Origin of the sequence: Streptomyces sp. NPDC127108 (assembly GCF_042677545.1) — a bacterium.
GTDB lineage: Bacteria > Actinomycetota > Actinomycetes > Streptomycetales > Streptomycetaceae > Streptomyces.
Map to the genome: position 1 here is coordinate 7,794 of NZ_JBHXTE010000057.1, position 52,006 is coordinate 59,799.

53 protein-coding genes are annotated in these 52,006 nt (G+C 72.7%); 29 read left to right on the plus strand and 24 right to left on the minus strand.

The annotated features are described in order from the left end of the window. Positions 1–226: 226 nt before the first annotated feature. From ACFVHO_RS35175 to ACFVHO_RS35185, 3 genes are all read right to left on the minus strand, one after another. Positions 227–1,084, minus strand: a complete 858-nt coding sequence (locus ACFVHO_RS35175) for a helix-turn-helix domain-containing protein (RefSeq protein WP_385723914.1) — start codon at positions 1,082–1,084, stop codon at positions 227–229. A gap of 366 nt (positions 1,085–1,450) precedes the next feature. Further along, the gene (locus tag ACFVHO_RS35180) at positions 1,451–1,687 is read right to left on the minus strand and encodes a hypothetical protein (protein ID WP_385723917.1); all 237 of its coding nucleotides are present in this window, start codon (positions 1,685–1,687) and stop codon (positions 1,451–1,453) included. Between the two features lie 12 nt (positions 1,688–1,699). Continuing rightward, positions 1,700–2,977: an inorganic phosphate transporter gene (locus ACFVHO_RS35185; protein ID WP_385723920.1), complete on the minus strand. Its 1,278-nt coding sequence runs from the start codon at positions 2,975–2,977 to the stop codon at positions 1,700–1,702. Between the two features lie 449 nt (positions 2,978–3,426). On the opposite strand from ACFVHO_RS35185, the gene ACFVHO_RS35190 reads away from it, so the two are divergent. The 3 genes from ACFVHO_RS35190 (at position 3,427) to ACFVHO_RS35200 (ending at position 7,264) form a co-directional block, all read left to right on the plus strand. Continuing rightward, positions 3,427–4,119, plus strand: coding sequence for a class II aldolase/adducin family protein (locus ACFVHO_RS35190; protein ID WP_385723923.1), 693 nt, complete (start codon positions 3,427–3,429; stop codon positions 4,117–4,119). Between the two features lie 186 nt (positions 4,120–4,305). Next, entirely contained in the window at positions 4,306–5,442 is a 1,137-nt protein-coding gene (locus ACFVHO_RS35195; protein ID WP_385723926.1) for an alpha/beta hydrolase family protein, read from the plus strand. A gap of 121 nt (positions 5,443–5,563) precedes the next feature. Then, entirely contained in the window at positions 5,564–7,264 is a 1,701-nt protein-coding gene (locus ACFVHO_RS35200) for a hypothetical protein (RefSeq protein WP_385723929.1), read from the plus strand. A 30-nt stretch (positions 7,265–7,294) separates the two neighbouring features. Here ACFVHO_RS35200 and ACFVHO_RS35205 read toward each other — a convergent pair whose 3' ends face one another. Then, positions 7,295–7,708 (minus strand): VOC family protein, encoded by a 414-nt coding sequence (locus ACFVHO_RS35205; RefSeq protein WP_385723932.1) that lies wholly within the window; start codon positions 7,706–7,708, stop codon positions 7,295–7,297. 94 nt (positions 7,709–7,802) lie between these two features. Then, positions 7,803–8,690, minus strand: coding sequence for a neutral zinc metallopeptidase (locus ACFVHO_RS35210; protein WP_385723934.1), 888 nt, complete (start codon positions 8,688–8,690; stop codon positions 7,803–7,805). A 350-nt stretch (positions 8,691–9,040) separates the two neighbouring features. Between ACFVHO_RS35210 and ACFVHO_RS35215 the strand changes: the two genes are divergently transcribed. From ACFVHO_RS35215 to ACFVHO_RS35225, 3 genes are all read left to right on the plus strand, one after another. Then, a complete protein-coding gene (locus ACFVHO_RS35215) occupies positions 9,041–10,639 on the plus strand; it encodes an ABC-F family ATP-binding cassette domain-containing protein (RefSeq protein WP_385723937.1) in 1,599 nt (532 codons plus the stop codon). 379 nt (positions 10,640–11,018) lie between these two features. Further along, positions 11,019–11,240 (plus strand): helix-turn-helix domain-containing protein, encoded by a 222-nt coding sequence (locus ACFVHO_RS35220; RefSeq protein WP_016645426.1) that lies wholly within the window; start codon positions 11,019–11,021, stop codon positions 11,238–11,240. A 187-nt stretch (positions 11,241–11,427) separates the two neighbouring features. Next, a complete protein-coding gene (locus ACFVHO_RS35225) occupies positions 11,428–12,264 on the plus strand; it encodes an enoyl-CoA hydratase/isomerase family protein (RefSeq protein WP_385723940.1) in 837 nt (278 codons plus the stop codon). 76 nt (positions 12,265–12,340) lie between these two features. Here the strand turns inward: ACFVHO_RS35225 and ACFVHO_RS35230 are convergent, their stop codons facing one another. Further along, the gene (locus ACFVHO_RS35230; protein ID WP_385723943.1) at positions 12,341–13,099 is read right to left on the minus strand and encodes a nucleopolyhedrovirus P10 family protein; all 759 of its coding nucleotides are present in this window, start codon (positions 13,097–13,099) and stop codon (positions 12,341–12,343) included. A gap of 91 nt (positions 13,100–13,190) precedes the next feature. Between ACFVHO_RS35230 and ACFVHO_RS35235 the strand changes: the two genes are divergently transcribed. The 5 genes from ACFVHO_RS35235 (at position 13,191) to amaP (ending at position 15,746) form a co-directional block, all read left to right on the plus strand. Continuing rightward, positions 13,191–13,676: an Asp23/Gls24 family envelope stress response protein gene (locus ACFVHO_RS35235; RefSeq protein ID WP_385723945.1), complete on the plus strand. Its 486-nt coding sequence runs from the start codon at positions 13,191–13,193 to the stop codon at positions 13,674–13,676. A 216-nt stretch (positions 13,677–13,892) separates the two neighbouring features. Next, positions 13,893–14,078, plus strand: coding sequence for a hypothetical protein (locus ACFVHO_RS35240; RefSeq protein WP_289952572.1), 186 nt, complete (start codon positions 13,893–13,895; stop codon positions 14,076–14,078). Positions 14,079–14,081: 3 nt separating this feature from the next. Beyond that, complete coding sequence (locus ACFVHO_RS35245; protein WP_385723948.1) at positions 14,082–14,477, plus strand: hypothetical protein; 396 nt, start codon at positions 14,082–14,084, stop codon at positions 14,475–14,477. Then, positions 14,474–15,160 (plus strand): DUF6286 domain-containing protein, encoded by a 687-nt coding sequence (locus ACFVHO_RS35250; RefSeq protein ID WP_385723951.1) that lies wholly within the window; start codon positions 14,474–14,476, stop codon positions 15,158–15,160. The genes ACFVHO_RS35245 and ACFVHO_RS35250 overlap by 4 nt, the downstream gene beginning before the upstream one ends. Before the next feature lie 7 nt (positions 15,161–15,167). Beyond that, entirely contained in the window at positions 15,168–15,746 is a 579-nt protein-coding gene (gene amaP, locus ACFVHO_RS35255; RefSeq protein WP_385723954.1) for an alkaline shock response membrane anchor protein AmaP, read from the plus strand. Positions 15,747–15,901: 155 nt separating this feature from the next. Here the strand turns inward: amaP and ACFVHO_RS35260 are convergent, their stop codons facing one another. From ACFVHO_RS35260 to ACFVHO_RS35285, 6 genes are all read right to left on the minus strand, one after another. Further along, positions 15,902–16,657 (minus strand): SDR family oxidoreductase, encoded by a 756-nt coding sequence (locus ACFVHO_RS35260; protein ID WP_385723957.1) that lies wholly within the window; start codon positions 16,655–16,657, stop codon positions 15,902–15,904. Positions 16,658–16,661: 4 nt separating this feature from the next. Then, positions 16,662–18,491, minus strand: a complete 1,830-nt coding sequence (locus ACFVHO_RS35265) for a glycoside hydrolase family 15 protein (RefSeq protein WP_385723960.1) — start codon at positions 18,489–18,491, stop codon at positions 16,662–16,664. A gap of 104 nt (positions 18,492–18,595) precedes the next feature. Next, positions 18,596–19,429, minus strand: a complete 834-nt coding sequence (locus ACFVHO_RS35270) for an SURF1 family protein (RefSeq protein ID WP_385723963.1) — start codon at positions 19,427–19,429, stop codon at positions 18,596–18,598. 49 nt (positions 19,430–19,478) lie between these two features. After that, a complete protein-coding gene (locus ACFVHO_RS35275) occupies positions 19,479–19,712 on the minus strand; it encodes a hypothetical protein (RefSeq protein WP_087883543.1) in 234 nt (77 codons plus the stop codon). 93 nt (positions 19,713–19,805) lie between these two features. Beyond that, the gene (locus tag ACFVHO_RS35280; protein ID WP_385723966.1) at positions 19,806–20,951 is read right to left on the minus strand and encodes a DEDDh family exonuclease; all 1,146 of its coding nucleotides are present in this window, start codon (positions 20,949–20,951) and stop codon (positions 19,806–19,808) included. 96 nt (positions 20,952–21,047) lie between these two features. Further along, positions 21,048–21,689: a TetR/AcrR family transcriptional regulator gene (locus ACFVHO_RS35285; RefSeq protein WP_385723969.1), complete on the minus strand. Its 642-nt coding sequence runs from the start codon at positions 21,687–21,689 to the stop codon at positions 21,048–21,050. A 71-nt stretch (positions 21,690–21,760) separates the two neighbouring features. On the opposite strand from ACFVHO_RS35285, the gene ACFVHO_RS35290 reads away from it, so the two are divergent. From ACFVHO_RS35290 to ACFVHO_RS35320, 7 genes are all read left to right on the plus strand, one after another. After that, the gene (locus tag ACFVHO_RS35290) at positions 21,761–22,558 is read left to right on the plus strand and encodes an acetoacetate decarboxylase family protein (protein ID WP_385723972.1); all 798 of its coding nucleotides are present in this window, start codon (positions 21,761–21,763) and stop codon (positions 22,556–22,558) included. A gap of 1 nt (position 22,559) precedes the next feature. Next, positions 22,560–23,444, plus strand: coding sequence for an SDR family NAD(P)-dependent oxidoreductase (locus ACFVHO_RS35295; protein ID WP_385723975.1), 885 nt, complete (start codon positions 22,560–22,562; stop codon positions 23,442–23,444). A gap of 10 nt (positions 23,445–23,454) precedes the next feature. Next, positions 23,455–24,771 carry an amidohydrolase family protein gene (locus ACFVHO_RS35300; RefSeq protein WP_385723977.1) on the plus strand — a complete coding sequence of 439 codons (1,317 nt, stop codon included), beginning with the start codon at positions 23,455–23,457 and terminating at the stop codon, positions 24,769–24,771. Beyond that, a complete protein-coding gene (locus ACFVHO_RS35305) occupies positions 24,768–26,021 on the plus strand; it encodes an amidohydrolase family protein (RefSeq protein ID WP_385723980.1) in 1,254 nt (417 codons plus the stop codon). The genes ACFVHO_RS35300 and ACFVHO_RS35305 overlap by 4 nt, the downstream gene beginning before the upstream one ends. 55 nt (positions 26,022–26,076) lie before the next feature. After that, positions 26,077–26,799: a VIT family protein gene (locus tag ACFVHO_RS35310; protein ID WP_385723983.1), complete on the plus strand. Its 723-nt coding sequence runs from the start codon at positions 26,077–26,079 to the stop codon at positions 26,797–26,799. 145 nt (positions 26,800–26,944) lie between these two features. Beyond that, the gene (locus tag ACFVHO_RS35315) at positions 26,945–27,835 is read left to right on the plus strand and encodes a sterol desaturase family protein (RefSeq protein ID WP_385723986.1); all 891 of its coding nucleotides are present in this window, start codon (positions 26,945–26,947) and stop codon (positions 27,833–27,835) included. A 65-nt stretch (positions 27,836–27,900) separates the two neighbouring features. Continuing rightward, positions 27,901–28,599 carry a lysoplasmalogenase gene (locus tag ACFVHO_RS35320; RefSeq protein ID WP_385723988.1) on the plus strand — a complete coding sequence of 233 codons (699 nt, stop codon included), beginning with the start codon at positions 27,901–27,903 and terminating at the stop codon, positions 28,597–28,599. On the opposite strand, the gene ACFVHO_RS35325 is transcribed toward ACFVHO_RS35320, so the two are convergent. From ACFVHO_RS35325 to ACFVHO_RS35345, 5 genes are all read right to left on the minus strand, one after another. After that, entirely contained in the window at positions 28,568–29,614 is a 1,047-nt protein-coding gene (locus ACFVHO_RS35325) for a CopD family protein (RefSeq protein WP_385724050.1), read from the minus strand. The genes ACFVHO_RS35320 and ACFVHO_RS35325 overlap by 32 nt on opposite strands. 333 nt (positions 29,615–29,947) lie before the next feature. Continuing rightward, positions 29,948–31,393, minus strand: coding sequence for a CoA transferase (locus ACFVHO_RS35330; RefSeq protein WP_385723991.1), 1,446 nt, complete (start codon positions 31,391–31,393; stop codon positions 29,948–29,950). A gap of 7 nt (positions 31,394–31,400) precedes the next feature. After that, entirely contained in the window at positions 31,401–32,039 is a 639-nt protein-coding gene (locus ACFVHO_RS35335; protein ID WP_385723994.1) for a hypothetical protein, read from the minus strand. 110 nt (positions 32,040–32,149) lie between these two features. After that, positions 32,150–33,727, minus strand: coding sequence for a S8 family serine peptidase (locus ACFVHO_RS35340; protein WP_385723996.1), 1,578 nt, complete (start codon positions 33,725–33,727; stop codon positions 32,150–32,152). 13 nt (positions 33,728–33,740) lie between these two features. After that, the gene (locus ACFVHO_RS35345; protein ID WP_385723999.1) at positions 33,741–35,324 is read right to left on the minus strand and encodes a S8 family serine peptidase; all 1,584 of its coding nucleotides are present in this window, start codon (positions 35,322–35,324) and stop codon (positions 33,741–33,743) included. A 414-nt stretch (positions 35,325–35,738) separates the two neighbouring features. Here ACFVHO_RS35345 and ACFVHO_RS35350 point away from each other — a divergent pair, with 414 nt between their 5' ends. From ACFVHO_RS35350 to moaA, 3 genes are all read left to right on the plus strand, one after another. Beyond that, a complete protein-coding gene (locus ACFVHO_RS35350; RefSeq protein WP_385724002.1) occupies positions 35,739–36,107 on the plus strand; it encodes a DUF485 domain-containing protein in 369 nt (122 codons plus the stop codon). Then, positions 36,104–37,747 carry a cation acetate symporter gene (locus ACFVHO_RS35355; protein ID WP_385724004.1) on the plus strand — a complete coding sequence of 548 codons (1,644 nt, stop codon included), beginning with the start codon at positions 36,104–36,106 and terminating at the stop codon, positions 37,745–37,747. Before ACFVHO_RS35350 ends, ACFVHO_RS35355 begins: the two co-directional genes overlap by 4 nt. Positions 37,748–37,952: 205 nt before the next feature. After that, positions 37,953–38,969, plus strand: a complete 1,017-nt coding sequence (gene moaA / locus ACFVHO_RS35360) for a GTP 3',8-cyclase MoaA (RefSeq protein ID WP_385724007.1) — start codon at positions 37,953–37,955, stop codon at positions 38,967–38,969. A gap of 8 nt (positions 38,970–38,977) precedes the next feature. On the opposite strand, the gene ACFVHO_RS35365 is transcribed toward moaA, so the two are convergent. Both ACFVHO_RS35365 and ACFVHO_RS35370 read right to left on the minus strand, forming a co-directional pair. Continuing rightward, positions 38,978–39,202, minus strand: coding sequence for a hypothetical protein (locus ACFVHO_RS35365; RefSeq protein ID WP_385724011.1), 225 nt, complete (start codon positions 39,200–39,202; stop codon positions 38,978–38,980). 178 nt (positions 39,203–39,380) lie between these two features. Then, positions 39,381–39,770, minus strand: a complete 390-nt coding sequence (locus ACFVHO_RS35370; protein ID WP_385724014.1) for a DUF3099 domain-containing protein — start codon at positions 39,768–39,770, stop codon at positions 39,381–39,383. Between the two features lie 214 nt (positions 39,771–39,984). Between ACFVHO_RS35370 and ACFVHO_RS35375 the strand changes: the two genes are divergently transcribed. After that, a complete protein-coding gene (locus tag ACFVHO_RS35375; protein ID WP_385724017.1) occupies positions 39,985–40,260 on the plus strand; it encodes a GlsB/YeaQ/YmgE family stress response membrane protein in 276 nt (91 codons plus the stop codon). A 108-nt stretch (positions 40,261–40,368) separates the two neighbouring features. On the opposite strand, the gene tyrS is transcribed toward ACFVHO_RS35375, so the two are convergent. The 3 genes from tyrS to ACFVHO_RS35390 form a co-directional block, all read right to left on the minus strand. After that, positions 40,369–41,634 (minus strand): tyrosine--tRNA ligase, encoded by a 1,266-nt coding sequence (gene tyrS / locus ACFVHO_RS35380; protein ID WP_385724019.1) that lies wholly within the window; start codon positions 41,632–41,634, stop codon positions 40,369–40,371. A gap of 99 nt (positions 41,635–41,733) precedes the next feature. After that, on the minus strand, positions 41,734–43,125 hold the full coding sequence (locus ACFVHO_RS35385; RefSeq protein WP_385724022.1) for a metallopeptidase TldD-related protein: 1,392 nt from the start codon (positions 43,123–43,125) through the stop codon (positions 41,734–41,736). Beyond that, positions 43,122–44,645: a TldD/PmbA family protein gene (locus ACFVHO_RS35390; protein ID WP_385724025.1), complete on the minus strand. Its 1,524-nt coding sequence runs from the start codon at positions 44,643–44,645 to the stop codon at positions 43,122–43,124. The genes ACFVHO_RS35385 and ACFVHO_RS35390 overlap by 4 nt, the downstream gene beginning before the upstream one ends. 232 nt (positions 44,646–44,877) lie before the next feature. Between ACFVHO_RS35390 and fabG the strand changes: the two genes are divergently transcribed. From fabG to ACFVHO_RS35405, 3 genes are all read left to right on the plus strand, one after another. Further along, positions 44,878–45,597 (plus strand): 3-oxoacyl-[acyl-carrier-protein] reductase, encoded by a 720-nt coding sequence (gene fabG / locus ACFVHO_RS35395; RefSeq protein ID WP_385724028.1) that lies wholly within the window; start codon positions 44,878–44,880, stop codon positions 45,595–45,597. 5 nt (positions 45,598–45,602) lie between these two features. Further along, positions 45,603–46,379: an enoyl-ACP reductase FabI gene (gene fabI / locus ACFVHO_RS35400; RefSeq protein ID WP_385724030.1), complete on the plus strand. Its 777-nt coding sequence runs from the start codon at positions 45,603–45,605 to the stop codon at positions 46,377–46,379. 140 nt (positions 46,380–46,519) lie between these two features. Beyond that, on the plus strand, positions 46,520–46,900 hold the full coding sequence (locus ACFVHO_RS35405; protein WP_385724033.1) for a hypothetical protein: 381 nt from the start codon (positions 46,520–46,522) through the stop codon (positions 46,898–46,900). A gap of 45 nt (positions 46,901–46,945) precedes the next feature. Here the strand turns inward: ACFVHO_RS35405 and ACFVHO_RS35410 are convergent, their stop codons facing one another. After that, positions 46,946–47,632, minus strand: a complete 687-nt coding sequence (locus ACFVHO_RS35410) for a FadR/GntR family transcriptional regulator (RefSeq protein WP_385724035.1) — start codon at positions 47,630–47,632, stop codon at positions 46,946–46,948. A gap of 121 nt (positions 47,633–47,753) precedes the next feature. On the opposite strand from ACFVHO_RS35410, the gene ACFVHO_RS35415 reads away from it, so the two are divergent. The 4 genes from ACFVHO_RS35415 (at position 47,754) to ACFVHO_RS35430 (ending at position 50,373) form a co-directional block, all read left to right on the plus strand. Next, entirely contained in the window at positions 47,754–49,166 is a 1,413-nt protein-coding gene (locus tag ACFVHO_RS35415) for a CynX/NimT family MFS transporter (protein ID WP_385724038.1), read from the plus strand. A 43-nt stretch (positions 49,167–49,209) separates the two neighbouring features. After that, complete coding sequence (locus ACFVHO_RS35420) at positions 49,210–49,326, plus strand: SGM_5486 family transporter-associated protein (protein WP_268255577.1); 117 nt, start codon at positions 49,210–49,212, stop codon at positions 49,324–49,326. A gap of 189 nt (positions 49,327–49,515) precedes the next feature. Beyond that, on the plus strand, positions 49,516–49,737 hold the full coding sequence (locus tag ACFVHO_RS35425; protein ID WP_385724041.1) for a hypothetical protein: 222 nt from the start codon (positions 49,516–49,518) through the stop codon (positions 49,735–49,737). Between the two features lie 117 nt (positions 49,738–49,854). Further along, complete coding sequence (locus ACFVHO_RS35430; RefSeq protein ID WP_385724044.1) at positions 49,855–50,373, plus strand: SixA phosphatase family protein; 519 nt, start codon at positions 49,855–49,857, stop codon at positions 50,371–50,373. Positions 50,374–50,555: 182 nt separating this feature from the next. On the opposite strand, the gene serB is transcribed toward ACFVHO_RS35430, so the two are convergent. Beyond that, positions 50,556–51,812, minus strand: a complete 1,257-nt coding sequence (gene serB, locus ACFVHO_RS35435) for a phosphoserine phosphatase SerB (protein ID WP_385724047.1) — start codon at positions 51,810–51,812, stop codon at positions 50,556–50,558. Positions 51,813–52,006 lie beyond the last annotated feature (194 nt).

Below are 52,006 nucleotides of genomic sequence, written 5' to 3' on the forward strand. Positions count from 1 at the left end.
GGGGGGGGGGGGGGGGGGGGGGGGGGGGGGGGGGGGGTGGGGCCCCCCCGCCCCCGGGGGGCGGGGCGGCGGCCCCCCCGGGGCCCCCGGGGGCCCCGCCGGGGGGTGTGGGGTCGGCAGGGTTCGTGGTGTCTGAGGCCGTCAGGCAGCGCAACAGCCACCGTGCCAACGTGACGACCGGCATCGTGCCAGCCCTCCCCTCGTCCCGGAGCTGACGGCTCCGGAATCAGCCTGCGAAGCCTTCCTTGACCTGGTTGATCAGGTCGATCGCGCGGCTGTCGCTGTAGGCGATCTGCCGCAGTTGCTCGAAGCAGTCCTGGAAGTTGGCGACCATTTCGTAGTCGTCGCGGGTGGCCACGACGGACTGGGCGCTCTCCATGTAGATCAGGTCGTCGTCGTCCTTGAAGCCGAGGAGCACGAACGCGTTCTGCGTGCTCAGCAGCGCCCCCGCCGTGTAGGGCAGGACCTGGAGGGTGGTGCGGGGGTGTTCGGCGGCCTCGATGAGCCGCTGCAGTTGCGCGCGCATCACCGCGGGACCCCCGATCTGCCGGTGCAGCGCCGACTCGTCGACGACGAAGTGGAGGTCGTCGATCCCGCTCTCGTCGAAGACTCGCTCCTGGCGGGCCGTGCGGAACTCCACGAGGCGGCGGCGGGTGCCGGGGTCGCTGACGTCGGGGGTGGCCAGGGCGTCCGCGTACTCCTCGGTGTGGAGGAGGCCGGGGATGATGATGGGGTGGTAGGTGCGCAGTGAGTCCGCGGCCGCCTCGAACGGGAGGTACTCGGTGAACCTGGGGTTCGCGATGTCCGCCCACTGCACCCACCACGACTGTCCCTTCGAGCCGCGGGCGGCGGAGACGAGCTCGGTCACCCGTTCCTCGTCGTCCACGCCGTACTGACGCAGCAGCGCCCGAAGATCTGTCACCGAGACGCTGACAGTGCCCTTTTCGATGCGGTTCAGCTTCGACAAGGACCATTCCAGGTCGCCGGCCGCGCCGCCCTGGGTCTGCCCGGCCTCCTCACGGGCCTTGCGCAGGGCGATGCGGAGCTTGCGGCGGTTCAGGCTCGGGTCTACTTCGCTGGGCATGAGGCTCCTTCAGTACGACCAGGAGTCAGCTCGCCATGAAGCCGTGCGAAGGGCAGCAGTGAGAAGGTATGCCTAACGAAGACTTGCCCTCCGCCGTGCAGCGCAGCGCAGCCGCTCTGTCTGACATATGTGCGGCCGACCCTAGCAGACAGCTGCTACCCAGTATGCCATATGTCTAATCGAACTTGAGCGAGTGGGGGCGCGTCCTGATCGCGGAAATGCGGTGATGTGCGCTTCTGATCTTTCCCGTTGCGCCGTGGCCTTGGCCCTGAGCTGCGAAAGCCCTGGGGGGCGACCGGCACGGTCGCCCCCCAGGGCTTGTGCTGTGAGTCCGGGTCGCACGCCGTCGTGCGGCGACCGGACGTGTCAGGCGACGATCAGCGAGATCCCGTACGCCACGGCGCCCGCGCACAGTGCGAAGCACGCGTACGCGCCCACGCGCGCGGGGAGCGCGGACGCGGAGCCTCCGTTCGCCTGCGCGGTCCGCGCCTGCTCCTGCTTGGAGAGGCCGACGATGCCGAGGGTGAACAGGCCCACGAGGGCGACGGTCACCACGAGGCTGACTCCGAACACGGAGCCGAGAGCTGCCCAGTCGATCTTCATGCTGCTTCTTCCTTACACCGTGGCGGGCCGGGCGGAGTCCGCCACGGAGGGGGCGGGCGCGACGCCTTCGGCCGCGGGGGACGCGGTGCTCGCGGCCACCGGGCCCGCCGGGGGCGGGGTGACGGCGGCGATGGCGGTGGTCACGACGCCCGCGGGCTCGGCGGCGGTGTCGGCACCGGGGGTGCCGATCTCGTCGGCCGTGACGTTCGTGTGGTCGACCGGCTGGCGGCGCGACAGCGACCAGATGAGGGCGGAGCCACCGACCAGGAGCGCGGCCGTGGTGGCGATGCCCCAGGTGCCCTGCTTGGTGAGGAGCTCGGCGCCCGCGCCGACCAGACCGGCGGCCGGGAGGGTCAGGCCCCACGCCACGAACATCCGCGTCGCCGTGGACCAGCGGACCACGCCGCCCTTGCGGCCGAGGCCCGCGCCCATCACGGCGCCGGAGCAGACCTGGGTGGTGGAGAGGGAGAAGCCGATGTGCGAGGAGGCGAGGATGGCCGTCGCCGCGGACGTCTGCGCCGCGAAGCCCTGCGGCGGCGCCAGCTCGGTGAGGCCCTTGCCCATGGTGCGGATGATGCGCCAGCCGCCCAGGTACGTGCCCAGCGCGATGGCGACTCCGGCCGAGACGATGACCCACATCGGGGGGTTCGCGCCCGGGTTGAGCACGCCGCCGGTGATCAGGGCCAGCGTGATGATGCCCATCGTCTTCTGGGCATCGTTCGTGCCGTGGGCGAGCGAGACGAGCCCGGCCGAGGCGATCTGCCCGGCGCGGTAGCCCTTCGACGTCGCCTTCTCGTCCGTGCGGCTGCTGATCTTGTACGTGAGCCGGGTGGCGAGCGTGGCCGCGATGCCGGCGACGAGCGGGGCGGCGACCGCGGGCAGCAGCACCTTGGTGACGACCGTGCCGCCGTTCACCGACGACCAGCCCATCGACATCACGGCGGCGCCGATCAGGCCGCCGAACAGGGCGTGGGAGGAACTGGACGGCAGGCCGAGCAGCCAGGTCAACAGGTTCCAGAGGATCGCGCCCACCAGGGCCGCGAAGATCACTTCGGTCTTGAGACCGTCTTCATTGATGATGCCGCCGGAGATCGTCTTGGCGACTTCGACGGAGAGGAACGCTCCGACGAGGTTCAGCACGGCGGACATGGCCACCGCCGTCTTGGGCTTGAGAGCGCCGGTCGAGATGGTTGTCGCCATCGCGTTGGCTGTGTCGTGGAAACCGTTCGTGAAATCGAACACGAGAGCGGTAACGATCACGATCCCGAGGAGAAGCGTGATGTGTTCCATTTACCCAGGCTTCTGTTGGACGTCAGTGGCTCGTGGAACGTAGGCAACCTGGATGAACGGAAAGTGAACTGGGTTGGGCCGCACGGTGACTCGAACCGGGATGCCGTCACTCCACATCCTTCCGGCATACACCCACTCGGGCGGCAGGGTGATGGCGAGGGCCCCTGGGAGGCCCGGAATTAGGCCGTCCGTGGCCCTTTCGGGTGACCCCCGTTCGAACCGCTGAGCTGGGCGGTCGGCCCGCGGAAGAGACGCAGAAGAGATCCTGATCACCTGCCGGGGCCGTCGTCGCCGTCGCGCCGCCCACAGGTCTCAAACCTCCGGGCGTGTGGCGGTGCCGTGTTCCAAGGCTCCACGGACTCCCCCCATTCCATTCCATGGCCCGCCCCGACGCCCGGACGCCGCGGCCACCCGGCCCCCGCCGCCGCGCCCTCTGGCAGGATCACCGCATGACTGAGCAGCGGCACGACACCACTGCGGACGCGGGGCGCGAGGCGCTCGCGCGGGCCTGGGACGAGCTGGTCGCGACCGCCCGCAGGACCGTGACGGACGGCCTGGTCGTCGGCACCTCCGGCAATGTCTCCGTGCGGGTCGGCGACACCGTCCTCGTCACCCCGAGCGGCGTCCCGTACGACCGGCTGACGCCCGCGGACGTCCTCGGCGTCGGCCTGGACGGCGAACGGATCCTCGGCGGGCTCGGCCCCACCAGCGAGCTGCCCATGCATCTGGCGATCTACCGCGCCACCGACGCCCGGGCCGTCGTCCACACCCACGCCGTGCACGCCACCGCCGTCTCCACCCTCGTACCGGAACTCCCGCCCATCCACTACATGACCGGCGCCCTCGGCGGCCCCGTCCGCGTCGCCCCCTACGCCCTGTACGGCACCGACGAGCTGGCCGAGCACATGCTCCACGCCCTGCGCGACCGCACGGCCTGCCTGCTCCAGAACCACGGCACGGTCGCCTACGGGGACTCCCTCTCCCAGGCCTTCGACCGCACCGCCCAACTGGAGTGGATGTGCCACCTCTGGCTCACCGCGACCTCGGTGCCCGGCCGCACCCCGAGCATCCTGTCCGCGGAACGGGTGAGCGAGGCGGGGCAGAAGCTGAAGGGGTACGGGCAGCGGGGGCCGGGGGTCTGACCTGTCCGGGGCGGGCCGCGCGAGTGACCGGCCGGGACCGGAGCGCGAGAGTCGGCGAGTACCGGCCGGGACCGGGCCCCAGGACCGGGCGAGCGGCGGCCGAGACCGGTCGGCGCCCCCGCCCGGAGCACACTCCCGCGCCACCGCCCACTGGCCGCGCCCCGCGACCCCGCAGACACTGTTGGGGTGCGCCCTGCCAAAGCGACGACCGCCGCCGTCACCACCGCAACCGCCGTCCTAGGCGCCACCGCCCTGGCCATCGCGGCCGGGCGCTACGCCAGCGACGCCGCCCTGAAGGCCCCCGCGGGCCGCCCCCTGCCGACGGAGCCACGCCTGACCGTGCACTCCACGGCCGCGGGACAGATCGCCCTCACCCGCTCCCTGGCCTCCCAACGCCCTGGCCTGTACGGCCTGAGCGGCAACGGCTGCCACGCCGTCGTCGGCCCCGTCCTCGACGCCGCCCCGCACGAGGCCGACACCGTCGTACGCCGCCTCGAACGCGTCACCCACGGCACCCTGGAGCCCGGCGCCCGCGTCTGGCTCACCCCGCAGGTCCACATCGGCGACCCGCGCGGCGCGCTCGGCATCGACCACGCCGACGTCGACGTCCCCGGCGAACTGGGCCCGCTGCCCGCCTGGTTTGTGCCTGGCGCCCGCGACACCTGGGTGATCACCGTGCACGGCCTCGGCACCACCCGTGAGCACCCGATGGTCGTCATGGACTTCCTGCGCCGCCAGCAGCTGCCGGTGCTCGACCTCGCCTACCGCGGCGACCTGGGCGCGCCCCGCCCACCGGACGGTCTCGGCCACCTTGGCGAGACCGAATGGCGCGACCTGGACGCCGCCATCCGCTACGCCGTGCGCTACGGAGCCCGCGACGTCGTCCTGTACGGCTGGTCCACCGGCGCCTCGATGGCCCTGCACGCCGCCGCCCGCTCCGCCGTGCGTGACCGGATCAAGGGCCTGGTCCTGGACTCGCCGGTGCTCGACTGGGAGACCACGCTGCGCGCCCTCGCCACTGCCCGCCGCACCCCCGGCGCGCTGCTCCCGCTGGCCGTGCGCGCCGCCCAGGGCCGCACCGGACTGCGCGGCGACCGCCTCCCCGACGCGGCCGACCCCGCCGCGCTGCGGGTGCCGACCCTCCTTCTGCACGGCCCCGGCGACACCGTCGCCCCCTGGGCGCTCTCCCGGAGACTGGCTGGAAAACGCCCTGACCTCGTCACCCTGCACACCGTTCCGGATGCGCCCCACGGCGCCATGTGGAACGCCGACCCCGCACGGTACGAAGAGGCGCTCCGCCGCTTCCTCACCCCCTTGATGTAGCCGATGCGACCCCCTCCTCACCTCCGGGCCTGACGCTCAGCGACCGCCGTCAGGTCCGCACGCCGGGCTGCCGACGGGATTCCGTTTGGGTTTTCGGACCGTCAACAGGAAGACTGCTCCCGTGACGTCCCGTATCCCGCGCGACTCCCGGCTCCACCTCGTCCGCACACCGTCCCCGAGGGCCGAAAGGCGAGCGGAGGCCGAGCGCGGCCGAGCGCGCGGCCCCCTCGGCGCCCCCGGCGCGGTGACCCAGCGCCGCTCGCGCCGTCCCGCGCCCCCACCGCCGGAGGGCACACCCGCGCCCGCCGAGCTGGCCCGCCAGGCCCGCGCGGGCCTGGCGAGCGCCGTACGCGTCGCCCGCTGGGCCGACCAGGCCCTGCGCCCCGACACCGGCCCCCTGCGCGCGGCGGGCCAGGGCAAGAGCAACGGCAACGCCACGACCGGCGCCGCGAAGGGCGGCAGGAACGGTGGCACGAACACCGGCAAGGGCGGCGGCACGGGAGCCGGCCCGAAGGCCGGACCGCCCGCCGACGCGGACGCCGGGACGGGCAAAGGGGCTGGCGGCGCGCTCTCCGACGCCACCGCCGAACGCGCCGCCGCCGAACTGGACATGACAGTCCACCAGGTCCGCGCCGACTGGGACACCGCCCGCCTCGCCGGACTCGTCGAAGTGCACGGCGACGTCGCGCGCCCCGGCTGGCGGCTGCGCGCCTGGGACCGGGACGACGCCGCGGTCCTGCGCGGCTGGGTCGCCCTGTTCGACGCCTGGTCGCTCGTCCACCCCGCCCCCGCCGAACTGCCGCCCGCCACCGTCGCGGAAGCCGTCGAGGCCGTCCCCCAACTGCTCTCCTTCCTCCAGCTGTCGGCGGGCCCCGTGCCCGTGCCCCAGCTCCTCGACCTCCTGGACCAGCGCGTCCGCGAACTGCGCACCGAGCGCTGCGAGATTCCGTACGGCCCGCAGGCGGAGCCCGAGCCCCGGTCCCGGCCCGCGCCGAACCCGGAAGCGGTCCCGCCCCCTGCCACCGCCGTCCCGACCGCGGAACCTGCTGGTTCCGCCGGCTCCGCCGACCCCACCGAGGCCGACGACCGCGCGCTCCGGCCCCCGCTGCCCGCCCTGCTCGACTGGGCGTTGCGCGCCCTGTCCGCCGTGGGCGCCCTCACCTGCGCCGACGGCCAGGCCACCCTCACCCCGCTGGGCAGCTGGGCGGTGTGGGTCAAGCTGGAGCAGATCTGCGTGGCCGCGCAGAGCCCGGCGGGGCACATCGAGCAGTCCGCCGAGGACATGCTCCGGGGCTGCGCCCGGCTGCGGCCCAACGCGGCCCGCGCCGAGTACCGCGCCTGGCTCGCCGCCCGTGACGCGGGCACCGCCGTCACCGAACTCGTCGACGCCGCCCGGGGCGAGGACGCCCTGCTGCGCGGCCTCGCCTTCGAGGCCCTGCGGGTCGTCGGCGCCCCGGCCGAGCCGGACGTCCGCGCCGTCGTCGACGAGGCCTCGCTGCGGCCCTACGCCCTGCTGTGGCTCGCCGAGCACGAGGGCACCGACCCCGAGGACGTCCATCTCGTCCTGACCCGGGCGGAGTCCACCTGGCTGTGGGTCGACACGGCGGCGGCCGTCGCCGACCACGGCGAGGCCGAACTGCTCGTGCGCCACCTGGAGTCGGCGCCGCAGCCCACCGTGCCCGCGCTCATCGACGAGGTGCGCACCGTCGGCCACCCGCGCACCGTGCAGGTCCTCGTCGCGCTCGCCGCGGCCCACCCGGACCCGGCGCTCGCGAAGGCCGTGCGCCGGGCGGCGTTCCAGGTGCACACCGGCGGCATGTGAGAGCCGCGCCCGCCCCGGGACCGGGGCGGGTCAGCCGGGTATCTCGGGGGCGTACGTACCGAAGCTCCAGATGTTGCCCTCCGCGTCCCGCGCCATGTAGTCCCGCGAGCCGTAGTCCTGGTCCGTCGGGGGCATCAGGATGTCCGCGCCGTGCTCCACGGCACGCTGGTGATGGGCGTCGACGTCGTCCACCACGATGTACGTCCCGGTCGGGCCCGCGTCCTTCATCGCCTCGGCGAAGAGCCCGCCGCGGCCCTTGGAGCCCAGCATCACCGCGCCGTTGCCGTGCGCGAGCTCGGCGTGCAGGACCGTGCCGTCCTCGCTCTCGTACACACTCGTCTCGGTGAAGCCGAAGGCCTCCGTGAGCTGCTTGATCGCGGCCTTGGCGTCCGCGTACAACAACGTCGGGAAGATGCTCGGACGCCCCCTGGCAGCGCCTGCCATGGCGATCACTCCTTCGTTCGACGTGACCTGTCCCACAGTCTGGCACCCGGGTCTGACAATGGCCCGAGAGTGCCCGCCGGGCCCGCCGCGCGGCTCAGCGGAAGGTGTTGCACTGCGCCATGTCGCCGGTGCGGAAGCCCTGGTAGAACCAGTCCTGGCGCTGCTTCGCCGAGCCGTGCGTCCAGGACTCGGGGGTCACCCGGCCCTGGAAGCGCTCCTGGATCCGGTCGTCGCCGACCGCCGCCGCCGCGTCCAGGCCGTCCCGGATGTCGTCGTCCGTCAGCTTCTTGATCACGGGCCTGCCCTCCTCGTCGGGCGTTCGCGTGGCGTGGTGCGCCCACACCCCCGCGTAGCAGTCGGCCTGGAGCTCGACCCGTACGGCGTTGCTGCCCTCGCCCGTCCTGCCGTCCTGCGCCCGGCCAAGGGTGCCCATCAGGTTCTGCACGTGGTGCCCGTACTCGTGCGCCACGACGTAGGCCTGCGCGAACGGGCCGCCGCTGGAGCCGAACTTCGTCCGCAGCTCCTCGAAGAACCCCAGGTCCAGATAGACCCTGCGGTCGCCGGGGCAGTAGAAGGGCCCGACCGCCGACGAGGCCGCGCCGCACGCCGTGCCGACGCGGCCGGTGAAGAACACGGTCTGCGCGGACGCGTACTCGCCCCGGCGGCGCGGGAACTCCTGGCGCCAGTAGTCCTGGACGCTGTTGACGACCGCCAGGATCCGGCAGTCCTCGCGGGCGTTCGCGTCCTTGCCGGTGTGGCAGCTCCGCTTGACCTCGGCGAGCGAGGAGGACGAGGCGGCGGGCTCCTCGCTGCCGTCCGTCAGACCGAGCTGGTCCGGACCCACGCCGAAGAAGAGGCCGAGGAGCAGCGCGATCAGCCCGGCGACACCGCCGCCGATGGTCGCCCTGCCGCCGGGGATGCGGCTGCCGCGCACATCCCGCACCTCCGAGGAGTCAAGATTCGCGTCGTCGTCGAACTGCATGGGCGCACCACCCTCTGCCTCGCGTACGAGCCGCGCTGCCTCACCTGCGGACGACGCTCCGCCGTCCCGCGCCGGACCCCGGCCACCTCATCCTGGTACGACCCCGATCACCCGGCGCCGGACAGAGGTCCGAACGGGCTACACCACCCCCGGCCCGCCGTGTCGCACCCGCCCCCGGGCGCCGCCGGGGGCCGCGCCGGAAAAGCGGTTGCGGCGCCCCGTTAGAATTGGCCCATGGCCATTCTCCTGCTGCATTAGACGGCTGAGCGGCGCGCTCCGCGCGACAACGCATCGTGCATCGTCCTTGCCTCCCTCCAGCCGTCCATATCCCCTGTCCAGGAGTCTGACCCGTGATCACCGCCTCCGGTATCGAGCTGCGTGCCGGCGCCCGCATCCTCATCGAGAACGCCTCGTTCCGCATCGCCAAGGGCGACCGCATCGGCCTCGTCGGCCGCAACGGCGCGGGCAAGACGACGCTCACCAAGTGCCTGGCCGGTGAGGGCACCCCCGCGGGCGGCACGATCAGCCGCTCCGGAGAGGTCGGCTATCTCCCGCAGGACCCGCGCACGGGCGACCTCGACGTCCTCGCCCGCGACCGCGTCCTGTCCGCGCGCGGCCTCGACGTGCTCATCCGCAAGATGCGCGAGAACGAACACCGGATCGCGAGCGGCCAGGGCTCCACGCGCGAGAAGGCCCTCAAGCAGTACGAGCGCCAGGAGACGGAGTTCCTCACCAAGGGCGGGTACGCCGCCGAGGCCGAGGCCGCCACCATCGCCGCCGCCCTGAACCTCCCGGACCGCGTGCTCGGCCAGCCCCTGCACACGCTCTCCGGCGGTCAGCGCCGCCGTATCGAGCTGGCCCGCATCCTCTTCTCGGACGCCGACACGCTGCTCCTCGACGAGCCGACGAACCACCTCGACGCCGACTCCATCGTCTGGCTGCGCGACTACCTGAAGACGTACCGCGGCGGCTTCATCGTGATCTCCCACGACGTCGACCTGGTCGAGACGGTCGTCAACAAGGTCTTCTACCTGGACGCCAACCGCTCCGCGATCGACGTCTACAACATGGGCTGGAAGCTCTACCAGCAGCAGCGCGAGTCCGACGAGAAGCGCCGCAAGCGCGAGCGGCAGAACGCCGAGAAGAAGGCCGCCGCCCTGCACTCGCAGGCCGACAAGATGCGTGCCAAGGCCACCAAGACCGTCGCCGCGCAGAACATGGCCCGCCGCGCCGACAAGCTCCTCGCGGGTCTCGAGGAGGTGCGCCAGAGCGACAAGGTCGCCAAGCTGCGCTTCCCCGAGCCCTCGCCCTGCGGCAAGACGCCGCTGACCGCCGAGGGCCTGTCCAAGTCGTACGGCTCCCTCGAGATCTTCACCGACGTCGACCTGGCCATCGACAAGGGCTCGCGCGTCGTCATCCTCGGCCTCAACGGCGCGGGCAAGACGACCCTCCTCCGGCTGCTCGGCGGCGTCGAGAAGCCCGACACCGGCGAGGTGGTGGAGGGCCACGGCCTCAAGCTCGGGTACTACGCCCAGGAGCACGAGACCCTCGACCCCGAGCGCACGGTCCTGGAGAACATGCGCTCCGCGGCGCCCGACCTCGACCTGGTCGAGGTGCGCAAGACGCTCGGCTCCTTCCTGTTCTCCGGGGACGACGTCGACAAGCCCGCGGGCGTGCTCTCCGGCGGCGAGAAGACCCGGCTCGCGCTCGCGACCCTCGTCGTCTCCTCCGCCAACGTCCTGCTCCTCGACGAGCCCACGAACAACCTCGACCCGGCGAGCCGCGAGGAGATCCTGGGCGCCCTGCGCACCTACAAGGGCGCCGTCGTCCTGGTCACGCACGACGAGGGCGCCGTCGAGGCGCTGCAGCCGGAACGGATCATTCTGCTCCCGGACGGCGTCGAGGACCTGTGGGGCGCGGACTACGCGGACCTGGTGGCCCTCGCCTGACGGATCCCCGGTCGGGGCCCGCCCCGGAGGTCCAGCGGGCTTGATCGAATGACTGATCCACTGCGTATGGATCATTCGGCCGATCCGTGATCCTTCATCTGTGTGAGACGTCCTCGTACCGAGGTGTGGCATACACGGATTTCCGCGTCCCACGGGACCCGCAGGCCCGTCTTTCCCCGGCACGGCGCTGACCTGCCGCTTCCTCGCAGAACCCATTCGGCGGTACGTGCCGCGACGTGCGGAATCGTTAATTCCGCTCGTGGCCGCCGCTTCACGCCCGGCGAATCAAGTCGCATGGACCTTGCCGAATGGGTGGCCAGGACGCTCGGAAGGGGTGATCATGAGAAGTCCAGAGCGCACTTCCCATGAGGAGGCACGGGTGGCCGAGACTCTGAAGAAGGGCAGCCGGGTTACCGGCGCCGCGCGCGACAAGCTCGCGGCAGACCTGAAGAAGAAGTACGACGGCGGTGCGAGCATCCGGGCGTTGGCCGAGGAGACCGGCCGGAGCTACGGGTTCGTCCACCGGATGCTGAGTGAGTCCGGAGTCACGCTGCGGGGACGCGGCGGGGCAACGCGAGGCAAGAAGGCCGCTTCCAGCTAGCCGACTTCCCGCGGCCGTCCGGCTCCGGGTGGTCCGATGTGGCCACCCGGTCGATCGGCTGATCGACCGGGTGGTTACTGTGCAGTCACTTGTGGGTGCGCCAGTGCCCGCAGGGCGCGCCGACACGCGTCCGCCAGGGCGCTGACACGCGTGTGTCCACCATGACTGCACCCACCCGGAGGCACTGATGGCTTCGCCCGACAGCGGTTCGCCCGAGAGCGGCCCGAGCGTCCCCAGCGCAACGGCGCCGGTCCTCGACCGGGACGGCGTACGCCTCACGGTCGACGAGGCCGTCGCCACGGTGACGCTGACCAACGCGGCCAAGCGCAACGCCCAATCTCCCGCGCTGTGGCGGGCGTTGACGGAGGTCGGCCGGGTGCTGCCCGGCAGCGTCCGTGTGGTGCTGCTGCGCGGAGAGGGCAAGTCCTTCTCCGCGGGGCTCGACCGGCAGGCATTCACGCCCGAGGGCTTCGACGGCGAACCGTCCTTCATCGACCTGGCGCGCGGCGCGGACGACGAACTCGACGCGGCCATCGCCGAGTACCAGGACGCCTTCACCTGGTGGCGGCGCGGCGACCTCGTGTCCATCGCCGCCGTCCAGGGACACGCGATCGGCGCCGGGTTTCAGCTCGCCCTCGCCTGCGACCTGCGGGTCGCCGCCGACGACGTGCAGTTCGCCATGCGCGAGACCAGCCTCGGCCTGGTGCCCGACCTCACCGGCACCCACCCGCTGGTCTCCCTCGTCGGATACGCCCGCGCCCTGGAGATCTGCGCCACGGGCCGCTTCGTCCAGGCCGCCGAGGCCGAGCGCATCGGCCTCGCCAACCTCGTCGTGCCCGGCGACCAACTCGACGCCGCCGCACAGGACTTGGCCGCCGCGCTGCTCGCCGCGCCGCGCGACGCGGTCATCGAGACCAAGGCGCTCCTCCAGGGTGCCGTCGGGCGCTCGTACGAGGAGCAGCGCCGCGCCGAGCGGGCCGCGCAGGCGCGCAGGCTGCGGGACCTGGCGGGCATCGGGGACTGAGGGGACCCCGGCGTACGCCTGTTCAGGTACGGGGGCATCCCTCCCGGTGAGGAGGGGCGGAGGCCGTCGGCGCCGGTCAGTCCACCGCCGTGACCAGGACCGCCACCGACGGCCGGTCCGGCAGGGCCCCGGTGACGGCCGTACGGACCGCGCGGGCCACGTCCAGGGTGCGGTGCCGGGCATCCGCCGCCAGCTCCACCCGGACATGGCGGCGCGGCAGCGTGAGCGGCGCCTCGTGCTCCTCGATGTGGACGGCCCGGGCCGGGCCGCCGAGGACACCCGCCATCCGGCTCACGCCCGGCACCGCGAGGACGGCCCGCGCCACCCGACCCTCGTCGTCGGCCGGGGGCTCGTCCCCGTGTCCGGGGCGGGCACCGGACGGTACGTCGGCCGGATCGCCGTCGGCCGAGGGCGCCGCGTCCCCTTCCATCAGCCCCGTCACCCGCAGGTCCACCTCCGTCACCACAAGACCCAGCCGCTCCGCCGCGGCCGAGCCGAGCGCCGTGCGCAGCCGGTCCGCGGCCGTGGCGAGGGGCTCGGTCGTCGCGGCCTGGAACTCCGCGCTGATCCGCAGCGGCCCCGGCGGCAGCGCGCTCGGCGGCGACGGCACCGCGGAGACGTACGCGTCCGGGGACAGCGGTGCGGAGTGCGGCTCCGCGAGGGACACCCGCAGGCGGGTCACGCGGGCTCCCGCCACCCGCGCGGCCGAGCCGCGCAGCACCGCCCGCGCCGCCGACTCCGCGAGCCAGGCGCCGTCACCCGGGCCGCCCAGCGGAAGCATCCGGCCGAGACTCAGTTGACGCCGTACCACCGAGGTCCATCCGTCACCCGTCATGGCTCCAGCGTGCCCCATCCCGGGCGCGCCGGTCCCGGGCCGCGCTTAATGTGGACGAAAGAGCAGATCCCCTGCTGAAAAGGACCATGCGATGACCGACACCGGAGAGCGCACGACGTCCCAGACGCTCGTGAAGGAGTCGCCCGACGAAGCCGGGACGGGCGGCACGGCACGGCGTGGGGGAGGCGACCCCGCGACGCGGGGGCGCACCAGCATCTCCGACGGTGTGGTCGAGAAGATCGCGGGCCTGGCCGCCCGCGACGTGGTCGGCGTGCACGCGATGGGCGGCGGGCTCGCGCGGACCTTCGGGGCCGTACGGGACCGGGTGCCCGGCAGCTCGAAGGCCGTCACGCGCGGGGTGAAGGCCGAGGTCGGCGAAGTGCAGACGGCCCTCGACCTGGAGATCGTCGTCGACTACGGCGTCTCGATCGCCGATGTCGCCCGGGACGTGCGCGAGAACGTCGTCGCCGCCGTCGAGCGGATGACGGGCCTGGAGGTCGTCGAGGTGAACATCGCGGTGAGCGATGTGAAGCTGCCGGACGACGAGGACGACGAGCAGCCGTCACGGCTTCAATAGACCTTCGACAGACCTTCGACAGGGCCTTCCACAGGACTTCGAGAGAAGCCGCGGCAGGACTTCAGGAGAAGCCGCGGCCCGCGGCGACCGGCGTTCCGCACCCGCGAGTGAGGCGGTCCCGCCGCGCGGGCTGGGTATGCGAGAAGCACGGGGCGGACGCGACGGCGGGCGCGGATGCCGGGGAGCACGAGGCGCGCAGGAGCGAAGGAGCGCACGATGAGCTTTGCCGTGATCGGCATGATCGCCGGAATGGCCCTCGGATTCGCCGGGTACTTCGGCGGGTTCGGGGCCTTCCTGCTCGTGGCCGCCCTGGGTGCCATCGGGTTCGTGGCCGGGCGGTTCCTGGAAGGGGACCTGGAGCCCGGGGACTTCTTCCGTACCCGCGGCGACCGGCGGCGCTGAGCCGTGGCCGCCGACGTCGTGGGGCAGGTACCGCCCGGCGAGCGCGGCGCGACCCGGATCGCCGACCGCGTCGTCGCGAAGATCGCCGCACGCGCGGCACGTGAGGCGCTGCCCGCGCTGCCCGACGAGGCGGCGCCGCCGCACGCCACCGTGAGCGTGCGGCCCCCGGCCGGCGGCTCCGCCCGGTCGGGCGAGGCGCCGCACGGCAGCGCGCGCGTCCGCGTCAGCGTCGAACTGGACTACCCCAGCGACATCGGACGCCAGTGCGGCGCCGTGCGTCACCGGGTCGCCGAACGGGTAAAGGCGTTGGCGGGCATGGAAGTGCCCGAGGTGGCGGTCCAGGTGGAGCGGCTGCACTCGGCGCAGGCGCGGGCCGCGGCGCAGGGGAGGACCCGATGAGCGAACCCCGGCAGACCGGTGGAACCGACCTGACCAAACCGGGCAAGGCCGTGCCCGTCATCGAACGCGCCGAACCCGAACTCGACCAGTCCGCGTCCGCGGCCGCCTACCAGCCGCTGCCCACCCTCGGCGACGAGGACGGCTCCCCCCGCTTCTGGTCGGCGCGACGCGTGCCCGCCGGGCTGCTCGCCCTGCTGGTCCTCGGCGGGGCCGGACTGCTCCTGTACGACATCGTCGCCGTGCGCGCCGAGCACCCCGCGATGCGGTGGCGCCGCGACCTCGCCCGTGAACTGGCCGAACGGCCCCTCGACAGCACGGCGGTGCTCGCCGGGGCCGCCGCTGCCGTCGCCGTCGGCCTGTGGCTCCTCGTCCTCGCCGTGACGCCCGGGCTGCGCTCCCTGCTCCCGATGCGGCGCACCCACGCCGACGTGCGGGCCGGGCTCGACCGGGGCGCCGCCGCGACGGCGCTGCGGGACCGGGCCATGGACGTGTCGGGCGTACGGTCGGTACGCGTCCGCATGAGCCGCTCCAAGGTGGACGTGCGGGCCGTCTCGCACTTCCGTGAACTCGACGACGTACGCGGCGACTTGGACGCCGCCCTCGCCGACGCCATCCACGACCTCGGGCTCGGCAGGCCGCCCGCGCTGGCCGTGCGGGTGGCGCGGCCGGGCCGGAAGGGGTGACCGCGCCATGCTGCGGACCGTGAACCGTGTGCTGCTCGGACTCCTCGGCCTCGCCCTTGTCCTGTTCGGCGGCTCCGTCCTCGCCGTCGGACTCGGCGTCGAGCCGCCCTCCTGGTGGGTGCACGACTCCCGCGACGACGTGCTGCTCAGTGACGCCGACCGGGCGCGGTGGCGGGACGACGGCTGGTGGTGGCCCACCGTCATCGGCGGGCTCGCCGTCGTCGTGCTGCTCGCCCTGTGGTGGCTCACCGCCCAACTGCGGCGGCGGCGCCTCGCGGAGGTCCTGGTCGAGACCGGGGACGGGGAGGGCGCGTTGCTGCGGGGGCGGGCCATGGAGAGCGTCCTCGAGACCGAGGCCGCCGCCCTCGACGGCGTCGAGCGCGCCCGGGTGCGGCTCACCGGGCGGCGCAACGCCCCCGAGGCGCGGGTCGGGCTCGTCCTCGGCGCCGACGCCGTGGCCGCGGAGGCCCTGCGGGGGACCTGCGAGGAGGCGTTGGCGCATGCGCGGGACTCCGCGGGGTTGGGGCGGCTGCCGGCCACCGTTCTCCTGCGCGCGGTGAAACACCGCGCCGAACGCGTGACCTGACGCCACCCGGCCCCACCCTGGTCGTGGGCGGCAGCCGTCCGCCCGAATCTGCGGGACCCGCCTCGCCCCCGGGGCCCCACCCCACGTCCCACGGCATACGGGTGGGCGGGTGGGAGGAACCCGCCGCGGTAGCGGCGGGCACCCCCGCAGAGCTGCTAGAAGCCGTGGCGGGCGCCGCCGTCCACGGGGAGCATCACGCCGGTGAGGTAGGAGGCCGCGGGGGAGAGGAGGAACGCGGCGGTGCGGCCGAACTCCTGGGGGGTGCCGTAGCGGCGCAGCGGGATGCGGGACTCGTGGGCCGCACGGGTCGCCTCGGGGTCGGCGGAGAAGCCGTCGAGTTCGCGGACGCGGTCGGTGTCGATGCGGGCCGGCAGGAGGCCGACCACACGGATGCCGCGCGGCCCCAACTCGTCGGCGAGGGACTTCGCGAAGCCCGCGAGGCCGGGGCGCAGGCCGTTGGAGACGGTCAGGCCGGGGATCGGCTCGTGCACGGACGCGGAGAGGACGAAGCCGATGACACCGCCCTCGCCCAGCTCCGCCGCGGCGGTACGGGCGAGGCGCACCGCCCCGAGGAAGACGGAGTCGAACGCGGCCTGCCACTGCTCGTCGGTGTTGTCGGCGACGAAGCCGGGCGGCGGCCCGCCGACGCTGACGAGGACGCCGTCGAACCCGCCGAAGTGTTCACGCGCCGCCGCCACGAGGCGATCCGCGACGCCCGGATCGGCGTTGTCCGCGCCGACGCCCACCGCGTTCGGGCCGAGCTCCGCGGCCGCCGCGGCGGCCGTCTTCTCGTCGCGGCCGGTGAGGACGACCTTCGCGCCGTCCGCGACCAGCTCACGGGCGGCGGCGTTGCCGAGGCCACGGGTGGCGCCGGTGACGACGTACACACGGTTGTTCAGTCCAAGATCCATGGCCCTATCCTGCCGCGTCCGGGCCGAAGAGGGCGAGGGCGGTGCCCACGAGCCCCACGTGGCTGAAGGCCTGCGGGAAGTTGCCCAACTGGCGCCCGGCCACGGGGTCGTACTCCTCCGCGAGCAGCCCCACGTCGTTGCGGAGCGCGAGCAGCCGCTCGAAGAGGTCGCGGGCCTCCTTGGTGCGGCCGGTCAGGTGCAGCGCGTCGGCGAGCCAGAAGGAGCAGACGACGAAGGTGCCCTCACCGCCGGGCAGGCCGTCCACATTGCCCGGGCTGCCCGAGTCGGAGGTGCCGGTGCCGTCCACGGCCGAGTAGCGGCGCAGCAACCCCTCCCGCGTACTCAGCTCCTCCCGCACCGCCTCGATCGTGCCGATCACCCGGGGGTCGTCCGGCGGCAGGAACCCCACGCGCGGGACCAGCAACAGCGCGGCGTCCAGCTCGCGCGAGCCGTAAGACTGCGTGAAGGTGCGGCGCTCCGCGTCGTACCCGCGTGCGCAGACCTCCGCGTGGATGTCGTCGCGCAGCCGCCGCCAGCGCGTCACGTCGCCGGGCAGCGCGGGGTCGTCCTCCATCGCGCGCACGGTGCGGTCCGCGGCGACCCACGCCATCACCTTGGAGTGCACGAAGTGCCTGCGCGGGCCGCGCACCTCCCACAGGCCCTCGTCCTTCTCGCGCCAGCAGTGCCGCAGGAACTCCATGAGCGCGAGTTGCAGCCGCCAGCCGTGCGGGCGGGTCGCGAGGCCCGAGCGGCGGGCCAGCGTCAGGGAGTCGACGACCTCTCCGTAGACGTCGAGCTGGCGCTGGCTGACCGCCTGGTTGCCGATGCGCACGGGCACCGAGCCCTCGTACCCGGGCAGCCATCCCGCCTCGTACTCGGGCAGCCGCCGCTCGCCCCCGAGGCCGTACATGATCTGGAGGTCGGCGGGGTCGCCCGCCACCGCGCGCAGCAGCCAGTCGCGCCACGCCTCGGCCTCCTCCAGATAGCCCGCGGCGAGCAGCGCGCCGAGCGTGAGGGTGGAGTCGCGCAGCCAGCAGTAGCGGTAGTCCCAGTTGCGGACGCCGCCGATCTCCTCGGGCAGGGACGTGGTGGGAGCGGCGACGATGCCGCCGGTCGGGGCGTAGGTGAGGGCCTTGAGCGTGATGAGGGAGCGTACGACCGCGTCGCGGTGCGGTCCTTCGTAGCGGCAGCGGGCCGCCCAGGCCTGCCAGTCCTCGACGCTGTCGAGCAGCGCCTGTTCGGTGTCGAGCGGCTTCGGGGCCGGTTCGTGCGAGGGGTGCCAGGTGAGGACGAACGTTACGCGTTCCCCGGCGGCCACGGTGAACTCGGAGTACGTGGTGAAGTCGCGGCCCTCGGTACGGACCTCCGGATCGGTGCGCAGCCAGACGGAGTCGGGGCCCGCGACCGCCACCCGGTGGCCGTCGGCGCGGCGCATCCACGGCACGATCGAGCCGTGGTCGAAGCGCAGCCGGAGCGTGCTGCGGACGGTCACCTCGCCCTGGAGGCCCTCGACGACGCGGACGAGGTCGGGGGCGAGGTCGCGCTGCGGCATGAAGTCGGTCACGCGGACCGAGCCGTCCGGGGTGTCCCACTCGGTGTCGAGGACGAGGGTGTCGGGGCGGTAGGCGCGGCGGGCACAGACGTCGGCGTCCTTCGGCGCGAGGCGCCAGTGGCCGTGCTCGTCGTCGCCGAGCAGCGCGGCGAAGCAGGCCCCCGAGTCGAAGCGGGGCAGGCACAGCCAGTCCACCGAACCGGTGCGGGAGACCAGGGCGGCCGTCTGGTGGTCGCCGATCAGGGCGTAGTCCTCGATGGGGCGGCGCGGGCTTTGTGACACGGGTGACGGCTTCCCGGTTCGCCGACGCGTCAACCGGACCCGGGTCGGGCCGGGCTGAACCGGGGAGTGTCCCCGCCGCGTCGGGCCGGCCGTGCGCGCCGGGATCAGGCCGTCGCCGGCGAAGCCGCCCCGGCGCCCTCGCCCTCCCCAGTTTCCTGGGTCCCCTCGTCCTGCTCCGCCGCGGACCGCGCCGCCGCCTCCAACCGGTCCTTGCGCTCGCGCCGGACCAGGACGATCCAGCCCGCGGGCACCCCGGCGGCGAACAGCCACCACTGCACGGCGTACGCCATGTGCGCCCCGATGCCGCTGTGGTCGGGCTCGGCGAGGAGCCGGGGGGAGCCGTCGTGGCGCGGCGCGGTCTGCTCGATGTAGCCGCCGAGCACCTTCTTGCCCAGGGCGTGCGCCTGCTGGCCGCTGCTGATCAGCATGATCTGGCGGTCGGGCAGTCCGCGTACGTCCTTGATGCCGCTGGCCGCGGACGTCTCGTCGCCCATGAGGCGGCCGGTGACGGTGATCTCGCCGCGGGGCGGGGCGGGGATCTTCGGGAAGGCGGTCTGGGGGCCGTCCGCCGGGATCCAGCCGCGGTTGACGAGCAGCACCTTGCCGTTGGTGAGGACGAACGGGGTCAGGACGTGGAAGCCGACCTCGTCGTCGGAGTTGGTGCGGCGGCGCACGACGACCTCGTCCTCGGGGTCGAAGGTGCCCTTGGCCGTGACCCGGCGGTAGACCGCGGAGTCCGGTACGTCACGGCCCGGCGCGGTCAGCCGCTCGGCGGGGACCGGCGCGGCGTCGAGCGCCCTGCCGATTCTCTCGTTGTGCGCCACGCGGTTCTCGTGGCGGTGCAGCTGCCAGAAGCCCAGCTCGATCATCACGGGGATGAGGACGAGGCCGACGAGGGTGAGGATCACCCATTGGCGGGTCAGGAGGAAGCGGTACACGGCTTCGACGTTACCCCGCGTGCGAAATCCCCCGACGGGAGGGGCCCGCTCACACCCTGTCGACGATGCCCACCCGCCCCTCCGCGCGGGCGCAGTGCGCCCCGCAGTACCAGTGGCCCTCGACCTCGACGCCCTGCCCGATGATGCGGCAGCGGCAGTGCTCGCAGATGGGCGCCATGCGGTGGATGGCGCAGGCGAAGCAGTCGAAGACGTGCACCGCGCCCTGCGCGTGCACCTCGAAGGACATGCCGTAGTCGTTTCCGCAGACCTCACAACGTGCCATGCGCCACAGAGTGGGTCGCGGCGGCGGCGCGGGGCGAGCGGTGGGCGGGCGAGTCGCCCGGCAATCACCCGTCTGACGCGGACCGTGTGGCGGTCATCTTTCCGCGGGGGTTTCCGCGGGGGTCTCCGAGGAGGTTTCCGCGGGAGCTTCCGCGGGGGTTCCTGCCGGGGCCACGTCCTGGAGGAGCTGGCCGAAGGCGGCCTCGTCGATGACCGGTGTGCCGTACGCCCGGGCCTTCGTCGTCTTCGACGTGCCCGAGTCCGGGTCGTTCGTGACCAGGAGGCTCGTCAGCCGCGACACGCTCGTCGCGATGTGCAGGCCCGCCTCGAACGCCCGGTCCTCCAGGAGCTCGCGGTCCACGGAGGTGTCCCCGGAGAAGGCGACGCGCATGCCCTGCTTGAGGGGCTTGCCGTCCTCCCACCGCCCGGGGTTCGGGAACGGGCAGGCGGGGCGCTTGCGCGAGGCGCGCCAACTGCCGGGCTGGTACGAGGAATACCCCGAGTGCCCCGAGTACGAGGGGGAGCCGGACCCGGGGGAGTGCCCGCCCTGGCGGCCGATGCGGGCGCCGCCGTCGGACCACTCTGTCAGCGGGCGGCACTCCAGGAGCGGCAGCCGCACGCCGCCGCTCGCCGCCGCGCGCAGGCTCGGCCGGAACGCCTCGGCGAGGACCCGGGCGTCGTCGAGGGCGTGGTGGGCCTGGCGCTGGACGACGCCGAAGTGGGCCGCCAGGGACTCCAGCTTGTGGTTGGGCAGCGGCAGGCCGAGCTCCTTGGAGAGCGCGATGGTGCACAGGCGCTGGCGGACGGGGGCGGTGCGCTCCGCGCGGGCGTACTCCCTGGCGATCATCGACCAGTCGAAGACGGCGTTGTGCGCGACGAGGACGCGGTCCGCGAGGCGGGTCGCGAACTCCTCGGCGATGTCCGCGAAGAGCGGGGCGTCGGCCAGCTTGTCGCTCGTCAGGCCGTGGATCCAGACCGGGCCCGGGTCGCGCTGCGGGTTCACCAGCGTGTACCAGTGGTCCTCGACCTCGCCGAGGGCGTCCAGGCGGTAGACCGCGGCCGAGATGATCCGGTCGTCTCTGGACAGGCCGGTGGTCTCGACGTCGACGACCGCGTACCCCGAGGGGTAGGCGGTCGGCCAGGGGGCCTCGGACCCCGGCGCCGGCGCGTCGGTCGTCGCCGGAGTCGCCGATGTCGCGGTCGGCGCCGTCGGCGGTGCGGTCGTGCGGTCTTCGAGCATGGTCCATGAGGATACGGGCCGCGACTGACAGTCAGGTCCCAGGGCCGGGGCTGTCACCTCCAGAGGTGGCGGCGGCGGCCCGTGGCGCCGGGAGTGTCAGTCTCCGGAGGGGGGTTCGAGCAACCCCGCCACCAGCGCCCGCACCGACAGGGTGAACAGCCGCTCCGTGTCCGGCGGCCGGGCGAGGGCGCGGGCGAGGGCCGGGTCCTGCTCGGCGGTCCGCGCGTCCCACAGCTCCTGCTCACCGGGGCGTTGCGTCGGCGCGCGCTCGCGGTTGCGCTCGACCAGGACATGGCCGACGACATGGACCTGGACGGCGCGCACGGCGTCGGCGGCCCGGGCGCCGCGCAGTCCCGCCGCGTGCACCTCGTGCACCAGGGCCCGCTGCGCGGGCAGGAACATCCGCTCCGTCAGGCCGCGTTCGTGGACCATCGCGATGAGGTGCGGGTGGTCGCGAAGCAGCCGGCGCAGGGCGCGCGCCACGGACACGACGCGCCGGGCGGGCGTGCCGCCGCTGGGACGGATCTCGCCGAGTTCGGCGACGGTCCGCTCGACGAGGGCGTCGAGGAGCTGCTCGCGGTTGCCGACGTGCCAGTAGATCGAGGTGACGGCCGTGCCCAGCTCGGCGGCGAGCTTGCGCATGGTCAGGGCGTCGGGGCCGTGCTGTTTGACGAGGCCCGCGGCGGCGGCGAGGACCTGTTCCCGGTCCAGATGTGCACGCGTCTCTTTACCCTTCACGGCTCCTGTTGTAACTGTGTTACAGAACCCCCGCAAGTATCTGACAGTCCGTCGGCGAAGGGTGGTACGGCATGGCACGCGTACGTTACGGCGCGCGCACTGAGGCCGAAATGGCCGCGACGCGCACCGCGAACACCAAGCTCCCCGACATCTGGTCCACGGGCGTGGTGGCCGTGTGGGAGAGCGACCCGGACGCGGTGGCGGCCGTCCTGCCGCCGCCCCTGAAACCCACGGACCGGCCCCTGGTGCGGGCCAACATCAGCCGGGTCGAGCTCGCCGGCTATCCGCTGGGCGCGGGTTCGGTGGCCGTCGCCGCGGAGCACGGCGGGGTGGCGGGCTGGTATCCGCTGGTGATGCCCATGACGCACGAGCGCGCCCTGACCGGCGGCCGCGAGGTCTTCGGCGAGCCCAAGAAGCTCGGCGACGTCACCGTCGAGCGCGACGGCCTGGTGGTGCGGGCCGCCATGGCCCGGTACGGCATCGCGTTCGTGGAGGTGCGCGGCGCCGTGAGCGGGAGCCTGCCGGTGCCGGAGCCCGCGCGGAAGACCGACTTCTACTTCAAGTTCCTGCCCGCGGTGGACGGTTCGGGCTTCGACGCGGACCCGGTGCTCGTGCACTGCGTACGCGAGGAGCGGGTCCGCAGGCTGGAGAGCGTCACGGGGGACGTGGTGCTGCGCGAGTCGATGTACGACCCGGTGGCGGACCTGCCCGTGCGCCGCCTGGTGGAGCTCACCATCGGCGAGAAGACCAGCGACCAGCGGGGCAGGGTGGTGGAGCGCGTCGACGCGCAGGCGCTGCTTCCCTACGTCCACCAGCGCTACGACGACCCGCGCCAGATCCTGGACGGCCCGCCCGAGGGGAGCGTCTGACATGGAGCTGCGCGCCGGGCAGGTCGCCGTCGTCACGGGCGCGGCGAGCGGCGTCGGGCTCGCCCTCGCACGGCGGTTCGCCGCGGACGGCCTCACCGTCGTGCTCGCCGACGTCGAGGCGGACGCCCTGGAGAAGGCCGCGGCCGGGCTGCGCGCGGACGGCGCGACCGTGCACGCGCGCGTGGTCGACGTCGGCGTGCGCGAGCAGGTCGTCGCGCTCGCCGACGACACGTACGACCGGTTCGGCGCCGTGCACGTCCTGTGCAACAACGCCGGGGTCGGCTCCGGCGCCGAGGGCCGGATGTGGGAGCACGAGCCGAACGACTGGAAGTGGGCCTTCGAGGTCAACGTGTGGGGCGTCTTCCACGGCATCCAGGCGTTCGTGCCGCGGATGCTCGCGGGCGGCGAGGAGGGCCACGTCGTCAACACCTCCTCCGGGGACGGCGGTATCGCGCCGCTGCCGACGGCGTCCGTGTACGCGGTCACCAAGGCGGCCGTCGTGACGATGACGGAGTCCCTGTACGCGCACCTCAAGGCGGAGCACGCGCGCGTGGGCGCGTCCGTGCTCTTCCCCGGGCCGCACATGCTGCGCACCGGCCTGTGGGAGTCGCACCGCAACCGCCCCGAGCGGTACGCCAAGTCCCGCCCCCGCAAGACGCCCTACCGCAGCCTCGGCCAGTGGGAGGCGGCCATGCGCGAGGCCGGGCAGGAGGTCGAGTTCACGCCCGTGGAGGACGTCGCGGACCTCGTGGCCGAGGGCGTCGCGGCGGGCCGCTTCTGGCTGCTGCCCGCGAGCGAGCACAGCGACCGGCAGATCCGGGCCCGGGCGCAGTCGATGCTCGGCCGGACCGACCCGTCGTACCTGGAGAGCTTCATCCTGGACTGAGGGAGCCGCCATGACGGACCCGCACGACACCGAAGAACCCCGACAGGGCTTCGCGGAGCCCTACGTGATCGTCTCCTCCGACTGCCACGCCGGTCTGCCCACCGAGGAGTACCGGCCCTACCTGGACGCCCGGTTCCACCGGGACTTCGACGAGTTCCTCGGCGGGCGCGAGCGGCGCCGCGAGGAGATGACCCGGCTCGGCATCCGCAACGAGGCCTTCGCCGACCGGTGGTTCAGCGACAACGAGGAAGGCCTCAGGGGCGGCTGGGACCCCGCGCAGCGGCTCAAGGAGCTGGACGGCGACGGGGTGGCCGCGGAGGTCGTCTTCCCGGACGCCGACGCCGTGGACAGCCGGACCGCCGCGCCCTTCGGAGTGGGCCTCGGCCTCTCCGGGGACCAGGACCCCGAACTCGGCATGGCGGGCGCCCAGGCGCACAACCGCTGGCTCGCCGACTTCGTGTCGCAGCACCCCGAACGGCACTGCGGCGTCGCCCTGCTGCCCGTCACCGGAGAGGTCGACCGGGTCGTCGCCGAGATCCACCGCGCCAAGGAGTCGGGGCTCGGCGCCCTGATGATCCCCTCCATGTGGGTCGACAAGGCGCCCTACCACGACCGGCGTTACGACCCCGTATGGGCCGCCGCGGCCGAGTGCGCGATGCCCGTGCTCACCCACTCCGGGGCGGCGCCCCGCGACGAGTACGGCGACCACCTCGGCATCTACGTCTCCGAAGTGACCTGGTGGCCCGCCCGCCCGCTGTGGTTCCTGCTCTGGTCCGGGGTCTTCGAGCGGCATCCGGGGCTCAGGTTCGGGGTCGCGGAGTCGGGCTGCTGGTGGCTGCCGAACCTGCTGTGGTTCATGGACCGGCTCTACCTGGGCGCGCACGGCGGCAAGAAGCTGTCGCCGTTCGCCGAGCTGAAGCGTCCGCCGCACGAGTACCTGGACCGGCAGATCTTCGTCTGCGCCACCAACACCAAACGCCGGGAGCTGGCCCAGCGCTACGAGATCGGCGTCGACAACATCCTCTGGGGCAGCGACTTCCCGCACCCCGAGGGCACCTGGCCCGACACGCGCGCGTGGCTCGCGAGGACCTTCCACGACATCCCCGTCACCGAGACCCGCCGCATGCTGGGCCTGGCCGCCGCCGAGGTCTTCGGCTTCGACACCGCGAAGCTCGCCCCGCTGGCCCGCCGCATCGGCCCGACCCCCGCCGAACTCGGCCAGGACCCCGACCAGCGCGCCGTCGAGGCCTCCTGGGCCCGCTCGCGCGAGGCGGGCCGCCACTGGCTGACCGGCCACGACTTCCCGACGCTCGGGGTGACCCCATGACGTACACCCACACGACGTACACCGGCACCGACCGCTACACCGTCATCTCCGCCGACTGCCACGCCGGCGCCGACCTCCTCGACTACAGGCCCTACCTGGCCGCCCGCCACCACGACGCCTTCGACGCCTGGGCGGCCACCTACGTCAATCCGTACGAGGACCTGCTCGCCGACACCGCCGACCGCAACTGGAACTCCGACCGCCGCGTCGCCGAGCTGGAGGCCGACGGCATCGTCGCCGAGGTGGTGTTCCCGAACACCATCCCGCCGTTCTTCCCCTCGGCATCCCTGATGGCCCCGGCGCCCACCCGGCAGGAGTACGAGCAGCGCTGGGCGGGCCTGCGCGCCCACAACCGGTGGCTCGCGGACTTCTGCGCGGCGGCGCCAGGGCGCCGGGCGGGCGTCTTCCAGATCCTGCTCAACGACGTCGAGGAGGCCGTCAGGGAGGTCCGCCGGTGCGTCGGCGCGGGTCTCACCGGCGGGGTCCTCGTGCCGGGTACGCCGCCGGGGTCGGGCCTGCCCGAGCTGTACTCGCAGACGTACGACCCGCTGTGGGCGGTCTGCGCGGAGCTCGGCGTGCCGGTGAACCACCACGCGGGCTCGGCCTCGCCGCCGCTCGGCGACGAGCCCGCCGCGCGCGCGGTGTTCATGGTGGAGACGACGTGGTTCTCCCACCGGGCGCTGTGGCACCTGATGTTCGGCGGCGCGTTCCGGCGCCACCCCGAGCTGAAGCTGGTCCTCACCGAGCAGGGCTCCGGCTGGATCCCGGGCGTGCTCGCCATGCTGGACTACTACCACGGGCGGCTCGTCGCGGCCGTCGCGCGGCGCGACACCGCCGAGTCCAAGTTCGGCGCCGGACTCTTCGAGGCCATGGGCAAGGGGCCCTCCGAGGTGTGGCGGGACAACTGCTTCGTGGGCGCCAGCTTCATGCGTCCGCACGAGGCGGCGGTGCGCGACCGCGTCGGCCTCGACAAGATCATGTGGGGCAGCGACTACCCGCACGACGAGGGCACCCACCCGTTCTCGCGCGAGGGCCTGCGCGCCGCCTACGCGGGCCTGCCCCCGGCCGAGGTCGCGGCCATGGCGGGCGGCAACGCGGCCCGCGTGTACGGCTTCGACCTGGGGAAGCTCGACGCGATCGCGGCCCGGGTCGGGCCCACCGTCCAGGAGCTCGCCGAACCCCTGAAGGAACCCCCGGCGGGGGCGACGAGCCCGGTGTTCGCGCCCGGCGGGCAGACCAGGGTCTGGTGAGCCTCCCGGTGCGCCGCTCCCGTGCGGGCGGCGCACCGGGTGAGACCCTCCCCAGATGAGCGATCAGGCGCCGGTCCCCGACCACGACGAGGCCCACGGCGGTGCGCTCGGCACCCGCCTCAACTGGCTGCGGGCCGCGGTGCTCGGCGCCAACGACGGCATCGTGTCCACCGCCGGCCTCGTCGTCGGTGTCGCCGGTGCCACCAGCGAGCGCGCCACGATCCTGACGGCGGGCCTCGCGGGACTGCTCGCCGGGTCGATGTCGATGGCCGCGGGCGAGTACGTCTCCGTGTCCACCCAGCGCGACTCCGAGAAGGCCGCCCTCGCCCTGGAGAAGCGCGAACTGCGCGAGCAGCCGGAGGCCGAACTCGCCGAGCTGACCGACCTCCTCGAAGGACGAGGGCTCAGCCGTGACGTGGCCCGCGAGGCCGCCGAGCAGCTCACCGAGCGGGACGCGCTGCGCGCCCACGCGCGCGTGGAGCTCGGCATCGACCCCGACGAGCTGACCAACCCCTGGCACGCCGCCTGGGCGAGCTTCCTCGCGTTCACCGCGGGCGCGCTGCTCCCGCTGCTCGCCATGGTGCTCCCGCCCGCCCCCTGGCGCCTCGGCGTCACCGTCCTCTCGGTGCTCGGCGCGCTCGCCCTCACCGGCCTCAGCAGCGCCCGGCTCGGCTCCGCGGCGGTGCGGCCCGCCGTCGTGCGGAACGTGGCGGGCGGGGCGCTCGCGATGGCGGTGACGTACGGGGCGGGGGCGCTGCTCGGCGCGGCCGGGGTGTGAGGCGGTGGTCCGGACCTGCGCCCCGCACGGGGCGAGCCGGGGCCTCGCATTGGCGGAGATCACCAAAAACCGGGGCCGTACCCGCGGTAATACTTATCGGTAACAACCTCTAGCGGCAGCCCAGAGGCCGTTCTACCGTGCACGCATGTCCCCGAACCTGCCCGATGTCGTGCTGTGGTCCATCCCCGCCTTCGTGCTGCTCACGGTCGTCGAGATCATCAGCCACCGGGTCCACCCCGACGAGGACGCCGCCGGGTACGAGACCAAGGACGCCGCCACCAGCATCACCATGGGGCTCGGCAGCCTGGCCTTCGACTTCCTCTGGAAGATCCCGATCGTCGCCGTCTACTCCGGGGTGTACGCGCTGACGCCGCTGCGCGTGCCCGTCCTGTGGTGGACGATCCCGCTGATGCTCCTCGCGCAGGACTTCTTCTACTACTGGTCGCACCGCGGCCACCACGTGATCCGCGTCCTGTGGGCCTGCCACGTGGTGCACCACTCCAGCGAGAAGTTCAACCTCACCACCGCGCTCCGCCAGCCCTGGACGAGCCTGACGGTGTGGCCGTTCTACCTGCCGCTGATCGCGCTCGGCGTGCACCCGGCCGCGCTCGCCTTCTGCTCCGCGACGAACCTCGTCTACCAGTTCTGGATCCACACCGAACGCATCGGCAAGCTGCCCCGGCCCATCGAGTACGTCTTCAACACGCCGTCCCACCACCGCGTCCACCACGCGTCGCAGGGCGGCTACCTGGACCGCAACTTCGGCGGCATCCTGATCGTCTGGGACCGCCTGTTCCGCTCCTGGGTCCCCGAGACCGACCGCCCGGTCTACGGACTCACGAAGAACATCACGACGTACAACCCGCTGCGCGTCGCCACCCACGAGTACGCGGCGATCGCCAGGGACCTGAAGAAGGCATCCACCTGGAGCGACCGGGCAGGCCACGTCTTCCGGGGCCCGGGCTGGCAGCCGCCCCAGCCACCGACCGCGGCGCCGACGCCGACGCAGGAACGCACGACGGAGCCCGCGGCGTGAGCCGCGCGGAGCCGGGCGAACCGACACTCGCACCCGCCGTCGGGGGAGGGTGGACACAACCCCCGGTGCCGGGCGCCGATACGCCGACGTCCAGGAGGCACAGCTACGGCACGGTGGTTCTGGCGGCCTTCGCCCTGGTGGCGGCCGGAGACCTGGCCGCCCTGGCCCTCGGGTCCGACGCGGGCCACACTCTGCTCAAGCCGCTCCTCATGCCCCTGCTAGCGGCCTACGTGGTCCTCCGCCAGGGCCCGCCCCTCCTGACCGCGGCCCTCCTCTTCGGCTGGGGCGGCGACGTCCTCCTCCTCGGCGACGCCGACCCCCTCTTCCTCGCGGGCATGGGCTCCTTCGCCGTCGGCCACCTCTGCTACCTGGTCCTGTTCCGCAGACACGGCGAGAACCACGCCCCGGCCCGGGGCACCTTCGTGGTGGCCACGTACGCCTGCGCGCTGATCGTCACCGTGGCGCTCCTGTGGTCCGACCTGCCCTCGGACATGCGGATCCCGGTGGCGGGCTACAGCCTGCTCCTGACCGCCATGGCCTTCGGCGCGACCACCCTCGGCCTGACCGCCGCGGCGGGCGGCGGCCTCTTCCTGCTCTCCGACACCCTCATCGCCACGGACGTCGCCGACTGGCCCCAGGCGCCCCGCCCCGACTTCTGGATCATGCTGACCTACCTGGCCGCCCAGACCCTCCTGACCCGCGGCGTGCTCACCTGCGCCCGCACCGGAACCCTCACCAACGGATCGGCACCGGAACGACGGTGAGCAGCGCCGACACCGCGACCACGGCCCCGAGCGCCATCACCTCGGCGCGCGCGGGCGCATACGTCGTGAGCGCGCTCCGAGGGGACCGCTTCAGCCGGCGGCGGGAGAGCAGCGCGAGGACGGCGACGACCGCCACGAGCAGCACCTTGGCGAGCAGGGTGCGGCCGTACGCCGTGTCCGTCAGCTGGTCCGCCACGGTGTCCGGCGGCATGCGGCGCAGCGTGCTGACGATTCCGCTCGCGGTGATCGCGGCGAACAGGACGGCGGCCACGCGCGCGTAGCGGCCGAGCACGGCAACGCCCGCCTCCGGGGCGGTCCTTCGCCAGCTCCGCAGCGTACGCAGCGCGTACAGCAGGCCGCCCGCCCACAGTGCCGCGCACGTCAGGTGCACCAGCGTGAGGCCCGAGCCGACGAGCGCGGCCTCCTCCGTCGGCGGGTGCGCGCGCAGCGCCTCCGCCACGATCACGGCGGCCAGCGGCAGGACCGCGCTGTCCGGGCGGCGCGAGCGGGCGCAGAGAGCGGCCACGACGAAGGCGTTGACCTCGAGCAGCGCGAGGCGGCCGTCCCGCGACTGGTAGAGCCCGCCGACGTCCAGGTCGGACGGCTGGTGCGGCACCAGGTTGCCGCTGGCCACGACCGAGGCCAGGCCGAGCGCGGCCACGCAGCCCGCGGCGGCCGCCCACCACCCCCACCCCGGTGGCGCCGAGGCGAGCGGCGCCCCCGGCACCCGGCGGGCGAGCCGCCGCACGAACACCTCGCCCAGCTGCACGCACAGCGCCGCGAACAGCACCGTCCGCAGGAACGTGATCCCCGGCGTACCCGGTGCCTCGGCCTCACCGGTGCCGTCCAGGACGGCTGTGGGTCCGAAGAGGGGAACCACGGCCGCGACGGCCACGAGGACGAGCACGGCGACGGCGCGGCGGGAGGACGGGCGGCGGGGCGCGGTGGCATCGGGGGTCGAGGGTGGAGCGGAGGGTGCGGCGGGCGGCGCAGAGGGGTGCTCCGTGCGCCGCACGGTGAGGCGCAAGGTGTCGGTCGGGTCCGGAGTGCGCCGTACGGCGAGGTGCAGCGTGTCGGCCGGGTCCGGATACGCCGTGTCGGGCGCGGCCGGACGCGTCGTGTCGGGCGGAGCCGCGTGCGCGTCGGCCGGGCTCGCGTACCCCGGACGGTGCGGCGAGGCCGAATACCCCGTGTGCGACGAGGCGGCGGCCGTCCCGGCCGTGGCCTCGCCTCCCGGGTCCCCTGGCGGTCGTATGGAGCTCACCACAAGATCTTCACCAGTCGTCGCACTCCCGGGCAAGTCCGGGCAAACAACTGGCGGAATGTCATTCCGCCCATCCGGCCCCGCTCACCGCCACACAGGGGCGTCCCCGCCCCAACCGCCCGGCGGCCGCTCCCAGTTCACGGGCCCGCCTTCGAAGGACACCGGCGGCAGGGCGTACCGCAGCCGCCCCAAGGGGCCGTCCGTCCCGGTGAGCCACGGATCCGCCGTGTACGCCGGCCAGGCCGTGAGCCACGCCGCCGTCCGCGCGAGGGCGAGCCGCACCACAGGCGTGCCCCCCGTGCCGTCGGCGGTGCCCCTCAGCCGCTCGGACAGCGACCGCAGCACCGCGGCGGCCAGCAGATAGCCCGTGCCGTGGTCCAGCGCCTGCGCGGGCAGCGCGCCGGGCGCGTCCGGCGCGCCCTCGACCGCCGCGATGCCCGTGGCCACCTGCACCAGGCTGTCGAAGCCGCGGCGGCCGGACCACGGGCCGCTCGTGCCCCACGCCGAGAGCTGCGCCACGACGAGGCCGGGCCGCCGCTCGGCCAGCGCCTCGGGGGCGAGCCCGAACCGGTCGAGCGTGCCGGGCCGGTAGCCGGTCACGACCACGTCGGCGCGGGCGAGCAGGTCCCCGAAGGCGCGCCGGTCCGCGGGGGCGCCGAGGTCGAGGGTGGCGGAGCGCTTGCCGAAGCCCGTGTCGGCGTGCTGGTCGGGGAGTTCGGGCAGGTGCGGCGGGTCGACGCGCAGCACGTCGGCGCCGAGCAGGGCGAGCGTACGGGTGGCGACCGGCCCCGCGATGACGCGCGTGAGGTCGAGGACGCGCAGCCCGGCGGCGGGCAGCAGCGGGTCCGTGGCCGTCGAACGGAGGGGCGCCGTCGCGGGCGGGGCGCCGGCACCGAGCCGCTCCCGGCCCACCAGAGCGAGCCCTGCCACCGCGGCGCCCTGCGGATGCGCGGCCCACTCCTGCGGCGTGCGCAGGGCGATGGCCAGGCCCCCGGCGGCGTACACCGCCTCCTCGGCATCGGCGGCGGGCAGCTCCGCGAGGCGGGCGCCGACGCGCTCCACGGACGCCTCGCCGTCGCCGAGGCCCAGCGCGGCGAGCAGGCGGGCCCGGTGGCGCGGGTAGTTGGCGTGCGTGCGCACCCAGCCGTCGGCGGTGCGCCAGAACCGCGACAGGGGCGCGAACGACTCGGGCGCGCGCCCGTTCACGAGCAGGTGCCGTTCACTGGCGAACGCGGCGGCCACCGCACCATCGTCCACGCGCGCGTGCGGCACGTCCCGCCCCGTGCGCAGGGCCGCCAACTCGGCGGCGGCGAGCGCGCAGACGCCCACACAGGACCGCGCGAGCGCCCGCACCGGGAGCCGCGCGGGCAGGGTGTCCTCGCGTACGACGGGGGAGAGCCGGGACAGGAGCGCGGGGTCGCCCCCGAGCGCGTCCCAGGCGACAGCGGAACCGTCCAACGGCCCCGGGACCGCAGCCCCGTTCAAGGGCGCCCGCTCCCCACCGGCGTCCCCCAAAGATGATTGCGTCATGCAGTCACTATGCCGTGCCCGCGGGCGGGTAGCCCGAGGCCCCCGGCCCCACCGTGCCCGGCATCATCGCCCCTGGCCCAGCAACCCCCGGCCCCGTAGCCCCCGCCCCCGAAGCCGCCGACCACCACAGCCGAATCTCCTCCGCCGGGTCGGACGGCCGCAGCTCCCAGCCGCGCCGGGCGGCCGCCTCGACGACGTACGCGCCCCCGACCCCCCGGTACTTGCGCCACGGCACCTCGCACTCCGGCGAGGGTGCGGGCTTCTTCGGGGCCCTGGGCTTGGACGCGTGCTTCGTCCACTTGTCCAGGAACGCGTCGACCCGCGCGGCGTGGAAGGCGGTGTCACCCTCGTGGCGCAGCTCGGGCCAGGTCACGGCCCAGCGCGGCCAGACGGAGACCTTGCCGATCACGGCGTCCATGGCGCGGTCGGCGCCGCGCTCGAAGCCCGGGATGATGGTCAGGATCTCGGCAAACATCGCGACCACGATCGCGGCGAGCGCGACGACGAGGAGCAGCAGCCACCACACCGGAAGGACCAGCACGGTGAGGACGAACCGGATCCACAACTGCCATCTGGGGCGGTCGGGTTCGGCCCGCCAGTGCTGCTGCCCTTCGTAGACGAACGTCGAGTCCTGGTACGCGTACATGTGCGGCATCCTCTCGCGAAGGGCCGGACGGTGCGCACACCGCCCGGCCCTTCACCGCCCCGCTTGCCGCGAGGCGTCACGTCAGCGGGGCGCGGCTCGCGCCCCGCGCCTTACTTCCGTACGGCGTCCAGCGCGTCGGACATGCCCACGCCGTAGAAGCCGTTCTTGTTCTTCCCGCCCGCGCACACGGCGTCGACCTTGCCGTCGCCGTCGATGTCGTACGGGTCGGTGCACGCCATCGCGTCGGCCTGGCGGTAGAGCAGGGCCTTCACCCGGGCCGCGGAGGCCTTCGGGTGGGTCGACTTGATGAGCGCGGCGACGCCCGCGGTGTGCGGCGAGGCCATCGACGTACCGGCCTTGTAGCCGAACTTGCCGCCCGGCAGCGTCGACAGGATCAGACCGCTGGTGGCGGGCGGCTGCGGCTTCTGGAAGGCGGTGGAGTCGCCGCCCGGTGCCGCGATGTCGATGACGCCCTTGCCGTAGTTCGAGAACGACGACTTGATGCCCTTCGCACCCGTCGACGACACGGTCACCACGCCCGGCAGCTGCGAGGGTATGTCGAAGCAGTCCGCGGTCTTGATGGTCCGCTTGACGGGTGTCGTGTCGTCCGGGCTCGACTCGTCGACGATCTCGTCCTGGGCGAGGTCGGTCTCCGCGTTGCCGGCCGCGGCGACGTTCACCGCGCCCTTGCGCTCCGCGTACTTGGTGGCCCGCCCGACCGCGTCGACCAGTGCCTTCTGGTCGGCGTCGGTACGGCAGTTGAACAGCCACGGGTCGGTGTAGTAGCTGCTGTTCGTGACGTCCACGCCGTGGTCGGCCGCCCACATGAAGCCGCAGACGACGGCTTCCGTGTAGTACATGCCGGTCGCCGGCTCGGCCACCTTCAGGCTCGCGACCTTCACGCCCGGCGCGACACCGGTGACGCCGGTGCCGTTCTTCGCGGCGGCGATGGTGCCCGCCACGTGCATGCCGTGGTCGCTCTCCTTGGCCACCGGGCGCCACGCGTTGTCCTTCTGCGTGGGCACGCCGCCCAGACAGCTCGCGGACGCGCGCTTGTCGAAGTTCGGCGCGATGTCCGGGTGGGTGTCGTCGACGCCGGAGTCGAGGACGCCGACGGTCACCTTCGGGCTGCCGAGGGAGACCTTGTGGGCCTGGTCCGCCTTCATGGCGGGCAGGTCCCACTGCAGCGGCTCCAGCTCGTCCTGGTCGCCCGCGGCCTTGCCGGCGGCGGCCTTCGCCTCCTTGGCGGACAGCGGCCGCGCGGCGTCGATGTCGTCGCTGGACTGCGCCGACAGCGGCGCCGTGCGCGTGGCACCGGCCGACTGCACGCCCTTGACCTTGCGGATCGTCTTCGCGAAGTCGGGGTTCGCGGAGTGGACGACGATCACACCGATCTTGTCGTACGAGATCACGACCTTGCCGTCGGCCTTGGCGATGGCCTTCTTGACGTACTTGGCCACCCAACCGCCTTGCCCGGTGCGGACGTTGACGACATAGCTCATCGTCGAACCGTCCGCGGGCGCGGCGGCGGCGAGCACGCCGACGCCCGGGGCCGCCGCCGGAGCGTCGCTCTGCGCGGACGCGGTGCCCGGCAGGAAGGCGAGCGCGGAGACCACCGCGACGCCGAGGGGAAGGGCGACGGCGCGGCGTCCGGCCCGGCCGGTCCTGCTGGTGTGCTTGCTGCTCAAGGTGCCGTTCCCCTTACTTCTTCACGGCGTCGAGCGCGTCGACGATCCCGTGGCCGTAGAAGCCGTTCTTGTTCTTGCCGCCCTTGCAGACGGCGTCGACCTTGCCGTCGCCGTCCGGGTCGTACGGCTTCGTCGGGCAGCCCGGGTTGTCGGCCTGCCGCTTGAGCAGCCGCTGCAGCTCGGCCGGGCCCGCCTTCGGGTGCGTGGACTTCAGGAGCGCCGCGACACCCGCCGCGTGCGGGGACGCCATGGACGTGCCCTGCAGCCACGCGTACTGGCCGCCCGGCATCGTGGAGAGGATGCCGCCGTCCTTGGAGGGGGTGTCGGTCGGCTTCTGGTAGCGCCGGTCGCCGCCGGGGGCCGCGACGTCGACGACGCCGTTGCCGTACGTCGAGTAGTACGACTTGGCCTTGTACACGCCCGTCGCGCTGACCGTGACGACGCCCGGGAGCTGGGTCGGGATGTCGAGGCACTCGTGCGGGTCGATGGTGCGGGTGACCGGCGTGGAGTCGTCGGGGCTGGATTCGTCGACGATCTCGTCCGCGTCCAGGTCGTGGTTGGAGTTGCCCGCGGAGGCGAGGTTCAGGGTGCCCTTCTTCTGGGCGTACAGCTGGGCGCGGTTGACCGCGTCGAGGATGGCCCGCTGGTCCGGGTCGTCCTTGCAGTTGTACAGCCACGGGTCCACGTAGTAGCTGTTGTTGGTGATCTCGATGCCGTTGTCGGCGGCGAACACGAAGGCGCAGACCACGCTCTCCGGGAAGAACAGCTCGCTGACCGGGTCGGCCACCTTGATGCCCGCGACCTTCACGCCGGGCGCGACACCCGCGACGCCGACGTTGTTGCGCGCGGCGGCCACCTCGCCCGCCACGTGGGTGCCGTGGTAGTGCTCGGGCTTCGCCGGGCGCCAGGCGCCGGGGGAGGTGTCGGCCTTGCCGCCGACACAGCTCGCGGACTGCTTGGCCGAGAAGTTGGGCGCGAGGTCGGGGTGGGTGTCGTCCACGCCGGTGTCGATGACGCCGACGGTGACCTTCTTGCTGCCCGGGTTGATCTCCGCCGCCTTGTCGGCGCCGATGGCCCGCAGGTCCCACTGGTCGGCTTCCAGCGGCTCCTGAGCGGCGGCGCCGCCCTTGCCCGCGGCGGCCCGCTGCTTGAGCGCCTTGGCCTGCTCCTTCGACACGAAGGACGGCGCGCCCTCCTGCGTCGTGGCGGCCGGGGTGAGCGGCGAGGTGCGGGTGGCGCCCGCGGAGTGCACACCGCGCACGTCGCGCAGCGTCTTGCCGAAGTCCGGATTGGCCGAGTGGGCGACGATCACGCCTATTTTCGCGTACGTGACGACGACCGTGCCCTCGGCCTTGGATATCGCCTTCTTCACCCGCGCCAGGGTCTTGGCGTCGGACCTGGTGTTGACGACGTACGCCAGCTTGCCGGCCGCGTCGGTGTCCGCGGCCCGCGCCGTGCTGGAGCCGGGAGCGTCGAGCGGGGCGGCGGTCGCGGCGCCGGGCGCGAAGCCGACCGCCGCGGCGAGCACGACACCGAGCGGCAGCGCGAGCGCCAGTCGTCTGGAGCGCGACGTGCGTGACGAGCGCAGATGAGCCATGGGATCTCCACATCATCCGGATACGGAACTGCCCGAACACTGCGGGTGCTCGGGCAGGTGCATGACGAGTGGTGCAGGGTGAAGTTATCCCCCGAACTCCCAGGCCAGCAATGGCTTCCCGAAGAAAGCGGGAAAAGCGTGAGTTCGACCGCTTCGGGCGTGCCGCCGAGACGTTGAACAGCGGACAGAAGCAATATCGACCCCCTGTCGGATCACGTCCACGGGGCTTAGCATCACCATCCGCGGCCACGTGATCCGTGTCACTATCCGTGTCACTCACGACGGCTCCGAGAGCAGAGAACGCAGACCCCCATGGACCGCACCGCCCCCGACTCCCCCCACCTCCCCACACCCCCTCTTCCCGCCACCCCCGCCCCATCGCTCCCCACCACCCCCGTCCCACGAGGAGACTCCGTGGCCACCGACGCACCGCCACCATCGAAGGGCGGCTCAGAACCCACCCCCGTCACGCCCTCCACGGAGGAGTTCGTCGCGGTGCAGCAGAGCGCGGAGTTCGGTGAACTGCGCACCGCACACCGCTCGTTCGCGTTCCCGCTGACCATCGCGTTCATCGCCTGGTATCTCGTGTACGTCCTGCTCTCGAACTACGCGGGCGACTTCATGGGCACCAAGGTGATCGGCAACATCAACGTGGCCCTCGTCCTCGGCCTCGCCCAGTTCCTGACCACGTTCCTCATCGCCTGGTGGTACTCCCGGCACGCCGCCACCAAGCTCGACCCCAAGGCGGACGCCATCAAGTCCCGGATGGAGGGCGGCGCGTGAGCACCCTTCAGCTCCACTCGGCGCAGAGCACCGTACTGGCCGCGAACGAGGCCAGCGAGCACCGGCCGCTGATCATCACACTGTTCGCGGTCTTCGTCGTCGCGACCCTCGTCATCACCGTGTGGGCGGGCCGGCAGACCAAGAGCGCCGCCGACTTCTACGCGGGCGGACGGCAGTTCACCGGCTTCCAGAACGGCCTCGCCGTCTCCGGCGACTACATGTCCGCCGCGTCCTTCCTCGGCATCGCGGGCGCCATCGCCCTGTTCGGCTACGACGGCTTCCTGTACTCCATCGGCTTCCTGGTCGCCTGGCTGGTGGCCCTGCTCCTGGTCGCCGAGCCGCTGCGCAACTCCGGCCGCTACACGATGGGTGACGTCCTCGCGTACCGCATGCGCCAGCGCCCCGTGCGCACCGCCGCGGGCACCTCCACCATCGTCGTCTCGATCTTCTACCTGCTCGCACAGATGGCGGGCGCGGGCGTCCTCGTCTCGCTGCTCCTCGGCATCACCAGCGACGCGGGCAAGGTCGGCATCGTCGCGCTCGTCGGCGTCCTGATGATCGTGTACGTCACCATCGGCGGCATGAAGGGCACCACCTGGGTGCAGATGGTCAAGGCCGTCCTGCTGATCGCGGGCGCGCTCCTGCTGACCTTCCTGGTGCTGCTCAAGTTCGACTTCAACGTCTCCGACCTGCTCGGCAGCGCCGCCGAGAACAGCGGCAAGGGCGCGCCGTTCCTGGAGCCGGGGCTGAAGTACGGCGCGACGGCGACGTCCAAGCTGGACTTCATCTCGCTCGGCATCGCTTTGGTGCTCGGCACCGCGGGCCTGCCGCACATCCTCATCCGCTTCTACACGGTGCCGACGGCCAAGGCCGCCCGGAAGTCCGTGAACTGGGCCATCGGCATCATCGGCGCCTTCTACCTGATGACGATCGCGCTGGGCTTCGGCGCCGCCGCGCTGATCTCGCCGAAGGAGATCACCGACTCCAACCCGGCGGGCAATACCGCGGCGCCCCTGCTCGCCCTCCATCTGGGGGGAGTGGACTCCAACTGGGGCGCCATCCTGCTCGCCACGATCTCCGCCGTCGCGTTCGCCACGATCCTCGCGGTCGTCGCGGGCCTCACCCTCGCCTCGTCCTCGTCGTTCGCGCACGACATCTACGCCAACGTCATCAAGAAGGGCAAGGCCAGCGAGAAGGAAGAGGTCAAGGCCGCCCGCTGGGCCACCGTCTTCATCGGGCTGGTCTCCATCGGCCTCGGCGCCCTCGCCCGCGACCTGAACGTGGCGGGCCTGGTGGCCCTCGCCTTCGCCGTGGCCGCGTCCGCGAACCTGCCGACGATCCTCTACAGCCTGTTCTGGAAGCGGTTCACCACCCAGGGCGCGCTGTGGTCGATCTACGGCGGCCTCACCACCGCCGTCGTCCTGGTGCTGTTCTCGCCCGTCGTCTCCGGGAACGAGAAGACGTCCATGTTCAAGGGCGTCGACTTCCACTGGTTCCCGCTGGAGAACCCGGGCCTGATCTCCATCCCGGTCGGCTTCCTGCTCGGCTGGCTCGGCACGATCCTGTCGAAGGAGGAGCCCGACAAGGAGAAGTACGCGGAGCTGGAGGTCCGGTCCCTGACCGGCACCGGAGCCCACTGAGCCCCCCCGGGTCCGCCTCGTGCGGACCCGGCCCCGGGGCGTCCCGGCGCGGCCGCGCCGTCGAGATCGTCGTAGATCCCTACGACGCGGCCGCGCCGCTCCTGTTGGATCATGCCCCCCTTCGATGTCAGTACCGTCACGTAGGCTCATAGCCAAAGGGCGTCACGACGCCGTACTGCCGATCCGGACCGGGGAGGGGGCCCACGTGCTCATTGACACGTATGGCCGAGTGGCCACCGATCTGCGGGTTTCGCTGACCGACCGCTGCAATCTGCGGTGCACGTACTGCATGCCGGAAGAGGGCCTGCAGTGGCTGGCCAAGCCGGACCTGCTCACGGACGACGAGATCGTCCGCCTCATCCGCATAGCCGTCACGCGCCTCGGCATCGAGGAAGTCCGCTTCACCGGCGGCGAGCCCCTGCTCCGCCCCGGCCTCGTCGGCATCGTCGAGCGCTGCGCCGCCCTGGAGCCGCGCCCCAGGATGTCCCTCACGACGAACGGCATCGGCCTCAAGCGCACCGCCAAGGCCCTGAAGGAAGCGGGCCTCGACCGGGTCAACGTCTCCCTGGACACCCTGCGCCCCGACGTCTTCAAGACCCTCACCCGCCGTGACCGCCACCGCGACGTCCTCGAAGGACTCGAAGCCGCCCGCGAGGCGGGCCTGACCCCGGTCAAGGTCAACTCCGTCCTGATGCCGGGCCTGAACGACGACGAGGCCCCCGACCTCCTGGCCTGGGCCGTCGAGAACGACTACGAACTGCGCTTCATCGAGCAGATGCCCCTGGACGCCCAGCACGGCTGGAAGCGCGACGGCATGATCACGGCCGGTGACATCCTGACCTCGCTGCGCACCCGCTTCACCCTCACGGAGGAGGGCTCCGAGAAGCGCGGCTCCGCCCCGGCCGAGCGCTGGGTCGTCGACGGCGGCCCGCACCGCGTCGGCGTGATCGCCTCCGTCACCCGCCCGTTCTGCTCCGCCTGCGACCGCACCCGGCTCACGGCCGACGGCCAGGTGCGCACCTGCCTGTTCGCCAGCGAGGAGACCGACCTGCGGGCGGCGCTACGGGCGGCACCCGAGGGCGCCGAAGGCCCCGACGAGGGTGCGGACGAGGAGATCGCCCGCATCTGGCGGCTCGCGATGTGGGGCAAGAAGGCGGGCTCCGGCCTCGACGACCCGTCGTTCCTCCAGCCCGACCGGCCGATGTCCGCGATCGGCGGCTAGGCGCCGGGTCAGCCGGTGGAGCCCTCCGGCTGCTCCCACTCGGCGAACGGCACGACGTCCTTCAAGAAGCCCCGCACGCCCAGGAATTGGGACAGGTGCTCACGGTGTTCGTCGCACGCGAGCCAGGTCTTGCGACGCTCCGGAGTGTGGATCTTCGGGTTGTTCCAGGCGAGCACCCAGACCGCGGCGACGCGGCAGCCCTTGGCGGAACAGATCGGTGTTTCGTCGCTCACGTACTCATCCCAAACAAGGCGACGCCGAGCAGCCACGGGGGGAGCTGCCCGGCGTCGGTCTGTCGCTCCGACGGGGGATGCGGAGCGCGTACGAAGTATGTCACGGGGAACCGGCCGCCTGGCACTGGAACTACATGATTGATCTGAGCATTTCTTGAGCTTGGCGTAAGGTCGACCATCAACTCTGTTCGCCCGACCGCGCCTTCGCGTCCTCGCGCGTGACCCCGGTCACATCTTCCGGGACGGGTTCCGCGGCCCGTTCGCGGGTCGCCGTCGGCGGCAGCATCGGCCGTGACGGTGCCGGTACGAAGGTTGACGGCAGCGACGGAGCGTTCTCCCGGCCGGCGTTGGCGATCACCACGGCGACGTACGGAAGCAGCACTCCGAGTACCAGCGCGACCAGAGCGACGTGGCGCTCGACGTTCCAGAGCGCCGCGGCGGCAATGACTGAAACAGTACGGACCGACATCGAGATCACGTACCGTCGCTGCCGGCCCCGGATGTCATCCGCGAGGCCCTGCCGGGCCCCTGTGATCCGGAAGACCTGGGCGCTGCTCTGCTTCCGCATCACGTTCCACCGCCTGCCCGTCATGCCAGGCTCTCCCCGGCCTGGACGCTCCACCACGTTACGCCGCGGCTGCGCCGACGCGTAGACCGGGGGGCGGCTCGGCTCCTGGTGGGGGCTGCGTCGCGCCACGTATGGAGCTGCCCGACATGCGCCGTATGGCGGATGGGCCGACACTGAGCGTAATGCTCATGTCGAGCCGTCTGAGGAGGCAGTTATGGGCTGGTTGTGGGCGATCATCGTGGGATTCGTCCTTGGTCTCATCGCCAAGGCGATCTTGCCGGGCAAGCAGCACAGTCCGCTCTGGCTGACGACCATCTTCGGCATCATCGGCGCCGTACTCGGCAACTGGATGGCCGCCGGGTTCGGCATCGACGAGACCAAGGGCATCGACTGGGGGCGCCACGCCCTCCAGCTGGCCGCCGCGCTCGTGGTGGTGGGTCTCGGCGACGCCGCGTACAAGATGATCAAGGGCGGCAGACAGACGACCTAGGCGGCACATGGGCGAACGCCGCGGCGGGGAGACAGGACGAGGGGCCGGTCCGTGCGGACCGGCCCCTCTCCCTTGCTGTGCCTGACGGTCAGCTGTTGTGCCTGACGGTCAGCCCATGACCTCGACCGCCGCCAGGTTCTTCTTGCCGCGCCGCAGCACCAGCCAGCGCCCGTGCAGCAGGTCCGCGCGGTCCGCGACGGCGTCCTCGGCGGCGACCTTCGCGTTGTTCACGTACGCGCCGCCCTCCTTGACCGTGCGGCGCGCGGCCGACTTGCTCGCCACCAGGCCGACCTCCGCGAACAGGTCCACGACCGGGCCCAGCTCGGCGACCTTGATGTGCGGCAGCTCGGACAGCGCCGCCGCGAGCGTCGCCTCGTCGAGGTCGACGAGATCGCCCTGCCCGAACAGCGCCTTCGACGCGGCGATCACGGCCGCGCACTGGTCGGCGCCGTGCACCAGCGTGGTCAGCTCCTCGGCGAGCGCGCGCTGCGCGGCACGCGCCTGCGGCCGCTCCGCGGTCTGCCGCTCCAGCTCCTCCAGCTCCTCGCGCGAGCGGAAGCTGAGGATGCGCAGGTACGGCGAGATGTCCCGGTCGTCCACGTTCAGCCAGAACTGGTAGAACGCGTACGGCGTCGTCATCTCCGGGTCGAGCCAGACCGCGCCGCCCTCGGTCTTGCCGAACTTGGTGCCGTCGGACTTGGTCATCAGGGGCGTCGCGAGCGCGTGCACGGTCGCGTCCGGCTCCAGGCGGTGGATCAGGTCGATGCCCGCCGTGAGGTTGCCCCACTGGTCGCTGCCGCCCTGCTGGAGGGTGCAGCCGTGGCGGCGGTAGAGCTCAAGGAAGTCCATGCCCTGGAGCAGCTGGTAGCTGAACTCCGTGTAGCTGATGCCCTCCTGGGACTCCAGGCGGCGGGCGACCGAGTCCTTGGTGAGCATCTTGTTCACACGGAAGTGCTTGCCGATGTCCCGCAGGAACTCGATCGCGGACATCCCCGCGGTCCAGTCCAGGTTGTTGACCATGACCGCGGCGTTCTCGCCCTCGAAGGACAGGAACGGCTCGATCTGCGAGCGCAGCCGGGACACCCAGTTCGCGACCGTCTCCGGGTCGTTCAGGGTGCGCTCCGCGGTCGGCCGCGGGTCGCCGATCTGGCCCGTGGCGCCGCCCACCAGGGCGAGCGGGCGGTGGCCCGCCTGCTGCAGGCGGCGCACGGTCAGGACCTGCACCAGATGCCCGACGTGCAGGCTCGCCGCCGTCGGGTCGAAGCCGCAATAGAACGTGACGGGACCGTCCGCGAGCGCCTTGCGCAGTGCTTCTTCGTCGGTGGACTGCGAGAACAGCCCCCGCCACTTCAGCTCGTCGACGATGTCCGTCACGGGTCTCGTGTCTCCTTGGGTGTGCTTCGACCGCGCGCCTCGGGGGTGCGGTGTCCGAGGCGCGTGCACCCCGGCGTACCTCGGGTGCAGTCTCCGAGGTTATACGCCCTGGCTGACGGAACTCATATTGAAATCGGGGACCCGCAGCGCGGGCGCCGCGGCTCGGGTGAACCAGTCGCCCCACTCGCGCGGCAGCGTCTTCTCCGTACGGCCCGCCTCACTGGCCCGCGACAGCAGGTCCACCGGCGACTCGTTGAAGCGGAAGTTGTTCACCTCGCCGACCACCTCGCCGTTCTCCACCAGGTAGACGCCGTCCCGGGTCAGGCCGGTGAGCAGCAGCGTCGCCGGGTCCACCTCGCGGATGTACCACAGGCAGGTCAGGAGCAGACCGCGCTCGGTGGCCGCGACCATGTCGTCGAGGGAGCGGTCCGAGCCGCCGTCGAGGATCAGGTTGTCGATCACCGGGGCCACCGGCAGGCCCGTCAGCGCCGCGCTGTGCCGGGTCGTCGTGAGCTGCGCCAGCTCGCCCGCGCGCAGCCACTCGGTGGGCCGCAGCGGCAGTCCGTTGTCGAACACCGACGCGTCGTCGCCGGAGGCGTGCGCGAGGACGAACGGCGCCGACTCCAGGCCCGGCTCGTTCGGGTCGCTGCGCAGCGTCAGCGGCAGCTCCGAGATCCGCTCGCCGACCCGGGTGCCGCCGCCCGGCTTGGAGAACACCGTGCGGCCCTCCGCGGCGTCCCGTCCCGCCGACGACCACAGCTGGTAGATCAGCAGGTCCGCGACGGCGGTCGGCGGGAGCAGCGTCTCGTACCGCCCGGCGGGCAGCTCCACCCGGCGCTCGGCCCAGGCCAGGCGGCGCGCGAGCTCCTCGTCCAGGGCGCCCGGGTCGACGTCCTTGAAGTCACGGGTGGCCCGGCCCGCCCACGCCGAGCGGGTGCGGTCCGGGGACTTCGCGTTCAGCTCCAGGGTGCCGCTCGGCTGGTCGTGGCGCAGCCGCAGCCCCGTCGACGTACCGAGGTAGGTGGAGGTCAGCTCGTGGTTGGCGAAGCCGTACAGCTCGCGGCCGCCCGCCCGGGCGCGGGCGAACGCCTCGCCGAGCGCGGGCGCGAAGTCCGCGAAGACCACCGAGGACGTCTCGGCGGGCGCGTCCGTGAAGTCCGGCGACGCCGGGGCGCCGGCCACCAGCGGCTGCGCGTCCTCCGCGGGCCCGCCCGTGCGCGCCGCGGCCTCGGCGGCCCGCACCAGCGGCTCCAGGTCGGCGGCGGTCACCGCGGACCGCGAGACGACACCGGAGGCGGTGCCCTCCTTGCCGTCGACCGTGGCGATCACGGTGAGGGTGCGGCCGCGGGTCACGCCGTTGGTGGTGAGCGCGTTGCCCGCCCAGCGCAGGTTCGCCGTCGACTCCTCGTCGGCGATCACCACACAGCCGTCGGCGGTGGACAGCTCCAGGGCACGCTCGACGATCTCGTGCGGCTTGGTGGTGCGGCTCATCGCCCGGCCTCCTGCGTGGTGTTGAGGATGTTGACGCCCGAGAAGAGGGCGGAGGGGCAGCCGTGCGACACGGCGGCGACCTGGCCCGGCTGGGCCTTGCCGCAGTTGAAGGCGCCGCCGAGGACGTACGTCTGCGGGCCACCGATCGCCGTCATCGAGCCCCAGAAGTCGGTGGTCGTCGCCTGGTAGGCGACATCGCGCAGCTGGCCCGTGAGCCGCCCGTTCTCGATCTTGTAGAAGCGCTGGCCGGTGAACTGGAAGTTGTAGCGCTGCATGTCGATGGACCAGGAGCGGTCGCCGACCACGTAGATGCCCCGGTCGACCCCGCTGATCAGGTCCTCCGTGGACAGCCCGCCGGGGTCCGGCCGCAGCGAGACGTTCGCCATGCGCTGCACCGGGACGTGCCCGGGGGAGTCGGCGTAGGCGCAGCCGTTGGACCGCTCGAAGCCGGTGAGCCGCGCGATCCGCCGGTCCAGCTGATAGCCGACGAGGGTGCCGTCCTTGACCAGGTCCCAGGACTGCGCGGCCACGCCCTCGTCGTCGTACCCGATGGTCGCGAGCCCGTGCTCGGCCGTGCGGTCACCCGTCACGTTCATCAGGGACGAGCCGTACGCCAGCTTGCCGAGCTGGTCGAAGGTCGCGAACGACGTGCCCGCGTACGCCGCCTCGTAGCCGAGCGCGCGGTCCAGCTCCGTGGCGTGGCCGATGGACTCGTGGATCGTCAGCCACAGGTTCGAGGGGTCGACGACGAGGTCGTACCGGCCCGCCTCGACGCTCGGTGCTCGCATCTTCTCCGCCAATTGCTCCGGGATCCGGGAGAGTTCCCCCTCCCAGTCCCAGGTGTTCCCGATGAGGTACTCCCAGCCGCGGCCGACCGGCGGGGCGATGGTGCGCATCGAGTCGAACTCGCCGCTGGAATCGTCGACGGCGACGGCGGTCAGTTGCGGATGCAGGCGCACCCGCTGCTGGGTGGTCACCGTGCCCGCCGTGTCCGCGTAGAACTTGTTCTCGTGCACGGTGAGCAGCGAGGCGTCCGCGTGCGCGACGCCGTCGGCGCCGAGCAGCCGCGCGCTCCACTCCGCGAGCAGCCCCGTCTTCTCCTCGTCCGGCACGGAGAAGGGGTCGATCTCGTACGCGGACACCCAGGTCCGGTCCGCGTGCACCGGCTCGTCCGCGAGCTGCACCCTCTCGTCCGACCCCGCGGCCTTGATCACCTGCGCCGACAGCTTCGCCATCGCGACGGCCTGCGAGGCGACCCGGGCCGCCGCGTCCATCGTCAGGTCGACCCCCGAGGCGAACCCCCAGGCCCCGTCGTGCACCACCCGCACCGCGTATCCCAGGTCCGTGGTGTCGGACGACCCGGCCGGCTTGGCGTCCCGCAGCCGCCAGGACGCGCTGCGCACCCGCTCGAGCCGGAAGTCCGCGTGCTCGGCGCCAAGGGCACGCGCGCGGGCGAGCGCCGCGTCGGCGAGCGCCCGCAACGGCAACGCCGTGAAGGCTTCATCGATGGAATGAGGCACGGAATGTCTCCCTGCTGTCGCCTGTGGTGGGCCTGCTCGCCCCGACACGGTCACGGCCGCCTCCCGGCACCGGCCACGTCCGATCATGGCGTGCGAACCGGACGGTGGCCACACTTTTCTGTAGGGATCCAACAGCGACTCATCTGCGCCACTGTCGGTCGCCGATTCTCCGTATCGCGCACGGTACCGATAGGTTTTCGGAAGACCACACAGCCAAGGAAAGGGTGATCCGTTGAGCCGCTCGGTTCTCGTCACTGGAGGAAACCGGGGCATCGGCCTCGCCATCGCCCGCGCGTTCGCCGACGCCGGCGACAAGGTCGCGATCACCTACCGCTCGGGTGAGCCGCCCAAGGACCTCACCGCGGCCGGCGTCCTCGCCGTCAAGTGCGACATCACCGACACCGAGATGGTGGAGCAGGCCTACAAGGAGATCGAGGAGAAGCACGGAGCCGTCGAGGTCCTGGTCGCCAACGCGGGCATCACCAAGGACCAGCTCCTGATGCGCATGTCCGAGGAGGACTTCACGTCCGTCCTCGACACCAACCTCACCGGCACCTTCCGCGTCGTGAAGCGGGCCAACCGCGGCATGCTGCGCGCCAGGAAGGGCCGCGTCGTCCTCATCTCCTCGGTGGTGGGTCTCTACGGAGGCCCCGGGCAGGCGAACTACGCCGCCTCCAAGGCGGGTCTGGTCGGCTTCGCGCGCTCCCTCGCCCGGGAGCTCGGGTCGCGCAACCTCACCTTCAACGTCGTCGCGCCCGGTTTTGTCGATACGGACATGACCCAGGTGCTGACGGACGAGCAGCGCGCGAACATCGTGGCGCAGGTGCCGCTCGGCCGTTACGCCAAGCCCGAGGAGATCGCCGCGACGGTGAAGTTCCTCGCGTCGGACGACGCCTCGTACATCACTGGAGCCGTCATCCCGGTTGACGGCGGATTGGGCATGGGTCACTGATCACCATGAGCGGAATTCTCGACGGCAAGCGCATCCTCGTCACGGGCGTCCTCACCGAGGGCTCCATCGCCTTCCACGCGGCCAAGGTCGCGCAGGAGCAGGGCGCCGAGGTCGTCCTCACCGGCTTCGGCCGGGTCACGCTCGTGGAGCGCATCGCCAAGCGGCTGCCCAAGCCCACCACGGTCATCGAGATGGACGTGACCGACCAGGAGCACCTGGACTCGCTGGCCGCGAAGGTCAACGAGCACTTCGGCGACGACGAGGGCATCGACGGCGTCGTCCACTCGATCGCCTTCGGCCCGCAGGGCGCCTTCAACTTCCTGGAGGCCGACTGGGCGGACGTCTCGACGGCCCTCCAGGTCTCGGCGTACTCCCTGAAGTCGCTCACCATGGCGCTGCTCCCGCTGATGGAGAAGCGCGGCGGCGGCTCGGTCGTCGGCATCACCTTCGACGGCTCCATCGCCTGGCCGAAGTACGACTGGATGGGCGTCGCCAAGGCCGCCCTGGAGTCCACCGGGCGCTACCTGGCGCGTGACCTCGGCGGCCGCAACGTCCGCGTGAACATGGTCTCGGCCGGCCCGATCAAGTCGATGGCCGCCAAGTCCATCCCGGGCTTCGAGGAGCTCGCGGACGTGTGGAACCACCGCGCCCCCATCGGCTGGGACCTCACCGACCCGGAGCCCGCGGGCCGCGGCGTCGTCGGCCTCCTGTCGGACTTCTTCCCGAAGACGACGGGCGAGGTCGTGCACGTCGACGGCGGCGTCCACATGATGGGTGCCTGAGCAGGTCCTCGACGTACGTCTGTGTACGTTCGTCCCGTACGTGGCCGACGCCCCGCTTCCCGCAGTGCGCGGGAGGCGGGGCGTCGCCCGTTCGGCCGCCTGACCGGGCGGGCCCCGGCCCGGACCGCGCACCCTGAAGTGTGCGCTGGTCACCTGGTGCGGTGCTCGCCGCCCTCGCCCTGCTGGTCGCCCTGCCCTCCGACGCCGCGTCCCACGGGGCCCAGGGAGCGGTGACCCGCGCGGCCGACGGCGGCGACAGGGGCGGGGCGGCACGGCCGGCCCGTGCGGACCGGCCGTTCGGGGCGGAGTGCCGCAGCAGCGTCCAGGGGTCGACGGCCGTCGCGTACTGCCACAACCCCTACCCCGAGACGGACCGGGTCCGCCTGCACATCGAGTGCGACCGGTGGTGGGACGTCGACAGCGACAGCGCTCCGGTCGCCGCCGGACCGGCGGGGACGGTGCGGCTCACCGGGCGGTGCTGGAAGGAGATCCGCTCGGTGTGGGTCAGCCACCAGCGGTGAGGCCGGGGAGACGGTGAGGTCGGGGAGCGCCGGAGCGGGCGGGCGTCAGGCGTCGGCCGCGAAGCGCTCCGGGCGGCACAGATAGGGATAGCTCGCCGCCTCCGCCGCGGCGGCCTCCGCGTTCCCCGCCCGGATCGCCTCGACCAGCCGCCCGTGGTCCATGTAGGCCTCCGGGGTCAGCTCCCGGCCGATGTCCTCGCGCAGCCAGTCCCGCAGCACCTCGCCCAGGTCCGCGTACATGGCCGTCATGACGTCGTTGTGCGACGCGGCCACCACCGCCAGGTGCAGCGTCGAGTCGGCCGTCACGAACGCCTCGGCGTCGCCCGAGGCCCAGGCCTCCTCGCGGCGGGCGAGCAGCGTGTCCAGCTGCCGCAGATCGCGCTCGGTGCGCCGCTCGGCGGCCAGCTTCGCCGCGCTCGACTCCAGCGTGGCGCGCAGCTCCGCGATGTGCCGGGGGCTCGCGTCGGCGAACCTGCGCTGCATCACGCCCGCCAGCTCGCTGGTCGCGACCACATAGGTGCCCGAGCCCTGGCGGATGTCGAGCAGGCCGTTGTGGGCGAGGGCGCGGACCGCCTCCCGCACCGTGTTCCGGGCCACGCCCAGCTGCTCGACCAGCTCGGGCTCGGTGGGGATGCGGGAGCCCACCGGCCACTCGCCGGACGAGATCTGGTTGCGCAGCTCGGCGATGACCTGCTCGGAGAGTGCCGAGCGGCGAGGCGTGGTCAGGGGCATGACGTTCCTTCGGGCGAGCGGTCGGACGGGAGGCCGGACGGTGTCGGGCGGGTGCCCGGTGGTGCTTGCATCGTGAAACGGATTGGACAGCCAATCATCCCATGATTCTATGATGGCTCCCATGGCGAGTGAGGAAGCGAAGACGACGAGTCCGGCGACGGGTATGGCGACAGGTACGGCGACGACGGCGCCGGAGGTGCCCACCGGACGCACCAGTGGCACCGGCAGCACCGGCAGCACCGACGTGACCGGCGGGGCCGGACCCGCGCGGGCCGCGACGGCCACCGGGAAACCGTCACCCACGCGCGCGTGGACGACGCGCCTCGTCATCGTCGGCATCGTCCTCGCGGCCCTCAACCTGCGGCCCGCCATCACCAGCCTCGGCGCCCTCCTCGAAGAGGTGCGCGACGGGCTCGGCATGAGCGGCACCCTCGCCGGTCTCCTCACCTCCGTGCCGCCGCTGTGCTTCGCCGCCTTCGGCAGCCTGGCACCGCGCTTCGCCCGGCGCTTCGGCGCGGGCGCGGTGGTCTGCGGCGGCATGGTGGCCATCGCCACGGGCCTGTTGATACGTCCCTTCCTGGGCGGCACCGTCGGCTTCCTGGCCGCGAGCGCGCTCGCGCTGATGGGCATCGCCGTCAGCAACGTCCTGATGCCGGTGATCGTCAAGCGCTGGTTCCCGGACCGCGTCGGCTCGATGACCGGCCTGTACTCGATGGCTCTCGCGCTCGGCACCTCGCTCGCCGCCGCCGTCACGGTGCCGGTGACCGACGCGCTCGGCGGCAGCTGGCGCGCGGGCCTCGCCATCTGGGCCGCGGTCGCGGTCGTGGCCATCGTGCCGTGGATCCCGCTGGTGCGTGACCGAGACACCGACGCCGCAGGTTCCGAGCGGGTGCCCGCGGCCGTGCGGAGCCAGGACGAGGGCCTGCGCATCACCCACAGCCGCACCGCCTGGGCGCTCGCCTGCTTCTTCGGCCTCCAGGCCACTGCCGCGTACATCACGATGGGCTGGCTGCCGCAGATCTTCCGGGACGCGGGCGTGCCCGCCGGTGAGGCCGGGGTGCTGCTCGCCGTCACGATGGCCATGGGCGTGCCCCTCGCCTTCGTCATCCCGCGCGTGGCGACGCGGCTGTCCCACCAGGGTCCCGTGGTCGTCGCCCTCGGCACCTGCGGGCTCGCCGGGTACGCGGGCCTGTACTTCGCCCCGGCGGGCGGCGCCTGGGCCTGGGCGCTGCTGTGCGGCATCTCCAACTGCGCCTTCCCGCTGGCCCTCACGATGGTCGGCATGCGGGCCAGGAGCAGCGCGGGCGTGGCCAAGCTGTCCGCCTTCGCGCAGAGCACCGGCTATCTGATCTCGATCCCGGGACCGCTGCTCGTCGGCGTCCTCTACCAGCACAGCGGCGGCTGGGGCCTGCCGATCGCGCTCATGGCGGCCCTGATGGTGCCGCAGGTCGTCGTCGGCGTCCTCGCGGGCCGCGACCGCACCATCGAGGACGAGGTGGCGCGGCGGGCGGCGGCCGCGCGGGCGGCAGCCTGACCCCGGGGGCCGGGGTCCGCCCGCGAGGTGCGAGACTTGCTCCATGCCAGTGCTCGACCCGAACCCCCAGAACGGCCAGAAGAAGCTGCTCCTCGTGCTCGGCGCGATGCTGGCCATCACCGTGATCATCGGAATCGTCGCGTCGGTGGCCTCCCCCTGACGATCCCTCAGCAGGCGGCGCGGGGCCCCCGCGTCGCCGGATGGTGGGGCTAGCACCACCATCCCCTAGGGGGCCAGTGTCAGGGTTAACTGGGTGGATCACCGGATGGGTTGAGGGCGCCGGACTCCGTACCTTCGAGATGTGGCCGCGAAGACGCGGCACGGAGCACTCGAAGACCATGGAGGCGGCATGTCGGCCCGTTCGCACACTCGGCGCGACCCGGCGGACCAGGCGAAGCCGGCCGGCATCGAGATCCAGCTGCCCTGGTGGGCCATCGCCCTCCCCGCGATCGCCTTCGCGGCCCTGCTCCTGCTGATACTGAACCCGGCCGACGCCCACGCGGCGAGCAGCCAGCCCGCGGTCACGGACATCCTGGAGCGCCTGCGGGACCTGCTGAACCTCGCGGCGTGACGCCTTGCACACCACCCCTGACCTCGTAGGTCACCCCGTGAAAGCCCTGTCACCCGTGCTGACGGAGCCCGCCAACTCCCTGCGCCCGCTGGCGTGTTTCATGCGAAGCTGGGACGCATGAGCGTCGCAGATCCCCGCAGGATTGTCCTCTTCCGGCATGCGAAGGCCGACTGGCCCCAGGTGTCCGACCACGAGCGCCCACTCGCCGACCGCGGCCGCAGGGACGCCCCCGTGGCCGGCCGCAGACTGGCCGAGAGCGGCATCGCCTTCGACCTCGCCCTCTGCTCGACCGCCGCCAGGACCCGCGAGACCTGGAAGCTCGCCGTCCAGGAGCTCTCGCAGCGCCCCCGGACGGTGTACGAGGACCGGGTCTACGAAGCGTCCCCCGGCGAGCTGATCGCCGTGCTCAACGAAACCCCGGACGACGTCCGGGACCTGATCCTGATCGGCCACAACCCCGGCGTCCACGGCCTCGCCGACGTCCTCAGCGGCGACGCCGAGGGCGACGCCCAGACGCGGATGAACCGCCGCGGCTTCCCGACGTCGGCGTTCGCCGTCCTGACGTACACCGGATCGTGGAAGGGCCTTGAGCCGGGGACGGCGACGCTGGTGGACTACTGGGCGCCGTCGGAGTAGCGACATCCCCACGCGGGCCTGATCCGATCTGATCCGGCCTGATCCGGCCATGTTCGACCCATGAGAAGGGCCCGGCGTCGAGGGACGCCGGGCCCGTCGGCTCTGACATGGGCGCGCGGGGCCGCGCAAGGCCCCTGACGCGTTGGGTGTGCTTGGTGTTGCGCTGGGTGTGCCGGGTCCGCTCAGTCCTGGTCCAGGTGCATGTCCGCGGCCTCGACCTCTTCGCGGGTGATGCCCAGGAGATACAGGACGGTGTCGAGGAAGGGGACGTTCACCGCGGTGTGGGCAGCCTCGCGGACCATCGGCTTGGCGTTGAAGGCGACGCCGAGACCGGCGGCGTTGAGCATGTCCAGGTCGTTGGCGCCGTCGCCGATCGCCACGGTCTGCTCCAGCGGCACGCCCGCCTCGGCGGCGAAGCGGCGCAGCAGCCGGGCCTTGCCCGCGCGGTCGACGATCTCGCCGGTCACCTTGCCGGTGAGCCTGCCGTCGACGATCTCCAGGGTGTTGGCGTGCGCGAAGTCCAGGCCGAGACGTTCCTTCAGGTCGTCGGTGACCTGGGTGAAGCCGCCCGAGACGACGCCGACCTGATAGCCGAGGCGCTTCAGGGTGCGGATGAGCGTACGGGCGCCGGGGGTCAGGCGGACCTCGGACCTGACCTTGTCCACGGCGGACACGTCCAGGTCCTTGAGCAGGGCGACCCGGGCGTGCAGCGACTCCTCGAAGTCCAGCTCGCCGCGCATGGCCGCCGTGGTCACGGCGGCGACCTCCTCCTCGCAGCCCGCGTGCGCGGCGAAGAGCTCGATCACCTCGTCCTGGATGAGGGTCGAGTCGACGTCCATCACGACCAGGCGCTGGGCACGGCGGTGCAGGCCCGCGGCCACGACCGCGATGTCCACGCCGAGGGCGTGCGCCTCCGTCGCGAGGGCGGTGCGCAGCGGCTCGGTCTCCGTGCCGGAGACGGCGAACTCCACTGCCGTGACCGGGTACTTGGCGAGCCGGAAGACACGGTCGATGTTGCCGCCCGTCCCCGTGATGCAGGCGGCGATCGCGGCCGTCGACTCCGCGGTCAGGGGGTGGCCGAGGACCGTCACCAGGGAGCGGCCGAGGCCGCGCGGGCGGTTGTCGCCGTGGCCCGAGATGATCTCGGCCTGGAGCTTCACGGACTCCGCCCAGCTGTGGACGGTGGCCCGCAGGTCGCCCTCCATACCGGGCGGCGGGGCGGTGACCAGGGCGCACAGCACTATCCGGCCACGGGTCACGACCTGCTCGATGTCGACGACATCGACGGAGTACGCGGCGAGGGTGTCGAAGAGTCCGGCGGTGATGCCTGGGCGGTCCTTGCCGAAGATCTTGACCAGAAGGGTGGGAAGGTCGGCGGTTGCGCCGGGACCTGCTGCGGTGGGCTCGCCGGAGGTCGGCGTGGGCGTCGAGGCACTCATGGTGATCCCCACGGTAGCTGGCCGGGTCGGCCTGGTGGTGGGGCTGTCCGGTCCTCGGACGGGGGTACGCCGGACGCTGGCGGTCCCTTTGCCTGGGGGACTTGGGCGGGCCGGCGTTCGTTCACCTGCGGGCGGCGGGGCGGCGGGGCGGCGGGGCGGCGGGGCGGCGGGGCGGCGGGGCGGCGGGGCGGCTG

Bases quoted from the DNA above. Each gene is read 5' to 3' on its own strand.
- ACFVHO_RS35175 (WP_385723914.1), bottom strand. From the start codon at position 1,084: ATGCCCAGCGAAGTAGACCCGAGCCTGAACCGCCGCAAGCTCCGCATC.
- ACFVHO_RS35180 (WP_385723917.1), bottom strand. From the start codon at position 1,687: ATGAAGATCGACTGGGCAGCTCTCGGCTCCGTGTTCGGAGTCAGCCTC.
- ACFVHO_RS35185 (WP_385723920.1), bottom strand. From the start codon at position 2,977: ATGGAACACATCACGCTTCTCCTCGGGATCGTGATCGTTACCGCTCTC.
- ACFVHO_RS35190 (WP_385723923.1), top strand. From the start codon at position 3,427: ATGACTGAGCAGCGGCACGACACCACTGCGGACGCGGGGCGCGAGGCG.
- ACFVHO_RS35205 (WP_385723932.1), bottom strand. From the start codon at position 7,708: ATGGCAGGCGCTGCCAGGGGGCGTCCGAGCATCTTCCCGACGTTGTTG.
- ACFVHO_RS35210 (WP_385723934.1), bottom strand. From the start codon at position 8,690: ATGCAGTTCGACGACGACGCGAATCTTGACTCCTCGGAGGTGCGGGAT.
- ACFVHO_RS35225 (WP_385723940.1), top strand. From the start codon at position 11,428: ATGGCTTCGCCCGACAGCGGTTCGCCCGAGAGCGGCCCGAGCGTCCCC.
- ACFVHO_RS35230 (WP_385723943.1), bottom strand. From the start codon at position 13,099: ATGACGGGTGACGGATGGACCTCGGTGGTACGGCGTCAACTGAGTCTC.
- ACFVHO_RS35235 (WP_385723945.1), top strand. From the start codon at position 13,191: ATGACCGACACCGGAGAGCGCACGACGTCCCAGACGCTCGTGAAGGAG.
- ACFVHO_RS35240 (WP_289952572.1), top strand. From the start codon at position 13,893: ATGAGCTTTGCCGTGATCGGCATGATCGCCGGAATGGCCCTCGGATTC.
- ACFVHO_RS35250 (WP_385723951.1), top strand. From the start codon at position 14,474: ATGAGCGAACCCCGGCAGACCGGTGGAACCGACCTGACCAAACCGGGC.
- amaP (WP_385723954.1), top strand. From the start codon at position 15,168: ATGCTGCGGACCGTGAACCGTGTGCTGCTCGGACTCCTCGGCCTCGCC.
- ACFVHO_RS35260 (WP_385723957.1), bottom strand. From the start codon at position 16,657: ATGGATCTTGGACTGAACAACCGTGTGTACGTCGTCACCGGCGCCACC.
- ACFVHO_RS35275 (WP_087883543.1), bottom strand. From the start codon at position 19,712: ATGGCACGTTGTGAGGTCTGCGGAAACGACTACGGCATGTCCTTCGAG.
- ACFVHO_RS35280 (WP_385723966.1), bottom strand. From the start codon at position 20,951: ATGCTCGAAGACCGCACGACCGCACCGCCGACGGCGCCGACCGCGACA.
- ACFVHO_RS35290 (WP_385723972.1), top strand. From the start codon at position 21,761: ATGGCACGCGTACGTTACGGCGCGCGCACTGAGGCCGAAATGGCCGCG.
- ACFVHO_RS35295 (WP_385723975.1), top strand. From the start codon at position 22,560: ATGGAGCTGCGCGCCGGGCAGGTCGCCGTCGTCACGGGCGCGGCGAGC.
- ACFVHO_RS35300 (WP_385723977.1), top strand. From the start codon at position 23,455: ATGACGGACCCGCACGACACCGAAGAACCCCGACAGGGCTTCGCGGAG.
- ACFVHO_RS35305 (WP_385723980.1), top strand. From the start codon at position 24,768: ATGACGTACACCCACACGACGTACACCGGCACCGACCGCTACACCGTC.
- ACFVHO_RS35310 (WP_385723983.1), top strand. From the start codon at position 26,077: ATGAGCGATCAGGCGCCGGTCCCCGACCACGACGAGGCCCACGGCGGT.
- ACFVHO_RS35315 (WP_385723986.1), top strand. From the start codon at position 26,945: ATGTCCCCGAACCTGCCCGATGTCGTGCTGTGGTCCATCCCCGCCTTC.
- ACFVHO_RS35330 (WP_385723991.1), bottom strand. From the start codon at position 31,393: ATGACGCAATCATCTTTGGGGGACGCCGGTGGGGAGCGGGCGCCCTTG.
- ACFVHO_RS35335 (WP_385723994.1), bottom strand. From the start codon at position 32,039: ATGTACGCGTACCAGGACTCGACGTTCGTCTACGAAGGGCAGCAGCAC.
- ACFVHO_RS35345 (WP_385723999.1), bottom strand. From the start codon at position 35,324: ATGGCTCATCTGCGCTCGTCACGCACGTCGCGCTCCAGACGACTGGCG.
- ACFVHO_RS35370 (WP_385724014.1), bottom strand. From the start codon at position 39,770: ATGCGGAAGCAGAGCAGCGCCCAGGTCTTCCGGATCACAGGGGCCCGG.
- ACFVHO_RS35375 (WP_385724017.1), top strand. From the start codon at position 39,985: ATGGGCTGGTTGTGGGCGATCATCGTGGGATTCGTCCTTGGTCTCATC.
- ACFVHO_RS35385 (WP_385724022.1), bottom strand. From the start codon at position 43,125: ATGAGCCGCACCACCAAGCCGCACGAGATCGTCGAGCGTGCCCTGGAG.
- fabI (WP_385724030.1), top strand. From the start codon at position 45,603: ATGAGCGGAATTCTCGACGGCAAGCGCATCCTCGTCACGGGCGTCCTC.
- ACFVHO_RS35410 (WP_385724035.1), bottom strand. From the start codon at position 47,632: ATGCCCCTGACCACGCCTCGCCGCTCGGCACTCTCCGAGCAGGTCATC.
- ACFVHO_RS35415 (WP_385724038.1), top strand. From the start codon at position 47,754: ATGGCGAGTGAGGAAGCGAAGACGACGAGTCCGGCGACGGGTATGGCG.
- ACFVHO_RS35420 (WP_268255577.1), top strand. From the start codon at position 49,210: ATGCCAGTGCTCGACCCGAACCCCCAGAACGGCCAGAAGAAGCTGCTC.
- ACFVHO_RS35425 (WP_385724041.1), top strand. From the start codon at position 49,516: ATGTCGGCCCGTTCGCACACTCGGCGCGACCCGGCGGACCAGGCGAAG.
- ACFVHO_RS35430 (WP_385724044.1), top strand. From the start codon at position 49,855: ATGAGCGTCGCAGATCCCCGCAGGATTGTCCTCTTCCGGCATGCGAAG.
- serB (WP_385724047.1), bottom strand. From the start codon at position 51,812: ATGAGTGCCTCGACGCCCACGCCGACCTCCGGCGAGCCCACCGCAGCA.